At 59.8% G+C, this 45,486-nt stretch carries 43 protein-coding genes and 2 pseudogenes; 17 read left to right on the top strand and 28 right to left on the bottom strand.

Features of this window, described 5'->3' with window-relative positions; translation table 11 throughout:
• From PQR53_RS36910 to PQR53_RS36890, 5 genes and pseudogenes are all read left to right on the top strand, one after another.
• Positions 1 to 109 (top strand): annotated as a pseudogene (locus PQR53_RS36910) (carboxyvinyl-carboxyphosphonate phosphorylmutase); the annotation flags it as partial.
• Between the two features lie 44 nt (positions 110 to 153).
• Positions 154 to 1,527, top strand: a complete 1,374-nt coding sequence (locus PQR53_RS36905; RefSeq protein ID WP_408465238.1) for an MFS transporter — start codon at positions 154 to 156, stop codon at positions 1,525 to 1,527.
• A 77-nt stretch (positions 1,528 to 1,604) separates the two neighbouring features.
• Complete coding sequence (locus PQR53_RS36900) at positions 1,605 to 2,585, top strand: D-2-hydroxyacid dehydrogenase family protein (RefSeq protein ID WP_408465236.1); 981 nt, start codon at positions 1,605 to 1,607, stop codon at positions 2,583 to 2,585.
• A 30-nt stretch (positions 2,586 to 2,615) separates the two neighbouring features.
• Entirely contained in the window at positions 2,616 to 2,891 is a 276-nt protein-coding gene (locus PQR53_RS36895; protein ID WP_408465234.1) for an MFS transporter, read from the top strand.
• A gap of 152 nt (positions 2,892 to 3,043) precedes the next feature.
• Positions 3,044 to 3,265 (top strand): hypothetical protein, encoded by a 222-nt coding sequence (locus PQR53_RS36890; protein ID WP_408465232.1) that lies wholly within the window; start codon positions 3,044 to 3,046, stop codon positions 3,263 to 3,265.
• A gap of 54 nt (positions 3,266 to 3,319) precedes the next feature.
• Here PQR53_RS36890 and andAa read toward each other — a convergent pair whose 3' ends face one another.
• From andAa to andR, 12 genes are all read right to left on the bottom strand, one after another.
• Entirely contained in the window at positions 3,320 to 4,537 is a 1,218-nt protein-coding gene (andAa, locus tag PQR53_RS36885; protein WP_408465230.1) for an anthranilate 1,2-dioxygenase system ferredoxin--NAD(+) reductase, read from the bottom strand.
• The gene (gene andAb / locus PQR53_RS36880) at positions 4,527 to 4,850 is read right to left on the bottom strand and encodes an anthranilate 1,2-dioxygenase ferredoxin subunit AndAb (protein ID WP_408465228.1); all 324 of its coding nucleotides are present in this window, start codon (positions 4,848 to 4,850) and stop codon (positions 4,527 to 4,529) included. Before andAb ends, andAa begins: the two co-directional genes overlap by 11 nt.
• Positions 4,851 to 4,860: 10 nt before the next feature.
• Positions 4,861 to 5,334 (bottom strand): anthranilate 1,2-dioxygenase small subunit AndAd, encoded by a 474-nt coding sequence (andAd, locus tag PQR53_RS36875; protein ID WP_408465226.1) that lies wholly within the window; start codon positions 5,332 to 5,334, stop codon positions 4,861 to 4,863.
• Between the two features lie 13 nt (positions 5,335 to 5,347).
• A complete protein-coding gene (andAc, locus tag PQR53_RS36870; RefSeq protein WP_408465224.1) occupies positions 5,348 to 6,619 on the bottom strand; it encodes an anthranilate 1,2-dioxygenase large subunit AndAc in 1,272 nt (423 codons plus the stop codon).
• Between the two features lie 336 nt (positions 6,620 to 6,955).
• Complete coding sequence (locus tag PQR53_RS36865) at positions 6,956 to 8,428, bottom strand: aldehyde dehydrogenase family protein (RefSeq protein WP_408465222.1); 1,473 nt, start codon at positions 8,426 to 8,428, stop codon at positions 6,956 to 6,958.
• A gap of 45 nt (positions 8,429 to 8,473) precedes the next feature.
• On the bottom strand, positions 8,474 to 9,700 hold the full coding sequence (locus tag PQR53_RS36860; protein ID WP_408465220.1) for a dienelactone hydrolase family protein: 1,227 nt from the start codon (positions 9,698 to 9,700) through the stop codon (positions 8,474 to 8,476).
• 64 nt (positions 9,701 to 9,764) lie between these two features.
• Positions 9,765 to 10,580, bottom strand: a complete 816-nt coding sequence (locus PQR53_RS36855) for an SDR family oxidoreductase (protein ID WP_408465219.1) — start codon at positions 10,578 to 10,580, stop codon at positions 9,765 to 9,767.
• Positions 10,577 to 11,197, bottom strand: coding sequence for a cysteine hydrolase family protein (locus PQR53_RS36850; RefSeq protein ID WP_408465217.1), 621 nt, complete (start codon positions 11,195 to 11,197; stop codon positions 10,577 to 10,579). The genes PQR53_RS36855 and PQR53_RS36850 overlap by 4 nt, the downstream gene beginning before the upstream one ends.
• On the bottom strand, positions 11,197 to 11,730 hold the full coding sequence (locus tag PQR53_RS36845; RefSeq protein WP_408465215.1) for an aromatic-ring-hydroxylating dioxygenase subunit beta: 534 nt from the start codon (positions 11,728 to 11,730) through the stop codon (positions 11,197 to 11,199). Before PQR53_RS36845 ends, PQR53_RS36850 begins: the two co-directional genes overlap by 1 nt.
• Positions 11,730 to 13,055 (bottom strand): aromatic ring-hydroxylating dioxygenase subunit alpha, encoded by a 1,326-nt coding sequence (locus PQR53_RS36840; RefSeq protein WP_408465213.1) that lies wholly within the window; start codon positions 13,053 to 13,055, stop codon positions 11,730 to 11,732. Before PQR53_RS36840 ends, PQR53_RS36845 begins: the two co-directional genes overlap by 1 nt.
• A 23-nt stretch (positions 13,056 to 13,078) precedes the next feature.
• Positions 13,079 to 14,029 (bottom strand): PDR/VanB family oxidoreductase, encoded by a 951-nt coding sequence (locus tag PQR53_RS36835; protein WP_408465211.1) that lies wholly within the window; start codon positions 14,027 to 14,029, stop codon positions 13,079 to 13,081.
• Positions 14,030 to 14,216: 187 nt separating this feature from the next.
• Entirely contained in the window at positions 14,217 to 15,212 is a 996-nt protein-coding gene (andR, locus tag PQR53_RS36830) for an anthranilate 1,2-dioxygenase regulatory protein AndR (protein WP_408465210.1), read from the bottom strand.
• Positions 15,213 to 15,526: 314 nt separating this feature from the next.
• On the opposite strand from andR, the gene PQR53_RS36825 reads away from it, so the two are divergent.
• The 3 genes from PQR53_RS36825 (at position 15,527) to PQR53_RS36815 (ending at position 18,715) form a co-directional block, all read left to right on the top strand.
• Positions 15,527 to 16,768 (top strand): MFS transporter, encoded by a 1,242-nt coding sequence (locus PQR53_RS36825; RefSeq protein WP_408465208.1) that lies wholly within the window; start codon positions 15,527 to 15,529, stop codon positions 16,766 to 16,768.
• A 92-nt stretch (positions 16,769 to 16,860) separates the two neighbouring features.
• On the top strand, positions 16,861 to 17,946 hold the full coding sequence (locus tag PQR53_RS36820) for a porin (protein ID WP_408465206.1): 1,086 nt from the start codon (positions 16,861 to 16,863) through the stop codon (positions 17,944 to 17,946).
• On the top strand, positions 17,837 to 18,715 hold the full coding sequence (locus PQR53_RS36815) for a TetR/AcrR family transcriptional regulator (RefSeq protein ID WP_408465204.1): 879 nt from the start codon (positions 17,837 to 17,839) through the stop codon (positions 18,713 to 18,715). The genes PQR53_RS36820 and PQR53_RS36815 overlap by 110 nt, the downstream gene beginning before the upstream one ends.
• 242 nt (positions 18,716 to 18,957) lie before the next feature.
• Here the strand turns inward: PQR53_RS36815 and dhaK are convergent, their stop codons facing one another.
• The 10 genes from dhaK to PQR53_RS36765 form a co-directional block, all read right to left on the bottom strand.
• A complete protein-coding gene (dhaK, locus tag PQR53_RS36810) occupies positions 18,958 to 19,947 on the bottom strand; it encodes a dihydroxyacetone kinase subunit DhaK (RefSeq protein WP_408465202.1) in 990 nt (329 codons plus the stop codon).
• A gap of 14 nt (positions 19,948 to 19,961) precedes the next feature.
• Positions 19,962 to 20,600, bottom strand: a complete 639-nt coding sequence (gene dhaL, locus PQR53_RS36805; RefSeq protein WP_408465200.1) for a dihydroxyacetone kinase subunit DhaL — start codon at positions 20,598 to 20,600, stop codon at positions 19,962 to 19,964.
• Positions 20,597 to 21,643, bottom strand: coding sequence for an ABC transporter ATP-binding protein (locus PQR53_RS36800; RefSeq protein ID WP_408465198.1), 1,047 nt, complete (start codon positions 21,641 to 21,643; stop codon positions 20,597 to 20,599). The genes dhaL and PQR53_RS36800 overlap by 4 nt, the downstream gene beginning before the upstream one ends.
• Positions 21,636 to 22,739, bottom strand: coding sequence for an ABC transporter ATP-binding protein (locus PQR53_RS36795; protein ID WP_408465196.1), 1,104 nt, complete (start codon positions 22,737 to 22,739; stop codon positions 21,636 to 21,638). Before PQR53_RS36795 ends, PQR53_RS36800 begins: the two co-directional genes overlap by 8 nt.
• A gap of 3 nt (positions 22,740 to 22,742) precedes the next feature.
• Positions 22,743 to 22,937: a hypothetical protein gene (locus tag PQR53_RS36790; protein ID WP_408465194.1), complete on the bottom strand. Its 195-nt coding sequence runs from the start codon at positions 22,935 to 22,937 to the stop codon at positions 22,743 to 22,745.
• On the bottom strand, positions 22,934 to 23,887 hold the full coding sequence (locus PQR53_RS36785; RefSeq protein WP_408465192.1) for a carbohydrate ABC transporter permease: 954 nt from the start codon (positions 23,885 to 23,887) through the stop codon (positions 22,934 to 22,936). Before PQR53_RS36785 ends, PQR53_RS36790 begins: the two co-directional genes overlap by 4 nt.
• Positions 23,884 to 24,840: a carbohydrate ABC transporter permease gene (locus PQR53_RS36780; protein WP_408465190.1), complete on the bottom strand. Its 957-nt coding sequence runs from the start codon at positions 24,838 to 24,840 to the stop codon at positions 23,884 to 23,886. The genes PQR53_RS36785 and PQR53_RS36780 overlap by 4 nt, the downstream gene beginning before the upstream one ends.
• A gap of 71 nt (positions 24,841 to 24,911) precedes the next feature.
• Positions 24,912 to 26,243, bottom strand: a complete 1,332-nt coding sequence (locus PQR53_RS36775; protein WP_408465188.1) for an ABC transporter substrate-binding protein — start codon at positions 26,241 to 26,243, stop codon at positions 24,912 to 24,914.
• A 113-nt stretch (positions 26,244 to 26,356) separates the two neighbouring features.
• The gene (locus tag PQR53_RS36770) at positions 26,357 to 27,376 is read right to left on the bottom strand and encodes a LacI family DNA-binding transcriptional regulator (RefSeq protein ID WP_408465241.1); all 1,020 of its coding nucleotides are present in this window, start codon (positions 27,374 to 27,376) and stop codon (positions 26,357 to 26,359) included.
• Positions 27,377 to 27,595: 219 nt separating this feature from the next.
• A complete protein-coding gene (locus tag PQR53_RS36765) occupies positions 27,596 to 28,741 on the bottom strand; it encodes a branched-chain amino acid ABC transporter substrate-binding protein (protein ID WP_408465186.1) in 1,146 nt (381 codons plus the stop codon).
• Positions 28,742 to 29,178: 437 nt separating this feature from the next.
• Here PQR53_RS36765 and PQR53_RS36760 point away from each other — a divergent pair, with 437 nt between their 5' ends.
• Positions 29,179 to 30,114, top strand: a complete 936-nt coding sequence (locus PQR53_RS36760) for a LysR substrate-binding domain-containing protein (protein ID WP_408465184.1) — start codon at positions 29,179 to 29,181, stop codon at positions 30,112 to 30,114.
• Between the two features lie 131 nt (positions 30,115 to 30,245).
• Here PQR53_RS36760 and PQR53_RS36755 read toward each other — a convergent pair whose 3' ends face one another.
• The 3 genes from PQR53_RS36755 to PQR53_RS36745 all read right to left on the bottom strand — a co-directional run bounded on the left by PQR53_RS36755 (position 30,246) and on the right by PQR53_RS36745 (position 35,217).
• Positions 30,246 to 31,925 carry a hydantoinase B/oxoprolinase family protein gene (locus PQR53_RS36755; protein ID WP_408465182.1) on the bottom strand — a complete coding sequence of 560 codons (1,680 nt, stop codon included), beginning with the start codon at positions 31,923 to 31,925 and terminating at the stop codon, positions 30,246 to 30,248.
• Position 31,926: 1 nt separating this feature from the next.
• Positions 31,927 to 34,038, bottom strand: coding sequence for a hydantoinase/oxoprolinase family protein (locus PQR53_RS36750; protein WP_408465180.1), 2,112 nt, complete (start codon positions 34,036 to 34,038; stop codon positions 31,927 to 31,929).
• A 240-nt stretch (positions 34,039 to 34,278) separates the two neighbouring features.
• Positions 34,279 to 35,217, bottom strand: a complete 939-nt coding sequence (locus PQR53_RS36745) for a LysR substrate-binding domain-containing protein (protein WP_408465178.1) — start codon at positions 35,215 to 35,217, stop codon at positions 34,279 to 34,281.
• Positions 35,218 to 35,387: 170 nt separating this feature from the next.
• Between PQR53_RS36745 and PQR53_RS36740 the strand changes: the two genes are divergently transcribed.
• The 8 genes from PQR53_RS36740 to arsH all read left to right on the top strand — a co-directional run bounded on the left by PQR53_RS36740 (position 35,388) and on the right by arsH (position 42,812).
• Positions 35,388 to 36,194: a citryl-CoA lyase gene (locus tag PQR53_RS36740; protein ID WP_408465176.1), complete on the top strand. Its 807-nt coding sequence runs from the start codon at positions 35,388 to 35,390 to the stop codon at positions 36,192 to 36,194.
• 57 nt (positions 36,195 to 36,251) lie between these two features.
• Positions 36,252 to 37,436, top strand: a complete 1,185-nt coding sequence (locus tag PQR53_RS36735) for a CaiB/BaiF CoA transferase family protein (protein ID WP_408465174.1) — start codon at positions 36,252 to 36,254, stop codon at positions 37,434 to 37,436.
• Positions 37,437 to 37,557: 121 nt separating this feature from the next.
• The gene (locus tag PQR53_RS36730) at positions 37,558 to 38,865 is read left to right on the top strand and encodes an MFS transporter (protein WP_408465240.1); all 1,308 of its coding nucleotides are present in this window, start codon (positions 37,558 to 37,560) and stop codon (positions 38,863 to 38,865) included.
• Positions 38,866 to 38,887: 22 nt separating this feature from the next.
• A complete protein-coding gene (locus PQR53_RS36725) occupies positions 38,888 to 39,922 on the top strand; it encodes an alpha/beta hydrolase family protein (protein WP_408465172.1) in 1,035 nt (344 codons plus the stop codon).
• A 242-nt stretch (positions 39,923 to 40,164) separates the two neighbouring features.
• Complete coding sequence (locus PQR53_RS36720) at positions 40,165 to 40,497, top strand: ArsR/SmtB family transcription factor (RefSeq protein WP_408465170.1); 333 nt, start codon at positions 40,165 to 40,167, stop codon at positions 40,495 to 40,497.
• A 46-nt stretch (positions 40,498 to 40,543) separates the two neighbouring features.
• Entirely contained in the window at positions 40,544 to 41,629 is a 1,086-nt protein-coding gene (gene arsB, locus PQR53_RS36715; protein ID WP_408465168.1) for an ACR3 family arsenite efflux transporter, read from the top strand.
• Positions 41,626 to 42,048, top strand: coding sequence for an arsenate reductase (glutaredoxin) (gene arsC, locus PQR53_RS36710; RefSeq protein WP_408465166.1), 423 nt, complete (start codon positions 41,626 to 41,628; stop codon positions 42,046 to 42,048). Before arsB ends, arsC begins: the two co-directional genes overlap by 4 nt.
• The gene (gene arsH, locus PQR53_RS36705) at positions 42,048 to 42,812 is read left to right on the top strand and encodes an arsenical resistance protein ArsH (protein WP_408465164.1); all 765 of its coding nucleotides are present in this window, start codon (positions 42,048 to 42,050) and stop codon (positions 42,810 to 42,812) included. The genes arsC and arsH overlap by 1 nt, the downstream gene beginning before the upstream one ends.
• A 32-nt stretch (positions 42,813 to 42,844) precedes the next feature.
• Here arsH and PQR53_RS36700 read toward each other — a convergent pair.
• From PQR53_RS36700 to PQR53_RS36690, 3 genes and pseudogenes are all read right to left on the bottom strand, one after another.
• Positions 42,845 to 43,314: pseudogene (locus tag PQR53_RS36700) on the bottom strand (sugar O-acetyltransferase); the annotation flags it as partial.
• 105 nt (positions 43,315 to 43,419) lie between these two features.
• Positions 43,420 to 43,827: an ACT domain-containing protein gene (locus tag PQR53_RS36695; protein WP_408465162.1), complete on the bottom strand. Its 408-nt coding sequence runs from the start codon at positions 43,825 to 43,827 to the stop codon at positions 43,420 to 43,422.
• A gap of 80 nt (positions 43,828 to 43,907) precedes the next feature.
• A complete protein-coding gene (locus PQR53_RS36690) occupies positions 43,908 to 45,029 on the bottom strand; it encodes an L-dopachrome tautomerase-related protein (protein WP_408465160.1) in 1,122 nt (373 codons plus the stop codon).
• Positions 45,030 to 45,486: the final 457 nt, after the last annotated feature.

Here is a 45,486-nt window from a genome sequence, read left to right as displayed (position 1 = left end):
TCTCGACGAGGATGCGTCGCTGGTCGCACCGTTCAGCGAGCGGCAACGGCTCGTTAACAAGCCGCTGTACGACCAGCTCGATCGCGATTACGCAGCAAAAGACAAGTGAGCAGCAACACCATTCGATCACATCAATAAAATCACGGAGACTTCATGGAAATGCCCCCTAACCCAGGCGACGCGCGTGACATCAATGCAGCCGCCGTCGCGAGCGCGCGAAATGCTGGGAGCACAGAGAGCGCCGCGGCGCCGGTGCGCATCCGCTCGATTGTCGGGGGCTTGGCCGGCAATCTGATCGAGTGGTACGACTTTCTCGCATACAGCATCTTCTCGATCTATTTCGCGAAATCGTTCTTCCCGAGCGACAAGCCGACCGTGCAGTTGATGAATACCGCCGCGATTGCGGCGGTCGGTTATGTGGCGCGGCCGCTCGGCAGTTGGCTGATCGGGCTGTATGCGGATCGGCGCGGCCGTAAATCGGCGTTGACCTGGTCCGTCACGGCAATGTGCGTCGGCTCTCTGATGATCGCCGTCACGCCGGGGTACGCGACGATCGGCGTGTTCGCGCCGATTGCGCTGATTCTCGCGCGGTTGTTACAAGGCTTGAGCATGGGGGGCGAATACGGCACCAGTGCGACCTATTTGAGCGAAATTGCTCCGCCAAACCGCCGCGGCTTCTATCTTGGCTTTCTGCAGGTCAGCGTGGTGGCCGGGCAACTGGTCGCGCTCGCGTTGATGCTGGTGATGCAGAACGTGCTGTTCACGTCGCAGCAGATCGAGCGTTGGGGCTGGCGCATTCCATTCGTGATCGGCGGCGCGCTCGCGCTATTTGCGCTGTACATGCGCCGTAACGTCACTGAAACCGAAGCGTTCAAACAGAGTGCGCGGCAAACGGGGCCATCGGTCGGCCGGCAGATGCTGCAGCACTGGCGGCAGCTCGCGCTTGCCATCGGCATCACGGTTGGCGGCACTGTCGGCTTCTATACCTACACGGTGTACATGCAGAAGTATCTGGTCAATTCGGTCGGGCTCAGCAAGGAAACATCAACGCTTATCTCCGCTGGCGCGCTGCTGCTGTATATGCCGCTGCAGCCGCTGTTCGGCCTCGCGTCGGACGTGTTTGGCCGGCGTCCGGTGCTGATCTGTTTCGGCGTGTGCTGCACGTTCTTCTCAGTGCCGTTGTTTACGGCGCTCAGTCACACGAAAGATCCGCTCGTTGCGTTCCTGCTGTCGTTCGCCGGACTCGTGATGCTGAGCGGCTTCACGTCGGTCCACATGCTCGCGAAGACCGAGCTGTTTCCGGCGCGAATCCGTGCACTCGCAGTCGGCTTGCCTTACGCGCTGACGACGGCGATTCTCGGTGGCACGACGGAGTTCGTCGCGTTGCGCTTCAAGGCGAGCGGTCACGAACAGTACTTTTATTGGTACGTTACCGCGTGGGCGGCGGTGTCGCTTCTCGTCTATATACGGATGCCAGAAACCCATTGTCGAAAAATCGCAGCAATTGAAACGCGTAAGGTAGCCTGATAAAAATGGACGCAGTTTAAACTCAGTTAAAAACTATTTTTACTACTGGGTCCATTTTCCTTGGAAAGAGAAGACAAATGAAAATTGCAATACTTGATGACTATCACGACACCATACGCACGCTACCTTGTTTCGACAAATTGATAGGCCACGACGTCACGATCTGGAACGATCATGTACAAAATGTTGATGTGCTAGCTGAACGATTACAAGAGATCGAAGTACTAGTATTGAATCGCGAGCGCACCAAAATTCAGGCTGCGTTATTAGAGCGCCTCCCTAATCTCAAACTGATCAGCCAACGTAGCGTTTATCCACACATCGACATTGTTGCCTGCACACGACTCGGCGTGATCGTCTCATCTAGTCAGCACGCTGATACCCCCAACTATGCTGCGGCAGAAATGACGTGGGGCCTGGTGCTTGCTGGTGTACGCCAGATCCCGCAGCAAATGTCGGCTCTCAAGGCAGGAAAGTGGCAAATCGGCGCTGGTAGTACTTTGCGTGAGAAGACCTTAGGTATTTACGGTTATGGCCGGATTGGGCGCGTGGTTGCTGGATATGGCAAAGCCTTTGGTATGAAAGTGTTGATATGGGCGCGCGCAGAGTCGCTCAAGAAAGCAATAGAGGATGGCTACGAAATTGCTGAAAATAAGCAGGCTTTTTTTGAAACATCTGATGTCATTTCTCTGCATATGCGATTGTACGATGCAACGCGCGGCATCGTCACCGCTGAGGATCTCGCCCACATGAAGACGACCGCACTGATCGTCAACACCAGCCGGGCAGCACTTATAGCACCAGGCGCATTGGTACAGGCTCTGCAAGCAGGGCGCCCAGGAATGGCTGCTGTGGATGTGTTCGAAGATGAGCCGGTGCTGGACATCAAACATCCTTTACTCAACATGGATAATGTTGTTTGTACGCCGCATCTCGGCTATGTATCGCGTGATGAATTTGAAATCCAGTTTACCGATATTTTTGATCAGATTGTTGCCTTTGCAAATGGCCAGCCAACGCATGTTGTGAATCCAGAAGTGCTAAAAAAACGTCGTTAGTCTACAACCCTCACCCGGGAGTGAATCGGTATGAACTCCAGCGACAAGTACAAGGTTCTGCTGATGATCTGGATGCTCCAGTTCGTCAACTATCTGGACCGCATCAATCTCTCGATCGCCGCGCCGACGATGAGGAAAGAGCTATCGATACGGGCGGCGCTCTTCGGCGTCGTGCTGGCCGCGTTCAGCCTGGGCTATGCGGTGGCGCAGATTCCCGGCGGTGCGCTGGCCGACCGCCTTGGCGCGAAGAGCGTAGGCAGTGAATCGATGTCCGCAACCAGATTCAACTCGACGTCTTCGCGCTGAAAGGTGCGCTCGATAATGAGCCGCAGCCCATTGCTGGTACTCGGCGCCACCAGCGGCACGTTCGTCAGCAGGTGCAGCGGACACACGGTTTGATCCTCGGGCAGCGAAAGCCCCGCGTCGCCGAGCACGTAAGGCTCCGCCGGAGCCAGACCATGAGCGGACGTGGATTCATCACGATCAGCATGCACGAACTCGAGCGCGTGAAGATCATCGAGGCGGTCGTCCAGCATCCGCTCGTCAACGCCGATATTTCGCGTGTCCTGGGTACGACGCGCCGCGTGAGCGTCGATCAGCAAACGTTCGGCTTTCCGATGCTCGATATCGTGACGATGGTCGAATGGTCTCAGGCCGGAATGCGGCCAAGGCACTTTTAGGCGATCGACAGGCCGTCGCATCGGCGGCTCTGTCGGCGGCCTTTTCGAACCCGGTTATAACAGCGAGCGCAGGCTAACCGCCGCGTCAGCAAGCAGAATCGGATCGAGCGGTTTGCCGGACGCAATGAGCCGTTTCGCAGCGCCCATCTCGCGACCTGCGTTGATCGCGACGACCGCGCGCAAGCGTGCAGCTTCGTCGAGTGCGAGCATGCAAAATGGACCTTGCTGCGCATCGCCGCGTCCGATCAGCGTGTGCGACGCTTCGATCGTGCCGAGCGTCTGGATATTGCAATCGAACTGATCAGACCAGAGCCACGGCCACTCCGCATACTCCAGCGTGTCGCCGAGCATGTTGGAGGCCGCGATCACTGGTTGATTTTCAGCGACCTGCCACGATTCGATGCGAACCTGACGCTCCAGCAGCGGATTGAAATGCATGGTCACTTCGCCGGCCGAAAAAATGTGTGGGTCGGACGTGCGGCACTGCGCGTCCACGACAATGCCGTTATTCACGTCCAGCCCCGCCTCTCGAGCAAGCTCCACGTTCGGCAACACGCCGATCCCCACCACCACGAGATCTGCCGCGAGCGTTCCGCTATCCGTTTCGATGCGCGCGCGGCCATTCTCGTAGCCAATACGCAGCGGCGTTTCGCCGAGCCTGAGCGTCACGCCACGCCGTGCGTGCAGCGACGCGACGAAGCGGGACGCCGCACGAGGCAGCGCACGTTGCAACAACTCGGCGGCCGGCTCGATCACCGTTGCCTCGCAGCCCGCCTGCGTGACTGCCGCGGCGACTTCCAGACCGATGAACCCGCCGCCGAGGATCGCGACCTGTTTGCCGGGCGCGAGCGCCGCGCGCAGCGCCAGCGAATCGGCCAATGTACGCACGTAGTAAAGCGGAACACGCTCGTCCACCGGACCCGGAAATCCGCGCACGCGCGACCCGGTTGCGAGCAGCAGCCTGTCGTAGGCGAGCACACTGCCGTCGTGCAAACACGCTTCCTGGCCGGCCCGGTCGATCGACTCGACGGTCGTCGCGAGCCGCAGGTCGATACCGTTCGCGGCGTACCAGTCCGGTGCAAGAACGAACGCCTTCTGTTCACCGCCGTCCGTCAGCAGTGCGTCTTTCGACAGTACCGGCCGATCATACGGCGCATGCGGCTCCGCTCCGATCATCACGATGCTCGCCGCCGGATCGCGCTCACGTAACGTTTGCGCGGCGCGGCGCGCGGCATGCCCCGCACCGACGATCACATGCCGGTCAGTCGACATGAACTTCCACCCGCGAGTCGACGATGCGGATCGGGAATACACGGACCGGCTCGGTAATGGGCGCGCAACGCGGCGCGCCCGAGCGGATGTCGATCAGCCCCTGATGCAGCGGACATTCCACGCAACCGTCTTCAACAAAGCCTTCCGACAGTCGCGCATGGCCATGCGAACACAGATCGTTCAGCGCGAATACTTCATCGCCGAGACGGAACACCGCGATCCGCCGGTCGCCGGCTACGAGCGCCGCCGGCTCGCCTTCGGTGAAATCGTCGAGCGTGCCGATGGTTTGCCAGTTTTCGAGAGTCTGTTCCATGAGCTCTCCTTCAGATAGGCGTGGCAAGCAGTGTCTGCACGCGCGACGTGTCGTACACCACTCGCTTGCTCTGATAACGCAGGCCTTCCGGCGTGCGCACGACACGGTCGTAGTACTTGCCCGCCTGGTACACGTCGGACTCGCCGTTGGCACGCGTTTGTACGACCACGTAGCTGCTTTCCGTTTCGATCACGCCGTCTTTTTCGCTTGTCACAGTCATACCCGACGTCATGTGACGGTACGTGTGCTCCTCGAAGATATTGGCGTTACGCAGCGACACAACGCGATCGCGCAGCATGTGCTGGTTCGTGCAGTGAATGATGCCGATCGGCAAACCCATGTCGGCGTTTTCCTTCGGCACGATTTCGTACGTGCAGTCTTCGGTGAACAACGTGGGCCACGCTTCGAGCCGGTCGTTGTCGAGATTGCTGATGTACTGGCTCTGCAGCATCTGCAATTCGAACCACAGCTTCATTGCTTCCATATGCGTCCCCTGATCAATAGCCCATTAATTTCTGATAACCGACCCAGAAGCGGCGGATCAGGCTTTCGGTAATCACCGTGTCTTGCTGGTCGGGGTTGCCGCGCGACATTTCGATCACCGAGGTCGCATCTCCGTCGCGGATCGTGCCGCGTTGCACCAGTTCAGTGGCTTCGGTGTCTTCCATCGAGATATAACCGGCCGGTCCCACCAGATTCGCCTGCTTGATGCGCAGCGCTCGCAATTCCGGCGTGTCGTCCGTGTAGCCGAAGAAGTGGAAAATCAGTTCGAAATTGTGGGGGCCCTTCGGCAGCAACTGACGTGCGACCAGCGTGTTGTGGATCTGCTGGATCACGAGTTGCGGGAAAATTGGCTGAATGTGGTTGGTCGTGTCTTCTTCGTATTCGGAGATGTGACCCAGCACGGAGTCGTCTTCGAGCGAGAAGCCTTCGTCCATCGAACGGATGTTCTGCTGTTTGTAGGCCGCCGACGTATCCTCGCCCGTTTTGGTAACGGTAATGATGCTGTGCAGACCGTGCGACGCGTCGGGAATCGAACGGGCCTTCATGCCGACGCGGAAGATGTTGAAGGTCGTATGAAACAGATGCAGCATGCTCGCGTGATACGGGTCCTTCACGTTTTCGAAGTACAGCTTCCAGTTCGACTTCGAATACTGACGCGTACAGCCGAGATACTCGATCGGCTTGTGAAAGATACGGTCGATCCACGGGCGCATTTCCGCGCCGAGATACTCGGGCAACGGCGCGACTTCATCGCTGAATGACGCGAATACGACGCCGCGATAGCTGTCCACGCGCAGCTTGCGCAGGCTGTGATTCTTCGGATCGAAGTCGGCCGGCATGCCGCTCATGCCCTTCTGGCCGCGCCGGAACGGCACGCCCAGCAGGTTGCCGCTATTGTCGAAGCTCCACTGATGATAGACGCAGGTATGCGAGGTAGCGTTGCCGCGTGCCTTGCGGCACACCGAAGCGCCTCGGTGCGCGCAGCGGTTCACCCAAACCGCGAGCGAACCGTCTTCCACACGCGTGACGACCACGGGTGTGTCGCCCACGAACGTGCTCTTGTAGTCGCCCACATTTGGGATCTCCGCCTCCAGCGCGACGAAATTCCACGTCGGGCCGCGGTAGATGCGTTGCTGCTCGCGCTCGTACACCGCTTGCGAGCTGAATACCTTGTACGGTACGCGCGAACCGTCGTCGTGCGGAAACACGACTTGATCAGATTCGCTATCCTTCACGAGGCGGATGGGCGCTTGGGCCATTTCCATGCTGATGACTCCGCTAGATTGCTGGTTGCTGCCTGTATGAGGGGACCGCCGTTCGGACGCGTGTAGATTGGCGGCTGTCACGCTTCCTGGTGCTGGCAGGAACACGCCGCCGTCTACGCGGCGGTGAAATGTTCGACGTGTATGCCATCGACGTCATATTCGTCGTAGTGGATGTCGGATGCGGTGGATGACGCGTTCATGTTTTATGCACTCTTATATGCGTTCGGTTTCAGTGTCTCGAATCGTAAGTAGATGAAATTCCCCGTACTGGCCGATTAGAGACGCAACAGCCGGATTCGGTAAGGACGGCCCCGGCAATGAAGCCGCCCGGGTCCTCTAGAACGGGAATTGCCGCTGCCCCATCTGGACCGTGATCCATTTGAGTTCGGTCATCTCCTCCATCGAATAGCGACCGCCTTCACGACCGCTACCGCTCATTTTCGTACCGCCGAACGGCACATGTGCTTCATCGGAAACAGTTGTGTCGTTGATGTGAACCATGCCCGCCTCGATCCGCATCGCGAGATCGAAAGCCTTTTGCAGGTCGTTCGTGATGATGCCGGATGACAAGCCATATGACGTGTCGTTAGCAATGTGCAGCGCTTCCTCTGAATCTGCCGCGCGAATCAGCGACGTCACGGGGCCAAAGCTCTCTTCGTCGTATATCTTCATCGACGACGTCACCTCACCGAGCACGGTGGGTTCGTAGAAGTTGTCGTGGTGCTTGCCGCCCAGCAGCAGGCGTGCGCCTTTAGCCACGGCATCCCCGATTTGCGTATCGATCACGCCGCATTGGGAACGGCGAATCAGCGGCCCGATCACGGTGGCCGGGTCGCGCGGATCGCCGACCTTATAGGTCTTCGCGCGTGCGACAAAGGCTTCGGCGAATGCATCGTACACGGGCGCCTCGACGATGATCCGTGAGTTCGCCATGCAAACCTGCCCCTGGTGAAAGAAAATGCCGAAGCATGCGGCACGCACCGCGTAATCGAGATCGGCGTCACGCAACACGATCAGCGGATTCTTGCCGCCCAGTTCAAGCGTCACCTTCTTCATCTGCTTCGCGGCTTCGACAGCGAGATGACGTCCGACGCGAGTCGAACCGGTAAACGTCAGCATCCGCACGCGCGGGTCGCTCAACAGCACCTCGCCTACCTCGTCGGCGGGTCCCGGCACCACATTCAATACGCCGGCCGGCAAGCCGCCACGCTCGAATAGCTCGGCGATTTTCAGGCCCGTCACCGGGGTTTCTTCCGAAGGCTTCAAGACAAACGTATTGCCGGCGGCCAGCGCGAGCACGACTTTCTTCATGGCCAGCCAGAACGGCGCGTTGAACGGCGCAATCCCGGCGATGACGCCGAGCGGGCGGCGCACCGTGAAGCCGAACTGGCCTTGCATGCTGTGCGGCAGCGTTTCGCCGAACACGTGACGTGCATCGCCTGCCGCGCTGCGTAACAGGTCGATGCCGCTCATGACTTCGAACATCGCCTTCGGATAGGTCGAACCGGACTCTTCGATCAGCACGTCGCGCACGTCATCAGCCATCGACGCCAGCGCATCCGCGCACGCGAGCAGAATCTCCGCGCGGCGCGACACCAGCATGTTGGCCCACATGTCTTTCGCGCGATGCGCGGCATCGACCGCGCGCAACGCGTCGGCGCGTGTTGCCTGATGCACGTCGGCGAAATGCTCACCGTTGGCGGGGTTATAGTCGGGCCGGGTCTGGCCTTCCGATCCGGCGACCCACTGGCCGTCGATAAAAAGTTTGCCTTCCCGCACGACACGGGTGGCGGCGATCTCTGTCGTCATGGCGATACGGCTCCTGAAGAAAATAGTCGATTGAAGTGCGGGTATTCAGTTTGCCGGCGCGCTTTCATGCCAGCGCGCCATCAATGTGTTCGAGGGCAATGTCTCGTCCATCAGTTTTTTCGTGGCGTCGACGCCGGTTACCGGCAAACCCGCCGGATCGAGCAAGCCGATCTGCACGAGTACGCTCGCCTGGTCCCAGTAAATGTGCTCGTTGTAGAGCTTGGGGCCGCGAAACGCGACCACCACCAGCATCGGAATCTCGACGCGTTTGCCAGTCGGCGCGACACCGGGCAGCAACCAGTCGATTTCGCGATCGTGCGTAAAACACAGCACGAACTCGTCGACCATCCGATCGACGCCGACCACGCGAGAAATCGGCACCATCGTCATATCGGCGGGATTGTTGTGAATGAAATGATTTGCGTAGAAGCGCTTCAATTCGTTGTAGCCCGTGCCGCCCGTCATGGTCGGCACGTGATTGACATAGGGTTGCGGCACCATGGTTTGCATCGTCGCTTCGGGGTCGCGAGCGCCGAACTCGAGGAAGAAATGATGGTCGGCGAGCGCACTCAGGTCGTAGTCCGGACCGAGTGTCTTGCGCAACACCTGGAGGCTGCGCGTGTGCGCGGGCATCGCGGCCGTTCTGACGAAAGTCGGGCCGCTGCGGTTGAACGCATGGCCGGCTTCCGGATAGACATACAACTTGACGTTCGGCATGTCGCCCAGTGCGCCCTTGATTGCGTCGAGCGCTTGCGGGGGATTCAGCGCATCGGTCTCGCCGAAATGCAGCACCAGCGGACAGGCAATCCTGCTCGCCACGTCGAGCGAATCTTGAATGCCGACGCCGTAGTAACCCACCGCGCAGTCGACGCCGCATTCGGCCGCGGCCAGATACGCGAGCTTGCCACCGAGGCAGAAGCCGAGCGCGCCGACCTTGCCGTTCGACTCCGGCATGCTTCGCGCGTAATCGACGGTTGCACGAATATCGGCTACACCCCGCGCGATATCGAAGCGCTGGTAATAGTCGTAGGCTCTGGCGTGATCTGCTTCGCTATAGCCGAGTTCGATGTTCGGCTCGAACTGATGAAACAGGTCAGGCACGAGCACGACGTAACCTTCGCTCGCATAGAGCGCTGCGACTTCGCGCATCTCGGCATTCACGCCAAAGATTTCCTGCAGCAGAACGATGGCGGGGCCGCTGCCGCTTTCGGGCAACGCGAGCCATGCATCGAATTGACTATCGTCCGAGGTGATTTTGATCTTCTTCGACATGAAATTCTCTTCGTGAGTATGGTCGGGTCTGGATGCGAGCGGAAATATCGGCTCGGCGACTGGTTCAGCCGAGCCGGCTGAACCAGTCGCGGGGAGACACGCCCTGGTCCGGTCCCAGAATTGAAAATCCGCCGTCGACGGGAATATCGACGCCGGTAATCCAGGACGCTTCGGCTGAGCACAGGAACGCGACCACTTGCGCGATTTCATGGCCACGCCCGACGCGTCCGAGTGGATGAACCGCCGCGCCGACACGATCGGCAGTCTCGATCGAGCCGTTGGCAAGCTGCTCCATCGAAGGCGACCAGGTCCACGCAGGCGATACCGTCACGGCACGAATACCATCGGGTGCCAGCGTAACGGCCAGATTGCGAGTGAACTGTTGCAGCGCGGCCTTGGACGCCGGATACAGCGCGCGCCCTGCCGTGCCGAACTTGCCGCCGGTGCTGCCGAGGTTGACGATCACGCCGCCGCGCGGCAAAAACGGTGCGGCCTTCTGCGTGAAAATCGCCGCTGAGATCAGATTGACGTTGAGCAGATGCATCCATTGTTCGCGTGTCGAAGCGAGGCCGGAATCCGCGTAAGTGCACGCGTTGTTGATCAGCAGATCGAGTCGCCCGAAACGCTCCAGCGTGACTGCGATCGCGCGATCGATCTGCGTGTCGTCGGTGATATCGGTTTCGATGAAGGCGGCCGCCTCGCCCAATTCGCGCGCGATCGACTCGCCGGCTTGTGCGCCGAGTCCAAGCGTCATCACGCGCGCACCCGCCGCCACGAGGCCCCGTGCGATATCCGCGCCAAGGCCTTGCGTACTGCCGCTGACGATCGCAACCTTGCCGGCGAGCCGGCTTTGCGTCGGAATGAAATCGGGGTGGTTCATGGTGTGTGCTCCAGCGCGGCCAGCGCGCTTGCCACCGTGCCGATTTCCGCGATCAGACGCATGCTGTCGAGCGATGCAAGGTGAACGGCGGCAGACGCCGCCGCGCATGCGTCGGCCGCTACCGTGACTTCGTAGCCGAGATCCGCGGCATGTCGCGCGGTCATCTCGACAACCGAGTGAGTTGCGACGCCGGCCATGATCAAATGCCGCACGCCAAGCTTTCCAAGAATCAATTCAAGGGGCGTGCCGATAAAACCGCTGGTCCGCAGATGATGGATCACGAATTCATGCTCACGTGTTTCGTCCGGTTCGAGGCCCGCATAGAACGCCGCGCCCCACGTACCCTCTTTCACCGCGCCTAGTTCAGCCGTTTTGCGGAAGACCGGACAGTTCTGCACGAGATCGGCGTAGTCGGGCCGGAACGCAATGCGGATGTGAATCAGCGGGAGCCCAGCGCGGCGCGCGCCCGCGATCAGCTCGCCGGCCGCCGCGATCACCCGTGTGCGTGCCGGGTCGGTTTCGGACAAGCCGACACGAATGCGTCCGGCCGGATGCAGCACGTCGTTCTGATAGTGAAGCGCGAGCACGGCCGTGGAATGGAGGCGAGCATCCGGCATCAGACGAACACCTCGAGGTTGGCGAACACGTCCGCGGCGTTGACGAGATCGACGCGCTTCAGATAGATCTTCCAGCCGTCGCCTTCCTGTTTCTCCAGCTTGTGGGTGATCAGTCCGGCAAGCTGACGTTGCCCATTGCGCCATTCGGTCAGCGTGAAAGTCGAATGCACGATCAGGCGGCCATCGCGATCGGTGCCGTCGATCATCACGTTACCGACCACGCGCGCAGTACGCGTCACCGGTTGCTGTGACCAGTTGCGCGGATTCGTGATGCGGCGCACGCGCACTTCCCGCAGTGTCGCGTCTTCCCAGAACAGGGAGATGTGATCGCGCGGATTGGTTTGATCGGGCTCGTGCGGCATCCAGTACATGCCGTCGGGCACCCAGAGATCGAGCCAGCCGTCGAACTGCCGCGTATCGAGCAGACGCGCTTCACGAAACAGAAACTGTTCGATCTCGACACGCAACGCATCGGTCGCGCGGATCGGGTTGATGGCTTCGGTTGAAAGTTCGAATGTGGGGTTGAACAGCATCAGGCGGCTCCTTGTTCCGTGCCGATCTCGTTGAGCATGAAGCGTTTCCATGCGACAAACTGGTTGCGCATCGGCAGTTCGCTGGTGCCGTTGATCGACACCATGCCGTCGTCCACCACGCGGTCGGTGCCCGCGTAGCGATGCATGCTGATCCAGTCGCCTCCGTCGGTCTGATTGCCTTGCTGGCAACGCGCATAAACTTCGACATCGTCCGGCATGACGTTCGACGAAGGCGAGTTGATCACGTTGGCATAGGTCAGCGCCCGTTCGAACACGCCTTCGGGCGCGCCCTTGAGTCTGAACAACTGGATTTCGACCAGCGTACGGTCGACCGACAAAGGACGGATCACGCGGAATTGCTGAAACACCGTATGCGGCGAGCCACTGCCATAAATGACCGTGTTGTGCCGGTTCATGCCGAGAATTTCGCGGGCCCGCTGTTCGCCGTGTGCCTCCGAGAGCGCGTCGAAATGCGCGCTCGATACCGGATCTCTTTGCGCGGCGGCAGGATCGAAAATGCCTTCCATATAGCCGTGACCGTTTTCATAGGCACGCAATTCGAGCTTTTCCCAGAACTCGTAGGGCTCGCCGTTGCCTTCCATGATCAGCAACTCGAACGGTAACGAACCGGACGCTTCGGCCTGTGAGCGCGCCGACACGACCGACGACTCATGCGTGACCGGCGCATGCATCGTGTCGTGCAGATTTTCGTAGAACACCTTCCAGTTCGAGCGCTGCAGCACGCGGAACACACCGCCCGTCACTTCGACTTCGCCGACCGGCGAGCGGTCGCACAGGTTATCGATCGACGACGCAACGCCGTTCAGAAATTCCACCAGACCCGGGCCTTGCGCCGACTGGCTCGCAAATACGAAGCCTCGATAGACACCGACGCGCGCAAGCTTGCGCATCGAGAAGTCCGGATGCTTCGGGTCGAAGCAGGTATTCTGCAAGCCGTTCTTGAGCGGCGCCGACAGATGCGCTCCGTCGAGCTTGAAAGTCCAGGCGTGATACGGGCAGCGAAAGAACTTGCCGGTGCTGCCGTCGCCGTCCGGGACGACCTTCGCGCCCTTGTGCGGACAGCGGTTGTAGACGACGTGAATCTGGCCGTCGCTCGCGCGCACCATCACGACGTCCTGATCGCCGAGCCGGGTCGTGTGATAGTCGCCGGGATGTTTCACCTGGCTTTCATGGCCGACGTAAATCCACGCCTGACCATAAATACGTTTCATCTCGAGCTCGAAAATCTCCGGGTCGGTGTAGACGCGTTTGTGCACACTGTCCGGGCGCACCATACTCGCAATGGTCTCGTTGGAAATGCTCATCGGTTTCTTTGAAGAGGAAAAGGTTAAAGGTCGAGCACTAGCAGCGGCGAAGCCGCGCGCGATACACACGGGCAGAAATCGCCGCGCGCGCGGTCGTCGCTCGAAAGGCAGATGTCGCGATGATCCGGCGTGCCGTCGAGCACCTGCGTCGTGCAGACGCCGCAGTCGCCGCGACGGCAGTCGAACAGCGGATCAAGTCCGGCGTCGATCATCACGTCGAGAATGGTTTTGCCGGCCGGCACAGGCAGCGTGAGTCCGCTCGCCTTCAGCATCACTTCAAAGGCGTGTTCAGAGGCGCTGTCCTGGTTCGCGGCGAACATTTCGCTGTGCACCTGCGTATCGGGCCAGCCGAGCGCCTTTGCGTGCGACAGCACTGCTTCGATCAGCGGGCGTGGTCCGCACACATACAGATGCTGGCCTGCTTGCGGTGCGCCGATCGTGGTGGCAAGTCGAATGCCCTGGCGCGGGTCGCCGCCGTCGAGCCAACAGGTCGCGCCGGGCAGCATGGCGACTTCGTCGCGATAGGCCATGAATGCCGCTTCACGCGCGGCGTAGTGCAGTTCGTATTCTGTGCCGGCGACCTGCAGTGCGCGCGCCATCGCAAGGATCGGCGTGATACCGATCCCGCCTGCGATCAGCAGCGCGCTATGCGCGGCCGGGTCTAGTGGAAAGTCGTTGCGCGGCGGCGAAACGTCGATTTCGGCGCCGGTTTCCAGTTGATGCACCCAGTGCGAGCCGCCGCTGCTTGCGGCTTCGAGCTGGACAGCGATTTCGTAGTGGCCAGTGTGATCGGGGGCGTTGACGAGCGAATAGGCGCGCCGCTGGGTGCGTCCATCGATCGGTACCTGCAGGCCGATATGCGCGCCGGCGCTGAAGGCCGGCAGCGGCTTGCCGTCCGCGGCGACCAGCAGCAAACGCCGTATGGTCGGCGTCAAGGCGTCGATATGCCCGACGCGCATGCGCAGCGTTGTCATCCGTGAAACTCCTTTGCGAGTTTGGGTCAGTCCGATCGACTGTAAGACAACGCTTTTATGGCCTATAGCCGTTGATGGCAGCCGCTATCCGAAATACGCAGCTTTCTGTGCGGGTGGAGCGCGTGGCGAACCGCCCGAATGGGCGTGGGCAAGACTTTTTAGACGATGAGCGACTAAAACCCGCCGATTACATTTTTACTACGCGTTGACCGTGGCGTACGGCGCGCAGCGTGTCAGACGGCGGTTCGCCAAATTTTTCACGATATGCACTCGCGAATCGCCCGAGATTGACGAATCCGCAACGCAAAGCAATATCGACCACGCGGTCGCTCTCGCTTGCGCGCAGCAACATTTCGCGGGAGCGGTCAATGCGCGCCTCACGAACCAGTTGCATTGGACTGATATCCCTGAAGCGCCGGAAACTGTCCAGCAGCGTACGCACCGGCACGCCGGCGGCGTGCGCGATATCGGAGAGCGTGAGCGGTTCACAGGCGTGCTCGACGATGAACGCCTCGGCGCGCCTCACCGTACGTGGCAGCAGGAGGGTGGATGGCGTGCGTTGCTGACTGTGATGCGGCTGGCCGGCAAGCAACAGCATGACCAGCAGCCGCTCGAGCTCGATCGCCACGCGCCGGTCGCGCTGTGCCAGTGCGATGGTCTCGGGTGATGACGTCAGTATTTGCAACTGCGCGAGCCATGGCGCCAGTTCGGGTCGCGAAAGATCGACGATAGGCTCGATCTGCAGATGCTCGAAACCGGAGTGATTAAGGATCGCCTGTTTGTCGACCCGGACGAAAAATTGCTCGCAGTCGCCGGAAAACGTTCCGCCGAAACTGGTGGCCGGCCCTACCACGACGCCTTGCGACTGGCCAATGATGGTTCGCCGACCGCCGACCGATACGTCCGCATAGCCGCACAGACTCAGGATGACGAGGTAGTAGTCCTCGATCTCGCCCGCTTCCACGCCCATCGCGCCGCCATAACCGAGCGAACCGAAAGCCAGGTTCTCAAGGCGTACGTGGTTCATGTGCGCAGAGTGTCCCGGCCGCGTCGAACCCGGCGTCAGCCGATGCGGCTGCAACACCATCGCGATGCGCTGGCGTGTGTCGTCGATGTCAGTCGATTCGAAGTAAAGGTACTTACGAAGGGCGCTCGGCTCGATCTGTAAGGGGGACAGCGGCATCACATGGGCACTCGTCAGACTGTTGCAGGGCCGGGGCGTGTGCGAACGGCCAGTCTCCTTCGCGCATCCGCCTGAGGTGAGGCACCACTTTACCTCTTTGTGATTCTGGTCAAAAAGTCAGCAATTTCGCCGACCACCGACATTTGCCAGAAGTGGACAGGTTTTCGCACGATCCTGCGCGTAGTGGATAGATCGGTATTTTCGGCACCCGAAGAATCCGCCTGCCCTGCAGCAACTCCGGCACCACCGCAGACAGCGGGGCGAAGCGGCCGAATGTCGGCCATCCCCAATATGCTTCTTTGGCGAGCCACCTTATGGACATTGTCCAATCCACTTTGCTTTCGCATCAAAAGCTGCGCGGCTGGCAGGCTTTCGCGCTGTTGTTGGGCGTGCTCGGCGAACTCTTTCTCGCCGGTGACTGGTACGGTTTCGCGGCCGTCATGCCCTTTGTCGTCAAATCCCTGTCGCTCACGCCCGCGCAAGCCGGTTTCGCACAAGGCGCTTTTGCGATCACTTACGCCGTTGGCATGGTGTTCTGGTCACCGCTCGGCCGCCGGATATCCGCGCGGGCGCTGTTTGCGATTGGCCTCGCTGGAGCCGGCATTGCAATGGCGTTGCAGGCCGAAGTGCAATCGTATGCCTCGCTGATTGCGTTGCGCCTTGTCATCGGCTTTTTCGATGCGGCTGTGTGGGTCGGCACGATGAAGCTGATTGTTGGATGGTTTCCGGTCAAGCGCCATGGTCTGACGATGGGCGTGTTGCTCGCGGCGTTCAGTCTTGCCATTACGCTCGATTTCGCCATTGGGATTCCCGTATCGGCCGTCTATGGCTGGCGCATGTTCTTCGAATGGCTCGGCGCATTGACGTTCGCGGTCGGCGTGTTTGGCGCGCTGACAATCAAGGGGAGCCCGCGCGAGCTCGGCATCACGGAGTTCAGGTGGACTGACGATGCCGCGCCTGTCGCGGACCATGCTGCGTCTTTGTCGACATGGACCGTATTGAAATCCAGATGGGTCTATGTGGGCGGCCTTGCCATTTTCGGCGACATGTTCGCGATTTCAGCCGTTACCACGTGGGTGGTGCCCTCTTTCATCGAAATCCACGGAATGCCTGTTGCGTCAGCCGCGACGATTGGCACGGTGATAGGCATTGCTCAGGTACTCGTGCTGCTGGCCGGCGGCTGGCTGTCGGACCGGATTGCACGCACCACGATGCTGAAAGTGGGGGCGGCGTTTTGCGTGTTGTCGGCGATGAGTTTCGTGGCCGCGACGCTCACGCATCTGCAATGGTCCGTGATGCTCGCGATATCCGCTTTCAGTGGCGTCGTCGTATTGAGTGGCGGCGCGATCTTCAGCCTCGTCAGCGAGAAATATGGCGAAGCATTCGCGGCGACTGCGATCGGCTTCGCCGAACTGGGCGGGATCATATCGACCTTTATCGCGCCGGCCCTGATGGGCGCGGTAATTGGCGCGACCCATTCGTTCACGCTCGCGTTCGGTCTCTTCGCCGGCGTTGAAGTTTTTATCTTTGCCGTGCTGCTGGTCATTGCACGCTGACATCGCATCAGTCGCTTACCGGTTATCCCTTCTCGCTACTACAAATGCGCCATCGCGAATGGCGCCTTCACACACAAATCTGGAGATGTTCAATGAAGAAGTTCGTTCTGAGCGCGTTGTGCGCTGCCTGCTATGTACCGCTCGCCCATGCGCAAAGCTCGGTCACGTTGTACGGATTGCTCGATGTCGGTGTCACCGCGTTGTCGAATCAGGGGGGGCACCGTAACGTCGTCATGGATACAGGAGTGCTGGTGCCTAACCTCTTTGGCCTGCATGGGGTGGAGGACCTCGGAGGCGGCCTCAAGGCAATTTTTCAGCTCGAAGGTCAATTCGAAATGGCGACGGGGGCACAGATCGGTAATCTGTTCGGACGGCAGGCCTGGGTGGGTCTGCAGAGCGACCGTTGGGGCACGCTGAGCGCCGGCAACCAGTATGACTACATGTTCACGTCGCTATCGGAAAAGCGGCTCGGACCGGAGATTCCTTTTGTTTCGTTGACCAATTTACGCCAAGGCCCGTTCGATGCGCTCGGCAAGCCGCTCGTGCCGAGCGGAGACTTTGACTTCGACAGGACCGCCGGGGCGCAGCGCGTAGCGAATTCAGTGCGCTACCAGGCGCCCGTGATCAACGGCTTTACGTTCGGCGGCATGTACGGTTTTAGCAACCAGGCCGGGGCTTTCAGCAACGGGAATTCGTACAGCTTCGGGGCCGATTACTCGCAAAGCACCTTCTCTATCGATGCCGCTTATACGATGGTCAAGTATGCACAGATCAACAACGGCAATGACGGCATTCGCAACTTCGGCTTGGGCGGTCGCATTGCGGTGCTCAAGGGCTGGGCTGATGCGCTTTATACGAATACCCGCAACACGTTTACCGGTGCGACCATCAACGCGTTTGAAATCGGCAGCACTTATCCGTTGATGCGTGCGACCACGATTGCCGTTGCTTACGAGTATATGAAGGGAAATGATGTACTCGAGAACAATAAGGCTCACCAGGTGAATCTGACGCTCGACTACGCGTTGTCGAGACGCTCGGACGTCTATATCAGTGCGGCATATCAGCATGCGAGTGGGGACGGCAATACGGCGACCGCATGGATTCTGGATACCGCAGGGCCGTCGTCGACGGGCAATCAGACCATATTGCGCGTTGGTATGCGACATTTTTTCTGATCCGCTACGAATTCCACCTCGACGCGAAAATTGGGGAACTGGCGCAGCCTGCGAGAAAAGCGTTCAATCTACGCTCCGCTGCGAGCATCTCGTGCAGCGGAGCACGGGCCCGTTGCGAATCGCAACGGGCAAGCAGTGCTTCGGAAAGCCGCAGTTCGACAATGCGGCCGTAATCGATGCGGCCATGAAGGTCTTTTGGCGCCACGGCTATGCGGCGGCATCAATCAATGACCTCACCGAGGCGACAGGCTTGTCCCGCTCAAGCCTATACCAACGATTTGGTGACAAGGACGGACTCTTTCGGGAGGCTCTTGCAGCGTACACAGAGCGAGTGCTCAAGCGGATGAACGGGGTCGAGGCAGATACCGCGCGAGGACGTCTCCGTGCGATGCTCCGTGCCTACTTGCCCAAGCACCCTGACCCGCAGCGTCCTGCGGGTTGCCTGATATCGCGAAGCTGCGCCGAGATGGTGAATCTCACAGCCGATGGCCAGGCAACCGCACGAGCAAGCGCGGGTCTTCAGCACAAAGTGCTCGTAGATGTTTTGCGCGACGCTATAGCGAATGGCGAATTGTCGAAGGGCGCGGACGTGGATGCTCTCGCGTGGCACTATCTCGGGGTCATGCAGGCAGTTTTGAATTTGCCGCAGGCCGGCGCTAGTGCGGACGCGCTTGACCGCATGATTGACATCGCTATGTCGGCGTGGCCCGCCCCTGCGCACACTCGAGCACGGTCAAGCCGGACACAGTCGACGGCACGCGCGCGCTGAGCGAGCCTGTGTGAAAACGCAAAGGTATTCGGTTTTCGGATGTCGCTTTACCCCTTCCAGGTCGCTCCTGCCCTTGCGAGCAGGGGGGCAGTCCATGGAGGCCGTTGGCGGGTTCCGCATCGATGCGCATCCCGCCTGACGGTGGAGCGCTGCATGGAAGCGTTGATTTCCGGGCGGTCGACACCCATTGCGAGGGTGCGGCCGTCCGCGATGGTCGCTGATCGACCCGCGGCCAGCGCGCCCTACATCCCCCAACGCAACGACGGCGTATGGACCGGGCTGGCCCAGTGGCGTGCCATTTCGTCGTCCAGCACACATAATGTAATCGACGCGCCCGCCATCTCGAGTGAAGTCGTCAGCGCACCCACCTGTGCCCGGCCGACCTTCAGGTCGCGTTGCTGAAGCCATGCGCGCGTCGAGTTGAAGAGCAGGTAAAGCTCGCCAAGCGGTGTTCCACCAAGGCCGTTGATGAGCACCAGCAATTCAGCTCCAGCTTGGGGCTTGAGGTCATCGACGATCGCTTTGAGCAGCTCTCCCGCAATCGCATCGGCGCCTGCAAACTTTGCGCGGCGCCGGCCCGGTTCACCGTGAATGCCCACGCCCACTTCGATTTCGTCATCGCCAATCTTGAACGTCAGCGTTCCCGCGGCCGGCACGGTGCAACTGCTGAACGCAACACCCATCGAAGCGGTGCGCTTGTTGATCCGGTCACCGAACGCCTTGCACTGTTCAAGGTCGGCGCCGCTTTCGGCCATGCTGCCGACCAGCTTCTCAACGATTACCGCGCCAGCTACACCACGCCGTCCGGTCGTGTAGCTGGAGTTTTCCACCGCCACGTCATCGTTGATCAGCACCATCGCGTTTGGGACCTCGGACATCTCCGATGCCATCTCGAAGTTCATCAGATCACCCGAATAATTCTTCACGATGAATAGCACACCTGCACCGGTATCGACAGCGTCGGCAGCGGCCATCATCTGATCCGGCGTAGGTGATGTGAAGACTTGACCGGGACAGGCCGCGTCGAGCATTCCATAACCCACAAAACCGGAGTGCAACGGCTCATGCCCCGAACCGCCGCCCGATATCAATGCCACTTTGCCCGGTTTAAGCGTCTTGCGACGCACATACACCGGTTCGTTGTTGAGTACGACCAGATCGCTATGGGCGGATGCGAATCCCGCCAGACTTTCGGCGAGGAAATCGTCGACGTGGTTGATGAATTTTTTCATGGCCTGGCCTCCTTTCACGCCCGGTTGCGCGCCAGATGCGCGCATACGGCGGTGATCATGATCTGACTGGAACGCGCACCAGGGTCGAGATGGCCGCGCGAGCGTTCGCCCAGAAACGATGCCCGCCCTTTGGTCGCGAGCATATCGCGGGTGGCGAGCATGTTCTGCTCGGCCACGCGCGGCAATTCTTCGAGCACTGTTTTTCGCAACGTAGGTGATTCGATGGTCGCAAGCTCCTTAAAACGCGCGGCAACGGGAATCAACACGTCCATCATCGTCTTGCTGCCTACGCCCGTCTTACCCCGCTGTCCGACCGCTTCGACGCCCGCCGCGAACATAAGCGCGGTGCCCGCGACATCCCCTGAATTGTTCACCGATGCTTTCGCCATCCCGTTCAGCAACGAATAGAACAGTGGCCCGGATGATCCGCCGACCGTCGAGAGCACCTTGTTCGCCGCGAGATCCAAAGCGGCCCCTAAGGTTTCCGCTTCGATGTCCGCACGCACTGCAAGCAAGGCCTCCATGCCGCGCAGCAGATTGAAGATGTGATCGCCATCGCCGATCTGCTGGTCAAGTACGGCGATTTCGTCCGTGTGTTCTTTCAGCGCTGCGTATGCGGCGTCGATACACTCCATGACCGTTTTGCCGTTCATGTTGGGATCCTCCTGCCGTCTGCACGGAAATATAAGAGGCTTCGAGTGGGCAGCGACACGCCCACCGACTGCCCCGGGCTGAAATTGCGCTCGGCCATCGTGGTCGCCACAATCGCAGTTCCGGCGCGCTCCAGAATCAGCAGATGACGCAGCGGTGAGTATTCGAGCACCTTCACGTCGAGTGCGTCGCGTGCATGATGGGTGCCGGGTGCATCACGCGCGTCGCCCTCGTGCAGCACCACGTCTTCAGGACGAATCGCCACGGTCGCCGTGCCGGTCGGCACCGCTGCTGAATCGAACAGCGTTGGTGGCAGCAGGTTGATCGGCGGCGAGCCGAGCCGCTGCGCCGCGCTCAATGAAACCGGATTACCGTAGACCTCGCGCGGCGTGCCGAGCTGCACCAGACGGCCGTGTTCAAGAATGCCGATGCGGTCGGCCAGCGTGGTGGCTTCCACCTGATCATGCGTGACATAGAGAATGGTCGCGCCAATCGTACGATGCAGCCGCTTCAGCTCGATACGCAATTCCTCACGCAGTTTTGCATCGAGCGATGACAGAGGTTCGTCCATCAGAAACACTTTCGGCTCGCGCACGAGCGCACGCCCGATCGCGACGCGCTGCATTTCGCCGCCCGACAAATGCGTTGCCATGTTGTCGAGCTTAGCTTCCATATGCAGCATCTGCGCGACCGCATGCACGCGCGCACGGACCTGTTCCTCGCTGCTGCGACGACGTGGCGAACGCAGCGGAAACGCAAGATTGCCGAACACAGTCAGATGCGGATACAACGAGTATTGCTGAAAGATAAACGCGACATCGCGATCGGAAGGATGCACGCCGGTGGCAAGCGCGCCGTCGATTAGCACATCGCCGGCATCGGGACGTTCCAGTCCCGCGATCAGGCGCAGCGTCGTGGTTTTGCCCGCACCGCTCGGTCCGAGCAGCACGACGAATTCGCCGTCTTTCACGTCGATCGACAGGTCGTCCACCGCAACGATGTTGCCGAAGTGCTTCGATACATTGCGTAGCTGGACTTCAGCCATGACCGTCTCCGTTGACAGAAAGCGTGGAAACAGCACCCGGCAGCAGGCGTTCAGTAGCGGCATCATAAAGCAGCGTGCGTTCTTTCCGAAACGACAGACCGACGATCGTGCCCGCGGCAACACCATCGTCCTTGCTTGCCCGCACGCGCACGACGCCGAGTGCCGTTTCAACCGCCAATACCTGGTGCGAGCCGAGGTATTCGTCGGCGATCACCTGACCGCGCAGCGGACCGTGCTCGTCGATCACGACGTGCTCCGGCCTGATTCCCAGCAACACGTGCGCGGCAGCGGCATCGCAACGCGGCACGGACACCGCCGCGCCATGCAGACTCACCTGCTCCTGCCCCGCCATAACCGCCTCGTCAACGGGCAAGAAATTCATGGGCGGACTGCCAATGAAGTTGCCGACGAACACTGTCGCGGGGAAGTGATAAATCTCATGGGGCGAGCCCGCCTGCAATACTTCACCCTGATTCATCACGACGATATCGTCCGCCATGGCCATCGCCTCACTCTGATCGTGTGTGACGTACACCGTGGTGGCGGCGAGCGCGTTGTGCAGTTTGCGCAATTCCAGGCACATCAGTTCACGAAAGTCCGCATCGAGCGTGCCCAGCGGTTCGTCCATCAGGAACGCTTTCGGTTGCCGCACGATCGCGCGGCCGAGCGCCACGCGTTGCCGGTCGCCACCGGACAGGCCACCAGTCTTACGATCGAGAATGTCCTCGATGCGCAGCATATGCGCCGCTGCATTGACCCGGGCGGCAATCTCGCTGCGCGACACGTGTTCGTTCTTCAGCGGAAACGCGATGTTGTTGCGCACCGTCATATGTGGATACAGAGCAAACATCTGGAACACGAAGGCAATATCGCGTTGCCGCGCGCGCAACGCAGTGACGTCCTCACCATCAATCAGGATCTGCCCGGAAGTCGGCAGCTCCAGCCCGGCAATCATCCGCAGCGTTGTGGTCTTGCCGCAGCCCGACGGTCCGAGCAGCACGACGAAGCGTCCCGCGCCGATGGTCAGGCTGGTGTCGCGCACCGCGACAAAATCGTCAAAGCGCTTGTGAAGATGAGCGAGAACGATCGTGGACATGATTCAGTCAGGAAAATGACTGGTGACGACGAACGCGAGCGCGCCCACCAGAAGGACCGGAAACGACCAGGTGAAGAGCGTCAGCGAAAACGGCTGCACCAGCATCGCCACACCCAGGCCGATCAGTACCGTCGACGCACCCTCGCTGTAGCTGCGACGTAACAGCCGGCGGTGTGACGGAATGACTTCGCGTTTCATTTGCGCACGGCTCCGAAGGTGATGCCCCGCAACAGATGCTTGCGCAGCAGAACCGTGAAAAAGAGAATCGGCAGCACGAATAATGTTGTTGCAGCTGCAACGGCCGGCCAATCCTGACCGCCTTCTCCGATGATGAATGGAATGAATGGCGGCATGGTCTGCGCATCGCCGCTTGTCAGCAGCGAAGCAAATGCGTATTCGTTCCATGCAAAGATCAGGCAGAAGATCGCGGTAGCGGCAATGCCCGTCATCGCTTGCGGCAATACCACCTTCACGAAGGCCTGCAAACGCGTGTAGCCGTCCACCAGCGCAGCCTCTTCATACTCGCGCGGGATCTCATCCATGAAACCTTTAAGCAGCCACACCGCTAGCGAGACATTCACCGCCGTGTACAGCACAATCATGCCGACATAGCTGTCGCTCAAGCCCAGCGCGCGATACATCAGGTAGATCGGAATGGCGACTGCAATGGGCGGCATCATCCGTGTCGAGAGAATGAAGAACAGCAGATCGTCGGACAGCGGCACCTTGAAGCGCGAAAACGCGTATGCCGCCAGCGTGCCGAGAAATACCGCAAGAAACGTCGAACCGAATCCAATGACAAGCGAATTCATGAAGCGCGGCAAAACCTTCGAAGGTCCGGCGATCACCATGTTGCGCTTGCGCACCTCACGCTCATACCAGGTCCGCGCAGGCGGCAGGCTCGCAATGAACTCAGGTGTCTGCCGCGAGCGGATCGTGAACAGGTTCACATAGCCTTCCATGGAAGGCTGAAACAGCACGACGGGCGGATACGCTATCGCATCTTCCTGCGTCTTGAAGCTCGTCAGGAAGATCCAGACCATCGGTAACGTAGCGATCAGCGCATACGTGATAACGATCGCAGCCGCGAAGCGCTTGGCGCGCGGAGATGACGCCACCACGGAATGCTGTGTCGTAGTCGGTCTCATCGCTGTTTGATCCGGTTAAGTGCCTTAACGTAAATATTCGCCGCACCGAATACCGTCACGAACAGGATGATTGCGAGCGCGGACGAATAACCCGTCTGCCACTTTTCGAACGCGGCACGCTTGAGCGTGATCGATACCGTTTCGGTAACCGAGCCCGGGCCGCCCGATGTCAGCAGGTTCACCATATCGAACATCTTGAAGTTTTCGATGCCGCGAAACAGTACCGCCAGCATCAGGAACGGCATGGTCATGGGCAACGTGATCGACCAGAACTGACGCCACGGCGTCGCGCGGTCCACTTCCGCTGCTTCGTAGATATAGTCGGGAATTGAACGCAGGCCCGCCAGGCAGATGAGCATGACGTACGGTGTCCACATCCACGTATCGACCATCACAATGGTCCACGGCGCGAGCGCCACGTCGCCGATCATCTGGAACGACCCCGGCGCAATGCCGGTGAAGAAGCTGACGATATCGTTGAAAAGCCCCGTCTGCGGTTGCAGCAGGAACGTCCAGAAGTTGCCCACTACAGCAGGCGACAGCATCATCGGCAGCAGGATTAGTGTGGTCCAGAAGCTATGGCCGCGGAACTGCCGGTTGATCAGCAATGCAAGACCGAAACCCAGCAACACCTCCAACCCGACCGACCAGAACACGAAACGCGCGGTCACCTGCATCGCGTACCAGATATCTTCGTCGGCCAGGATATCGACATAATTGTCGATTCCGACAAAACGCGCCGGCACGCTCGGCATGTTCGACTTGAAGTTGGTGAACGACAGTCGAAGCGCCCAGATCAACGGGAAGATGTTGATCGCGAGCAGCAGCAGAATGGTCGGAAGAATGAACAGCCACGCGATGGCCCGATCCGACAGTCCGCTTTGCTGCTTCGCGATGCGCGTTGACGCACCTGCTTCAAGACTTGTGGGAGAAAAAGGCTTATCTGCCAACATGCCTGGCTCCTTCAAGCGGACCAGAGACAGGCCGTTCAGCCGTCGCCGGTCCAGTCAAGTCCAGCTACAAGCTAATACTTCCCTTCCTGCTTAAAGACCTTGGTCCAGTCTTTCACCAGCAGATCCAACGCATCTTTGGCCGTGCCCTTATCGGCCACGACGTAGTCGTGTACACGTTTCTGCATGTCGAGCAACAGTTCGGCATAAGCGGGCTCTGCCCAGAAGTCTTTGACAATTGCCATCGACTTCAGGAACGCGGGTGCGAACGGTGCGCTCTTCGGAAAGTCCGGTGCGTCGACCACCGATTTGGCCGCCGAATAGCCGCCCAGTTGCCACCATTTCTTCTGCACGTCAGGTTGTGCAAACCACTTGATATATTCGAGCGCGTCTTCTTTATGGTCCGAGTATGAGACGACTGAGATGCCCTGCCCGCCCAGCTGCGTGTATTGCTTCAGCTCACGCGGATTGACGAAGAAGCCGATCTTGTCGCCACCGACATTCGGGTCTTTATAAAGCCCTGGAAAGAACGCAAACCAATTCATCTGCATCGCCACCTGACCCGACTTGAACGCGTCGAGCCCTTCCTGCATGTAGGCATTGGTCATGCCCGGCGCCGTGCAGCACTTGTAGAGTGCCTTGTAGTATTCGAGCCCCTTCACCGCGCCTGGCGAGTTCACGAAGCCATCGAGGTGATAGGGCTTCTTCGGATCCTGATACTCAAAGCCGAAGTTGTACAGGGCGTTTGTCACGCCCATCGTGATCCCCTCGGATCCACGCTCCGTGAAGATATACACGCCGTAGACCGTCTTGCCGTCAATCTTTCGACCCTGGAAGAATTCCGCGGTCTGCTTGAGTTCATCGAGTGTAGTGGGCGGTGCGAGCTCACGGTTGTATTTCTGCTTGAATTCTGCGCGTAGCTCCGGGCGCGCAAACCAGTCCTTACGGTAGGTCCATCCGACCGCGTCAGCCATCGCAGGTAAGGCCCAATAGTTCGGCGTATTCTTTGGCCACTCCGAATATCCCACCACCGTTGCCGGCACGAAGTCGTCCATAGAGATCTTGTTTTTGGTGAAGAAGTCGTTGAGCTTTACGTAATGTCCATTGACCGCCGCGCCGCCGATCCACTGACTGTCGCCAATGATCAGATCACACAGCTTGCCGTGCGAATTGAGTTCATTGATGAAGCGGTCGGCATAACTGGTCCACGGTACGAACTCGAACTTCATCTTGATGCCGGTCTTGGCCGTGAAATCCTTCGACAGTTCGACCAGTGCATTGGCGGGATCCCATGCCGCCCAGCAGAGTGTCAACTGCTTGTCCTGTGCGTGCGCGCCCGTTGCAGTGCCGAGCCCCAGCGATATGAGGGTTGCCGCCACTACCCTCGCTGACGTTAGACGTAACATGTCTCTTCTCCTTGTCTTTCTTGGGTCTCCAACCTGATGACATTCAGCGCCCATGCGCCGGGCACCGTGCTTCAGCTCTGGCGGATCAGAAGTCGGTCCGCGTGTCGCGAGCGTCAGGCATGCGCATTCTCACGAAGATAAATCCGGGTTTCCGGCGTGGGGATGGCAAGCGCCCCCCGGACGTCGTTAAGAAAATTAATCGCGGCGAGCCCAGCCCAATGAACAATGCCGCGCACGTCCTGATCGAGTATCACGTCGATCGCACGTTCCGACAGTTGGGTGCGGGTCTCCGCAGTGCATTCGTGGCCAATCAGGACGAGGTGAACCTTGTCGCCGGACTCCTGCAGTGCCGCTGCAATCCCCGAGATGCCGCCGCCGGTCACATATACGCCGACCAGGTCCGCATGGCGCGCACTTAAGCCCTGAACGGCAAGACCGGCGCCATCGTCGTCTTCGGTGAAGTCCGGTTCGGCGATCCAGCGCAGGTTGCGGAAGTCCTCCTCCAGCACCTGCGAAAAGCCGGTGCGCCGTTCCACCTGATCATGCAGACGCGACGATCCCGATAGCACGGCAACAGTACCGAGTCTCGCGCAAAGGAAGCGCCCCATCAGTAGTCCTGCCGTGCGTCCGGCAATCCTGTTGTCGACGCCCACGTAGGCGGCGCGCCGGCTCGCGGGTAAATCGGAGAACACTGTCACGACTGGCACGTGAGCGTCGCTCATCTCTTCGATGAAACGCTCAACCCACGGATAGTCGAGAGGTGCGAGAACCAGCGCGTCGTAGTCGATCACTTCAGCGGCGAACGCCGCGGTCTCGCGTTGGCTGGAAAAATCGCAGCGGTAAAACGAAGGGGTTATGCGGTGCTCGCGAAAGAAGCTGGCCGACAGCGCGATATCGCGCTCGACGTGATCGAGAAAGCGGGAGTTCACTTGCGGCAGCACGAACGCGACTCGGAATGAGCTGACCTTTGCCGGCCGGCCGCGGCTCGCCCGCTCATCACGCAGATTCGCGAGTGCAAGATGCACGCGTTCAGCAGTTTCCGGACGCACAGCCTGATCGTCGCGCAGGACACGATCGACCGTGGCCACGCTGACGCCAGCCCGACGCGCAATCATCGTACGAGTAGCCGGCATGAGTCTCCTCCGGTGCCGAGCAAAGAATTGTTTTGTTTTACTGAAGGTAGTTTTTTCTAACAAAAATGCAAGCTTTTTCTCCATGAAAAAAGCGTCATTGTTTTGATGAACGGAGTGGCCCCTAATAGGGCCAGCAAGTGCAACGGACGACGCAGCAGGCCCAGAGAAAGTGAATAGCCTTTGCCTGCATCAATGAGGTGGCAACCGGCTTGAGGCGCGTCAGCTTTTCACCGGCGCCCAACTGCCCTGCTCAACCTTGAACAGCGTGGTCTTTGGATTCTTTAGATCGCCGAACTGGTTAAACTCCACCGTGCCGAACACACCTTGAAAGGACAGCGTCGATATGGCGGGGGCAAACGCCTTTGGGTCGGTCGAATTAGCCGCCTTCATGGCATTCACGATCACCCAGATGTCGTTATACGCAAACGGAGCAAAGCCAATCGGGTCAGCCCCATACTTGGCACGGAAGCTCGCGAGAAACACCTTGCCTTGCGGAAGCTGGTCCAGGATGGCGCCCTGCTCGAAGGCGTACATTCCTTCGGCGGCGTTGCCGGCACGGGAAAGAAAATTCTTGTTGGCGTATGTCGCCCCAGCCACGAGCGCCCCGCGGTAATCCAATTGACGAGCTTGCTTGACGATCAACGCGCCTTCCGCGCCCAGGCACGCGACGAACACCAGATCGGCCTGCTGACCGATGATGTGGGTCAGGACCGCCTTAAAGTCGGTGGCTTGGTCTGAGGTGAATTCGCGGGCTATGACCTGCCCCCCCTGGGCTTTCACTGCTGCATCGAACTCGTCGGCCAAACCCGCGCCGTAGGCGGTACGATCATCGATGATGGCAATCCGCTTGGCGTGGAGGGTCTGCACTGACAGCTTCGCGGCCGCTTCAGCAACCGTGTTATCGGTGCCGTACGGACGAAACAGGAGTTTGAAGCCCTGGTGGGTGATCGTGGGGTTGGACGACGACGGGACAATCTGCACCATCCCGCTTCGATCGTAAACCGAAGACGCCGCCAGCGTAGTACCCGAGTTGAAATGCCCGACAACCGCGACGACGTTCGAATCGATCAACCGTTGTGCGGCTTGCACCGCCATCTTGGGATCGGCCTGGTCGTCCTGGGAATCAAGCGTGAGCTGCAACCGCTTGCCATGGATCATGATGTTGGCGGCATTGGCCTCGTCGATAGCCAAACGCGCTCCCATTTCCAGATCCTTGCCATAGCTGGCGGATGGACCCGTTAAAGGACCCGCGAAGCCGATCTTGACGGAGCTCTCTTGCGCGAACGCTGCGTGTGTAATCGCTGCGAGACTTAGCATCGTCAAGCTTTTCAGCATCATTCGCAAAGCCGTTTCGAATCTAGCCATTTTGCAATCCTTTTAAAGGTTAAGTGTCCGCGATAAACGGATTTCACTTTGATATTGTGGTTGCGGTATCTACCGGCCGAATAAATGGCCTGCGAAAGATGGGCGACGGGAAGCGCGGCGCGTTCTCTGTTGCTGGTCCGATTGATCTTCACGATCCGGAAATCGAAAGACAAACAAGAAAACAATTCAGCTAGGGCAAGCCAGGCTTGTTGAGGGTAAACCCTTATACGTCGCGAACACCGCAAACTAACAACGCCGTCGAGACAATTGAGCTGAATCCGGATACCCGCACATGAATCGCTGGGTTCCGCGGCCGTTTTTTTGTTCCACCTATACTCAAGTATCAGCGGACCCGCTGGTATCAATTTCTTCGACTGTTGCGTCGTGAATCCGACCGGCTCGCCAGCCCTCACTCTGAACATGAAAACCTGCTGCCCATGCGCTATAGGCTTCCGCCACTGAATACGTTCCGGATCTTTGAAGCGGTCATGCGCCGCGGCTCGATACGACAGGCTGCCGACGAACTCTGCATCACCCCACAAGCGGTCAGTCACCAGTTGAAGCTGCTCGAAGAATCGCTTGGCAGGTCGCTATTCGATCGTCACGTGCGCAGCGTGGCAGCAACGGAATCCGCTGAGATGCTGGTGGAATATGTGCGGCGGGGACTCGACCAGATCTCGGAAGGCGTGACAATGATCAAGAAGGCACGCGCCACACCCAAGCTGTTTCTGCATGTCAGCCCGTACTTCGCAACCGCCTGCCTGATCCGCAACCTTGGCCATTTCACTCGTCAGTTTCCCGAGCTCGATTTCAGAATGTCGATCGGCGTGGACCTGGTGGACTTCGACGATCTCGGCGTCGATGCCGCGATTCACTGGGGTTATGGCGGCAACCGCGATTTCACGGAAGTGCCGTTGATCGAGGACCTGAAGGTACTTGCCGCCGCCCCGGCGTTGCTCAAGCAGAATCCAGTGGAGAAACCCGAAGACCTGCTGAGGCATACGCTGATCTCACCGCTTGGCGGTAATAGCCTGTGGCGCGACACGCTCGCGCTGCTCGGTATCGAAGAAAGACATTCTCAACCGACATTGCTGCTGCACACGCACAGCGCAATGCTCGAAGCGACGCTCGCGGGTCTCGGCGTCGGCTTCATTTCGTATCTCGATGCACTTACTGAAATCCGTGCCGGCCGGCTGATCGCACCGTTCGGCATCGATCTGCTGAGCAAGCTGCCACTCGAAAAAACGCCAAAATTTTTCCTGCTCTACAAAAACGACCGCGAGAACTCCGACACCCTGATGAATTTCGCCGAGTGGCTGCAGCAAGATGTATGTCGCGAGGAAATCATCGGCTATCCGTCCAGGTGCCGCTGATCCCATGCCGCTCAGCATCATGGCCCTTCGTCCAATGCGGTCGGCCAGCATGCCGGGCTAAAAGGGAGACGCGCAACGACCGCGGACAACCCCCGTCATCACCCCGTGCGGTCGTTGCCGCCACGCCCCGCTCAGGTGCGGGGCCTTTGCGCGAAGGCCCCGGGATAATCGTGTTCGGCCTGCTCCGGGCTCAGATAACCGTATGCGACGTCGCGCTCCACCTGCTCGGCGGGACGCTCCTCTGCATGGCCGTAGCCGCCGCCGCCCGGCAGCTCGAGCACCAGCCGGCGGCCTTCGGGAATCGCCTGGCGACCCTTGGCGCGCAGCGCCGTGCCGTCATCCAGCTGCACCTTGCCCGCCGCCCCGTTACTGCCGCCCCGATGGCCGCGTGCGGGAAACGCGACACGGTCGAACATCGCATTCAGGCTGAACTGAAAGCCCTCGCGAGCGCCGATCTCGATGTTCTGGCCGAGACCGCCACGCCATCGGCCCGCGCCGCCCGAATCCGGCCGCAGTTCCTTACGCCAGATCACGATAGGGCCAATGCTCTCGGTGACCTCGACTGACATCGTATGCACGCCGCTTGGAAACGCCGTCGCGCTAAGGCCGTCGCTCGCCGGCCGGGCGCCGGTGCCGCCACTGTTAAAGACGAGCAATTCGCTGCGCGTCTCGCGGTTATCGTCGCGCGCGCCCTGAAACTTCATCTGCAGGTTCCACAGCGCGCTCGCGCCCTCGGCGGGGACGATGTCGGGACACAGATCCTGCAGCGCGCCCAGCACCACGTCGGGAATCAGATGCCCGATCACATGCCGCACGGAAACCGGCAGCGGCCGTGGTGCATTGAGAATGCAGTCCTGTGGCGCAATGATTTCGAACGGCCGCAGCGAGGCCCAGTTATTCGGAATGTCCGGCGCAATCGCGCATTTGAGCGCGTAGCACGCATAGGCCTTGGTGTAGGTTAGCGGCACGTTGATGCCGTATGCGCTCGGTCCCGACGTACCGGCGAAGTCGGCGAGCATCGCGTCGTCCCGTGCTTCGAGCGTGACTGCCAGTTCGACCGGACGCTCGTAACCGTCCACCGTCATCGCATAGCGATGCTGACCGCGTGGCAGCGCCGCAATGCGTTCACGAGTCGCGCGTTCGCTATGCTCGAAGATGAAATTCGCGAGCTCTGCCAGATCGTCGAGACCGAACTCGTCCATCATCGCTGTCAGCCGTTTGCGGCCGGTTTCATTGCATGCCGCAAGCGAATGGAAGTCGCCGATCACCTGATCCTGCTCGCGCACGTTGCTTTGCAGAATCGCGATGAGATCGGCATTCAGCTCGCCGCGCCGGAACAGCTTCATCGGCGGAATGCACAGCCCTTCCTCGTAGACTTCGCCGGCGTCCGGCCCAAAGCCGCGGCCGCCGATGTCGACCACGTGCGCAGTCGCCGCGAAAAAGCCAATCGGGTGTCCCTCGCCACGAAATACCGGCGTCACCGTGGTGATGTCGTGCAGATGGCCGGTGCCGAGCCAGGGGTCGTTGGTGACCAGCACGTCGCCGGGCGCAAGCTGATCCGGGCCGAAACGCGCAAGGAAATGGCCGACCGATTCCGCCATCGAATTGACGTGCCCCGGCGTGCCGGTCACTGCCTGGGCGATCATGCGCCCCTGCGCGTCGAACACGCCGGCCGAGAGATCGCCGGCTTCACGCACGCTGGTGCAGAACGCCGTGCGGATCAGCGTAACGGCCTGCTCTTCGACCACCGAAATGAGCCGGTTCCACATGATCTGCTCGCGAACGTGGATAGTAGCGTTAGTGGCGTTCATGTTATGCATCTCCTTCACGACGACGTTGAATGAGCAGGCAATCGTCGTGTTGCAGGACGACGCAAAAACCCGGGGTGACGAGCGTCGACGTTTCGTCCTCGACGATGATTGCAGGGCCGTCGATGCGTATGTCGCGCGGCAGGCTTGCGCGCGCATAGACCGCGCAATCGTGAAAGCGGCCGCTCTTCGCATCGAATACCGGCCGGTGTTCGAGCGCGGCAATACCGCCGTGGTCTGGCGCTGCCGAGCCGGCGCTCGGCTGGATGCGCTTGGGACGCGCCTCTTCAGTGCGTAACGAAAGCGCCCAACTGACCACTTCCACGTCGAGCCCCGCCACCTCGTGTCCAAACAACTGCGTATAGGTCTCGATGAAACTGTGGCGCAAGGCGGCTACGTCCAGTGCCGTGAAACGCTCAGCCGCAACGCTTACGGGAATCTCCCAGCCCTGTCCGGTGTAACGCATATAGGCGCGTAACTCCCGTCGCAGTTCGCCTGTGTGGCCAGTCTCTCGCAAAAACGCGGCAACTTCGACGTCCATTTCATCTATCAGTGTGTTGACCACGCCGCTGTCGAATTCGCTCAGGCGCATCACCGCACTGCGCAGCGACTCGTAGCCGAACGGGGTGCGCAAAAAACCAATTGCGGAGCCCACGCCCGCGCCGGGCGGTATCAGCAGTTGCGCGATACCGAGCTTCTCGCACAGGCGCGCTGCATGCAGAGGCGCCGCGCCGCCATAAGCGATCATCGTGTATTCGGCCAGCTCGCGGCCGTTTTCGACCGCATGCACGCGGGCGGCATTGGCCATGTTTTCGTCGACCATCTCCGCCACCGCGAAGGCGCCCTGCAGCGCATCGCCTTGCAGCGGCTGCGCGATATCGCGCTCGACAGCGCCGTTTGCCGCAGCGGTGTCCAACTGGATCGTGCCGCCTGCAAAGCGGTTCGCATCGAGCTTGCCCAGCAGAAGATCGGCATCGGTGACGGTCGGCCGCCGGCCACCGCGGCCGTAGCAGGCTGGGCCCGGCTCCGAGCCGGCGCTTTCAGGGCCGACGCGCACCTGGCGCAAATCGTCGACATGCGCAATCGACCCGCCGCCGGCACCGATCTCGACCATCTCGATGACGGGAATCGAGATCGGCATGCCGCTGCCCTTCTTGAAGCGATAGGTGCGCGCCACTTCGAAAGTGCGCGCGGTCTTCGGATGCTGTTCCTCGATCAAACAGATTTTCGCGGTCGTGCCGCCCATGTCGAAGGAAAGCACCTTGTCGAGGCCGAAGCGGGCCGCAACGTGGCTCGCGTAAATCGCACCACCGGCGGGGCCGGATTCGAGCAGGCGCACCGGAAACTCAGCGGCGCTTTTCAGCGACATCAGGCCGCCGCCCGAGTGAATCATGTATAGCGGACAGCGCATGCCTTCGCTTTCGAGCGCCGTGGCCAGCCGGTTGAGATAAGACGACATCAGCGGCTTGACATACGCGTTCGCGCAGACGGTGTTGAAACGCTCGTACTCGCGAATTTGTGGCGAGACCTCGCTCGACAGCGATATGGCGACGCCAGGCAAGTGCTGCCGTAGACACTCGCGCACCGCGCGTTCGTGGGTTGGATTGCGATAACTGTGCAACAGGCCCACTGCGACACTCGGGAATTCAGCGGCGCGAATCACTGCAATGATCTGCTTGAGGCCATCGAGGTCGAGCGGCACGAGTTCGTTGCCTTGCGCGTCCATGCGGCCGCCCACGGCGAAGCGGTCACAGCGCGGCACGAGCGGCTTGGGCAGTGCGATGCCGAGGTCGTATTGCTCAAAGCGGCTTTCGGTACGCATCTCGATGACGTCGCGAAAGCCTTCGCTCGTAATGAAGGCGGTGCGCGCGCCGCGCCGTTCGATCAGGGCATTGGTCGCAAGCGTGGTGCCGTGAACGATCGCTCCGATCTGCGCGGGTTCGATCGACGCTTGAGCCGCCGCACGCCGCAGGCATTCGACAATCGCGCGTTCAGGCTTTTCGTAATCGGTCAGAACCTTGGCCGAGTAAAGTCGGTCGCCGTACTCCAGTGCGACGTCCGTAAACGTGCCTCCAATGTCGACACCCGCCCGAATCGTAGGGTTTCCGTTATGCATGCGCGGCTCTCTTGCTGTGAATACGCGGTGATGCGACAGGAAGCGCGGCGCGGCCTGTCACTGGTCCGATTGATCTTCGCTGTCCCCCGATCGAAAGACAAACAAGAAAAGAATTCGGCCAGGACAAGCCAAGCTTGTTGCGGGTAAACCCGCATTACCGTATGGACTCGGTTAATCACCGTTCTCCGCACACAACCGTCGGGCCCGCGCTGATCTGCCCGCTTCCTCAGCGCCAGCAGATCACGGTGACTGAATCCGCGGCACACGTTTTCCGCGCAGTGTCTTATGCCGCTTGTCACGCGCCTGCTCAGCGCTGACCGAACGAATGATGGCAGCGAGCGCGCGCGTTGCATGCGAGCGACTGTCGCTGGTTCTCCACAGCAGGCCCGGCCCGCGGGTCGGTGTCGGACTTTCGAGTGGAATCATGCGTACGTCTGGCCGCACGGTTGCATGCTCCGAGACGATTGCCGCAATATCGGTAAAGCTCACCAGTTCGATCATCGGCGCAATTGCGTTCATCTCCGCCACCACCACCGGCGTCGCGTTCGCCATCCGGAAGCATTCTTCGAGAAGTGCCCGGGTAGAAAAAGTGCGCGGAAGCGCGACGATTTTCTGCAAATGAAGCTCGGACATACGCACGAACCGTCGCTTCGAAAAAGGGTGCTTCGCTCCTACAGCCAGCATCATCTCCTCGGTGTAGAGCGACTCGAAGTGCAAGCCCGGCGTGCTCTGGGGCTTGTATGTCACGCCGATGTCGAGGTCGCCCTTCGCGAGAGCTGCAGCGATCTCATTGCCCGACATCTCGAGCACTTCGACCCGAACGGAAGGATAAATCTCGAGGAACATGGATAGACAGCGCGGGACAATCCGCATGCTGAATGTATGAGTCGTTCCGATTCGCACGACGCCGCTCATTTCTTCGGCTGCCATCCGGACACTCCATATCCCTTCGTCCACTTCACGCAGCGCATTGCGAGCCCGCTCGAGGAAGGCTTCGCCCGTTAGCGTCATCGTGACTTTCCTTGCGCCACGTTGAAACAGCGGGCGGCCAAGCTCCTCTTCGAGTTGCCGTATCTGGTGAGACAGCGTCGACTGGGTCACGTGCACCTTCTCAGCGGCTGCAGTGAAGTTCAGTTGTTCGGCGAGAGCGACGAAGTAACGCAAATGTCTGAGTTCCATATGTCCGGGCAGAAAAGATTCGCCGAGGTGGCCAGGTATCGACAGCATCGATTGAAAACCAACGAAAAATACCATTTCTATCGATGATCGTGCAGCCTTAGACTCCCTCGTGAGTCAAGCGGCGACGGGAGACGTTGTCGCAAGCAGACCCAGGACAAACGGACATCACCATGAAAATCGGCAAGGAAACGATTCCCCGGACGGCAATTTCAACGTCCAACTCCCACACTATTGTCGTGCGCGGACGCGACCTCTCGGAAGAACTGATTGGAAAGATCTCGTTCACCGATTATTTCTACCTGCTCGTCACAGGCCACGTCCCTTCAGCTCCGGCGTCCGCCGTTCTGAATGCGACGCTTGTGGCCATCGCGGAGCACGGCCTGGTGCCGAGCGTCCAGGCTAGCCGCATGACGCTCGCCGCCGCGCCCGATGCGCTACAGGGCGCCGTCGCCGCGGGCATTCTGGGTTGCGGTTCTGTGATCCTCGGTGCCTCGGAGACCTGTGGCCGGCTGCTGGATGAGGTACGCCGGCGCGCCGCCGGGAGTAGCGATATTCCGCGCGCGGCGTTCGAGGTGGTGAGCGAGTACCGGGCTGCGAAGCAAGCCATTCCCGGCTATGGACATCCGCTGCACAAGGCACGTGACCCGCGCGTCGCGGCGCTCTTCAAGGTTGCCGAAGAGGCAGGTGCCAACCTTGAATATGTCCGGATCGCGGAGGCGGTTGAGGCAGTGATTCCCGAGGTGGTCGGCAAGTCGCTCATGTTGAACGTATCCGCGGCTATCCCCGCCGTTCTCCTCGGCGTCGGGTTTCCTCTTGAAGCGCTCAAAGGCGTGCCCATTCTCGCCAGGACGGCCGGGCTCATCGGGCATCTCACCGAGGAGCTATCGAGGTCGATAGGCTTTGCGCTCTCTTATCAGGCAACCAACGGACTCGTGTACGACGGCGCCGCGCCGGACGGTTTCGTCCCGGGGATCTAAGGACAGTCGACGGCAGTTATCGCATTCGCAATGCGTCAGGCAAATTCGGAGCAGTAAATGGCAAAGGTTCTCGGAGGACTTCGAGTCCTCGAGCAAGGAACGTTCATTACAGGACCGGCGGCGGGTATGCTGCTGGGTGACCTGGGCGCGGACGTCGTCAAGATCGAGCATCCTGAAAACGGCGACCCGTTTCGTGCGTTCAAAGGCGGCCTGTACAGCCCGCATTACCAGACCTACAACCGCAACAAGCGCAGCATTACGCTCAATACCAAGAATGATAGCGATCTCGCGCTTTTCGACGAGCTGATTCGCGAGTCGGATGTCTATATCCAGAACTTCCGTCCCGGTGCCGCAGAACGGCTCAACGCCGGGTACGAACGTCTGCGCGAAATCAATCCCCGTCTCATCTACTGTGCTATCAGCGGATTCGGACAAACCGGACCGGCAGCGGGTCGCCCCGCCTATGATTCTGTCGCTCAGGCTGCCAGCGGCTTCCTCGGTTTGCTCATCAATCCGGCAAATCCGCGAGTGGTCGGCCCCGCCATCGCCGATTCGCTCACCGGCTTCTATGCCACGTACGGCATTCTCGGTGCGCTTCATGAGCGCAGCCACACCGGGGTGGGCCGCAAGGTCGAAGTTTCCATGCTCGAGGCCATGTCGCATTTCAACCTCGACGCATTTACGCATTTCTATGCGGCGGGTGAAGTGATGGGTCCGTATAGTCGGCCGAGCGTGTCCCAGTCGTACGTGATGGAGTGTGCTGACGGAAAGTGGCTGGCGCTCCACATGTCGTCGCCCGAAAAGTTTTGGGCCGGTCTCGCCGACGCGATAGAAATGCCCGGGTTGCTCCAGGATTCGCGCTTTTCGACCCGTGCGGTTCGGATTGAAAATCAGGAAGAGCTGATCAAGGTGCTCGGCTCGATCTTCATCTCCCGCACTCGTGAAGAATGGTGTCGGCGACTTGAAACGAATGACGTTCCCCACGCGCCGATGTACGACGCAAGCGAGGCTCTGGAAGACCCGCAGGCAAAGCATCTCGAGTTGCTGGTGGAAACGGAGCATCCGGTAATGGGGCGGTTTCGGACAGTGCGTTCTCCTGTGACTTTCGACGATGAGCGACCCAAAGATGTAGTCGCCCCTCCGACGCTTGGCGAGCACAACGAGGAGATTCTGTCTGCGCTGCGCGAGAAGCTTCGGAAACGGACCGACGCCGGCCAGCAAACGCAGCAGAGCCCTGATTGAGCGTGCTCTTCCTCAGCCCATGTTGGAATACGCTGCTTTAAAGCGACCAGAATTATTAATACGTGGAGACCCGTCAATGAAAATATCCCAAGGACTAGTTGCGCAGGAAAAAGTGGCCGGCATGCAGTCACCCTCTGACGCCGTACCCTCCGCGCCCGCGGATGTCGAACGCATTTTTGTCCGCATAGCGAAACGACTCATTCCTTTTCTCTTTCTCTGCTATGTCCTCAACTATATCGACCGGGTCAATATCAGTTTCGCTCACCTCCAGTTCAAGACGGACATTGGGCTGACTGAAGCGGCATACGGTTTCGGCGTAGGCGTCTTCTATATTGGCTATGTGCTGCTGGAGGTGCCCAGCAATCTGCTTTTGCGCCGCATCGGTCCACGCCGCACTATTGCCCGCATCATGGTGCTATGGGGACTGATATCGATCTCGATGATGTTCGTGCGCAATCCCACGCAGTTCTACGCGGCCCGCATCGCGCTGGGTGTGGCCGAGGCCGGCTTCTTCCCGGGCATCATCTATTACCTCACCACGTGGTTTCCGGATCGGCATCGTGCGCGCGTGCTCTCCGCCTTTGTCCTTGGGATCGCGGTAGCCGGAATTACGGGCGGCCCAGTTTCAGGCTGGATTCTGAGCAATGCGGAAGGATGGCATACGCTGCATGCGTGGCAGTGGTTGTTTCTTCTGGAAGGTATACCTCCTGTCCTGGTCGGCCTGTGCGCATGGTGGTATCTGCCTGATAGCCCGCAGACCGCGAAGTGGCTGTCGGCACATGAAAAGGCCGTGGTACTCCGTGAACTGGAAGCCGCGCCCAGTTCAAAATCCCATCAGATTTCACATTTTGGCGCCGCGCTTCGGAACTGGCGCGTGTATGTATGTGCCTTCGGATACTTCACGATCACATGGGCAGGAAGTGTTCTTAACTTCTGGGCACCTTCGGTGATCCGGCAGGCCGGCGTCGCGAACCCTTTCCACATCGGCCTGCTGTCTGCGGTTCCGTATTTTATCGGCGCTATTGCGATGCTGGTCGTGAGTCGGCACTCGGATGCACGCAATGAGCGACGTTTGCACTTCGCCAGTTGCGCTCTGGTAGCGGCCGCAGGCGCAGTGCTTCTCGGCGCAGCGCACTCGACGTTCGGCCCTGCTATTACCGGCCTTGCGTTAGTGGCCATCGGCTATCTGACGTGTACCGCAATCTTCTGGACGATTCCCGCTACGTTCCTGTCGGGAACCGCATCCGCAGGATCGATCGCCTTGATTTCGAGCATTGGCCAACTCGGCAGTCTCACCGCCCCGACCGCGATTGGCTCGCTGACAGCGTTCACACACTCGATCAGTGCCGGCTCGTATCTCGCCGCATTCGTTCTTGCATGCGGTGCGGCGGTCATTGCGCTGGCAATGCGTAATAGCGCGACGAAATAAAACAAGATTCGAGGAGACTTGTATGTGGTCGATCACAAGATGGAAGCAGATGCTGACGATGGCCGCGTTTTGCGCTATTGCGTGCCCGGCGTTCGCGCAGAGCATTGAAATCGACAAGCCCCTTACTATCGCAAAGCAAGGGAGCTTCTTTGTGGGTGGCCGTGATATCACGTCCGATACCTTGTCGACACTGCCGCAGGCCGACCCCAAAGGAACCGTCACGGTTGAGCAGATGTACGTTCAGTATCAAATGCCGGTCCGCCCGAATCCGGCCTCCCTGGTTCTCATTCACGGCTGTTGTCTGACCGGAACAGAGTGGGAAACCACACCGGATGGCCGTATGGGATGGGCCGAATATTTCGTTCGGCGAGGCTTTTCGACTTACGTGGTGGACCAGGCCGCGCGCGGGCGCTCTGCTGCAAACGTGGTGTCGATCGGCGCGGTCAAAACCGGCAAACTTCCGCCCGATGCACTTCCGGCAGGATTCGCGGTCGGCCGCGAATTCGCATGGACGCTTTTCAGATTTGGCCCCCGTTATCCTGAGGCCTATGCGGGACTTCAGTTTCCGCTCGAAGCCCAGGATGATTTCTGGAAACAGATGGTGCCGGACTGGGCGTATTCCATGTCGACGCCAAACCCGACGGTGCCTGCGCTCGGCTTACTGGCTAAAAGATTGAAGAAGGCCGTGCTCATCAGCCACTCGCAATCCGGAATCTATCCGTTCCAGGCCATCGCTCGCGGGGCTGATGGCGTCGCCGGTATTGTGGCCGTCGAACCGACCGCTTGCCCGGCGCCCAGTGCGGATACGAAACCGTATGTCGGCATTCCAATTTTGCTGCTGTACGGTGACTTCATCGCTGAGTCGCCCGGCTGGTCCGCTCATTACGCGGCTTGCAAGGCGTTTGCGGCTTCCGTCAATGCAGCAGGTGGACACGTTGATGTCGTGGAGACGCCGCAGCTAGGGATGCACGGGAATTCTCACATGATGATGCAGGACCGCAATAACCTTCAAATCGCCGACGTCGTGGCTGACTGGATTCAGCGCTGGTCCCGGTAAGCAGCACTTGTCCGCGAACGTTCGCGCAAGGTGTCGGCACCGACTCGCCGACGCGGGGCCATCCGTTACCCAACGGGCCGTGGGCTATTCAATCGCAATTCGCTGAGCGGGGATGCAGTTATGCGGGACTACAGTCGCTGAACCTCTGACTGTCCGTCCGCATATCGAGTGTCACTGCCATAACATGAGCATCATTTCAATAATCCTTGAAATATAGAAATGAATGTTCTATTGTTGCGGGCATGGACTCAAACCTCGTTGTACGCGCCCTGAGCGCGCTCGCCCACGAATCGCGCCTCGCGATCTTCCGCTTGCTGGTGGTGGCCGGCCCGGACGGCATGGCTGCTGGTGAAGTCGCACAGAAGCTTGGGCTTTCCCCTTCCAGCCTGTCGTTCCACCTGAAGGACCTGTCACATGCAGACCTGGTGACACCGCGCCAGGAGGGGCGTTTCATCATCTACACGGCGAACTTCGACGCCATGACGGGCCTGATCGGCTTCCTGACGGAGAACTGCTGCGCGGGCGCGACCTGTGCCGCGAGCGATCTCCCAAATTGCTGCGAAGACAAACCATGAAACGCATGCACATCCATGTCGCGGTCGAGGCCTGCAAAGGAATCAAATGAGCAGCGCTGATACAGCGCCAGTCGACGCACGGCCGGCGATCGGATTTTTCGAGCGTTACCTCACGGTCTGGGTTGCGCTCTGCATCGTGGGCGGTGTCTTCCTCGGACAAGTACTTCCCCTGCTCTTCCAGGCTATCGGCCGCCTCGAAGTTGCACAGGTCAATCTCCCAGTCGGTGTGCTGATCTGGGTGATGATCATCCCGATGCTAGTCAAGATCGATTTCGGCGCGATGACCGAGGTAAAGAGCCAATGGCGTGGCATCGGCGTAACCCTTTTCGTGAACTGGTTCGTCAAACCTTTCTCGATGGCACTGCTCGGCTGGATCTTCATCCGTCATGTGTTTGCGCCCTGGCTTCCCCCCGATCAGCTCGACAGCTATATCGGCGGCCTGATTCTGCTGGCCGCCGCTCCCTGCACGGCGATGGTGTTCGTGTGGTCGCAACTCTGCAAGGGCGATCCGTATTTCACGCTCTCTCAAGTGGCGCTGAACGACTCAATCATGATCGTGGCCTTCGCGCCCCTTGTAGCACTCCTGCTCGGCCTGTCGGCCATCACGGTACCGTGGAATACGCTGATCATTTCGGTCGGCCTGTACATCGTCATCCCGGTCATCCTTGCCCAGTTGCTACGGCGGCATCTGCTGGCCAAGGGCGACGCGCATTTCCGGCAGAAGGTCGCACGACTGGGGCCGTATTCGATTAGCGCACTGCTCGCGACACTCGTACTGCTGTTTGCCTTTCAGGGCCAGGCGATCGTCAAGCAGCCGCTCGTTATCGCCATGCTTGCGGTGCCGATCCTGATACAGGTGTTTTTCAATTCAGGCCTCGCCTACATCTTGAACCGTCGGCTCGGAGTCGCGCACTGCGTTGCGGGGCCGTCCAGTCTGATCGGTGCGAGCAATTTCTTTGAGCTGGCAGTCGCCACGGCGATCAGTCTGTTCGGGTTCCATTCCGGGGCAGCGCTGGCGACGGTGGTCGGCGTGCTGATCGAAGTCCCAGTAATGCTGTTCGTCGTCGGCGTGGTCAACCGCTCACAGCACTGGTACGAAGCCAAACACGGCATCAAGGGACTACCGCTATGAGCGTCACCATTTATCACAACCCCGATTGCGGCACGTCGCGCAACACGCTGGCAATGATCCACAATGCAGGAATAGAGCCGGAAATCATCGAGTATCTGAAGGTCCCACCGGCCCGCGAAGCACTAAAGGATCTGATTGCTCGAGCCGGCCTGACAGTACGGGCCGCGCTGCGCGAAAAGGGTACACCCTACGCCGAGCTTGGACTGGATGATGCGTCCTTCAACGATGAGCGGCTGCTCGACGTGATGATGCAACACCCTATCCTCATCAATCGTCCGTTTGTCGTTACACCGCTCGGCGTGCGCCTGTGTCGGCCCTCCGAGGTGGTGCTCGACATCCTGCCCGCTGAGCAGGAGGGCTCATTCACGAAGGAGGATGGTGAACACGTCGTCGATAGCAAAGGAAGGAGGCTTCTCTAATGACGCAGGACATGCCCAACGTCAGCGCTCCGCACCTCGACACGCCTGATCTGCAAAATCTCGAACCGCGCACGGTTTCGCAACACGCGCCGCGAATATTGTTGCTCTACGGTTCGTTGCGCCCCACGTCATACAGCCGGCTTCTCACGCTCGAAGCCGAGCGCGTTCTGCGCCATTACGGCGCGCAAACGCGGGTCTTTGATCCACACGGGCTGCCGCTTGTGGACAGCGTGCCGGCCGATCATCCGAAGGTGGTGGAACTGCGCAAACTTTCGGAGTGGTCGGAAGGGCACGTATGGTGCAGCCCGGAACGTCACGGAACCCTGACGGCAGTATTCAAGAACCAGATCGACTGGCTACCGCTTGAAAGCGGCGGCGTTCGCCCGACGCAAGGCCGCACGCTCGCGGTGATGCAGGTGTGCGGCGGATCGCAATCGTTCAACGCTGTGAACGCGCTGCGCATTCTCGGTCGGTGGATGCGTATGGTAACCATCCCGAATCAGTCTTCGGTGGCAAAGGCCTGGCAGGAGTTCGACGCAAACGGGCGGATGAAACCCTCGGCTTATTACGATCGCGTCGTCGACGTGATGGAAGAGCTGTACAAGTTCACCCTGCTGGTGCGTGACCGCTCGGACTACCTGACCGATCGCTACAGTGAGCGCAAGGAAGCGCACCCGGAGCTGGCAACGACACTGGCGGCCACCGCCATGAACCAGGAAGCGGTGAGCGCCAATGCAGACACTGACGACAGCGAAATGGAGTGACGGCCACAGCGATCGCGGCACTGTTGCAACATGGGTGCTCCACCGGCAAGCGTATTCGGGGGAACGTCCCTGGTGACCACTGATCCCGCCGCGACAACCGAGTTCTCGCCTACTGTTACGCCGCCGATAAGGGTCGCGCCGGCTGCGATCCAGACGTTTCTCTCAATCACGATCGGCTTTGCGATTACACCGTCGCGTCGCTCGGAAGGTTGAATGGGACGGCTGGACGTGATGATGCTCACGTTCGGGCCGATCATCACATCGTCGGCAATGTCGAGTCCGCCAAGGTCATAGAAAGTGCAATTCTGATTGATGAAGACATTGCGCCCGACACTGATATCGACTCCACCGGTTGTGTAGAACGGGGGATCAATACAAAGCTGTCGTCCACCTTCTTGCCGATGAGATCGCTGAACAGGGCCCGGACTTCATCCGTATCGTTGAATGTCAAACGGTTGAGCGTGGCAGTGATCGCCATCGCTCGTTTGACGTTGGCTGTCATGGCCGCCGATTCCGGCGTTCTCCTGGGAATTATTCTGGTCGGTCTGCGTTTGATAGTCACTCTCCTGATTTTCAAACCCGGAAGCTAAGCACGGTCGGCGGGTTGTTACGCAATGCCCCCATCCGTCTGTAACTGACGAAGTACCTGCATCGCCGTCTGTGCCGATTCGAGAGGAACAAAAATATGATCGTGGTACGCGCCCGCCACCACGTTACAGCTGACGCCGGAATGGCCCAATGCACTCGCGAATGCCGCGGTCAACCCCACCGCATTCAAGGCTGAATTCACGGTCAACGTAATCCAGGCGCATTCGAACAATGCGTTCAAACCGTTGGTCGCCGCGTCCGTCGCACTCGTGATAACCGATAGGCCCTCGGGCTCTCGAATTGATGCAACGATCACGGCCGGGTCAAGGGCATGACCGTCCTTGACTGAAGCAAACACAAACACGCCTGGATTGAGCACCGGCTCCAGTGTTTTCAATAGAACGGAAAGATCGGAAACGGGGTTCATGCAACCTCCTGTGCTGCATCGCTCAAGGTCATTCAACCTTCGCGGGAAGCATCGTGAACTTGCCAGCTTCGGCGCTGGACTCAGCCGGGCAGCTTCACCTTGAAGATAGTGAACGGCCCGGAACGCGGCAGATGATTCTTGAATGTCACCTCCCAGAGGTGGGAGTCTGCGATGTAGAGATAACCTTGGCTGATAGCGAAACCGTCCGCCCAGGAGAGCCGGCCGGGAGCGCGTACGAAGAGGTGCGATTTTACCTTGTGTGTAGCAGGATCAATGTCGAGCGCAACGACGGTGCCGTGTTCGAGATCGCCGCCGTAGAGCGTCCCGCGCGCGCTCATGATCAAACCACCGGTCAATTCAGCCGAGCCAAGATATTGCACCTTGCGCGACAGTTGGGCGGGGGACAGTCCGGCATCGATCAGAGCACGGGTTGGCACTCGCCAATAGTTATGATCGGTCAGTGGCCGGTAGTAGAGCCATTTGGCATCCGGGGAAAGCGCGATGCCGTCGGCGTGGATCGCGACCTGTTTGCCATCGTTGGTTAGCGCCGGTTGATCGCCGATCATCAGATGCTGCTGGGGATCGGCAAAGGTTGAGCGGTCGCCGACCAGAACCTGCCGCGATTTGCCGGTTTTGAGGTTCAGCACGACCAGACTGCCGCGATTACCGACATTGGTCAGGTACGCGCACCCATGGACGAGGTCGATGCGCACATCGTTGAGGGAGTCGGTAGGGGCCACGGTGCCATCGAACCCATAGCTGCGGATCATCCTGTTGCTGCTGAGATCGAACTCGACCAGCTTGGGCTTTGCGCCCGGACCCGCGTCCGCCAGCACCGCCCGCCCGGAATCGAGTACCCAGAGATGGTCGGCCTTGTCCACCCACATCGCCTGCGGGACCGCCCACTCGTGCTCCGTATCCGTGCCGGCGGTATTCCAGGCCTGATCGGGATAGGGGGTCACCGCGCCGTTTTGGGCATTAACCTCGACGAGCCTGTCGCCGGACTGAGCCGCGGGAGCGCTGGCGAAGATGCGGCCTTCGTGGGACACGCCAAGGCCCACGAGTTTGAATGTATCGAAAGTCTTGACGGTTTCGAGAGGTGGTCCGTAATCGCCTTGCGGCTGGGCCGAAACAGTTGGGGAGATCCCGGCGGCAATGGCGGCACAGAGTAGCGCAATATTCGTAAGCTTCGCTATTTTCACCTCGGTATCCCCATGCAAAGTAATTAACTGGTTCAGACTAAGGTGCAAAAGTGCAAAATCCTATCGGGACTTTTCTCGAGTCAGATTAGCAATCGAATGCTGCTGCTTTCAGTGAGGTTTCGTTGGCTTGCGGCTGCGGTAGTTGAGTGTCGAGTGTGGAGACCGCGCATCGTAGAAGCCCAGCCCCTCAATCACTTTATCCACTGCGGCACACCGGGTAAGTGCCGTCGGATGGTTCGTGTGTGCGACCTGCACGGTTGGTGATCGGTGGACTGCTTCATGCAATTGTCGATGATAGGACGCCGATCGTCTCCGGCCGACCCGCCGTTTTGCCGGTCGAGGCGGCCGGCGAAATGTCGGCGCGGCGGTGAAGACGAAGATGTCATATGGCCGAACCCGGAAATACCTGGTCAGCACTGCAAAGTGCGAGCCCCAATCTCAGACCGAACTTCCGTAG

It is taken from the genome of Paraburkholderia fungorum (assembly GCF_046027605.1).
Lineage (GTDB): Bacteria > Pseudomonadota > Gammaproteobacteria > Burkholderiales > Burkholderiaceae > Paraburkholderia > Paraburkholderia fungorum_F.
This window is presented reverse-complemented; position numbering and strand designations above follow the sequence as displayed.

Coding starts and splice junctions, on each gene's coding strand:
- PQR53_RS36905 (WP_408465238.1), top strand. CDS start 154: ATGGAAATGCCCCCTAACCCAGGCGACGCGCGTGACATCAATGCAGCC.
- PQR53_RS36900 (WP_408465236.1), top strand. CDS start 1,605: ATGAAAATTGCAATACTTGATGACTATCACGACACCATACGCACGCTA.
- PQR53_RS36895 (WP_408465234.1), top strand. CDS start 2,616: ATGAACTCCAGCGACAAGTACAAGGTTCTGCTGATGATCTGGATGCTC.
- PQR53_RS36890 (WP_408465232.1), top strand. CDS start 3,044: ATGAGCGGACGTGGATTCATCACGATCAGCATGCACGAACTCGAGCGC.
- andAa (WP_408465230.1), bottom strand. CDS start 4,537: ATGTCGACTGACCGGCATGTGATCGTCGGTGCGGGGCATGCCGCGCGC.
- andAb (WP_408465228.1), bottom strand. CDS start 4,850: ATGGAACAGACTCTCGAAAACTGGCAAACCATCGGCACGCTCGACGAT.
- andAd (WP_408465226.1), bottom strand. CDS start 5,334: ATGGAAGCAATGAAGCTGTGGTTCGAATTGCAGATGCTGCAGAGCCAG.
- andAc (WP_408465224.1), bottom strand. CDS start 6,619: ATGGAAATGGCCCAAGCGCCCATCCGCCTCGTGAAGGATAGCGAATCT.
- PQR53_RS36865 (WP_408465222.1), bottom strand. CDS start 8,428: ATGACGACAGAGATCGCCGCCACCCGTGTCGTGCGGGAAGGCAAACTT.
- PQR53_RS36860 (WP_408465220.1), bottom strand. CDS start 9,700: ATGTCGAAGAAGATCAAAATCACCTCGGACGATAGTCAATTCGATGCA.
- PQR53_RS36855 (WP_408465219.1), bottom strand. CDS start 10,580: ATGAACCACCCCGATTTCATTCCGACGCAAAGCCGGCTCGCCGGCAAG.
- PQR53_RS36850 (WP_408465217.1), bottom strand. CDS start 11,197: ATGCCGGATGCTCGCCTCCATTCCACGGCCGTGCTCGCGCTTCACTAT.
- PQR53_RS36845 (WP_408465215.1), bottom strand. CDS start 11,730: ATGCTGTTCAACCCCACATTCGAACTTTCAACCGAAGCCATCAACCCG.
- PQR53_RS36840 (WP_408465213.1), bottom strand. CDS start 13,055: ATGAGCATTTCCAACGAGACCATTGCGAGTATGGTGCGCCCGGACAGT.
- PQR53_RS36835 (WP_408465211.1), bottom strand. CDS start 14,029: ATGACAACGCTGCGCATGCGCGTCGGGCATATCGACGCCTTGACGCCG.
- andR (WP_408465210.1), bottom strand. CDS start 15,212: ATGCCGCTGTCCCCCTTACAGATCGAGCCGAGCGCCCTTCGTAAGTAC.
- PQR53_RS36825 (WP_408465208.1), top strand. CDS start 15,527: ATGGACATTGTCCAATCCACTTTGCTTTCGCATCAAAAGCTGCGCGGC.
- PQR53_RS36820 (WP_408465206.1), top strand. CDS start 16,861: ATGAAGAAGTTCGTTCTGAGCGCGTTGTGCGCTGCCTGCTATGTACCG.
- PQR53_RS36815 (WP_408465204.1), top strand. CDS start 17,837: ATGCGAGTGGGGACGGCAATACGGCGACCGCATGGATTCTGGATACCG.
- dhaK (WP_408465202.1), bottom strand. CDS start 19,947: ATGAAAAAATTCATCAACCACGTCGACGATTTCCTCGCCGAAAGTCTG.
- dhaL (WP_408465200.1), bottom strand. CDS start 20,600: ATGAACGGCAAAACGGTCATGGAGTGTATCGACGCCGCATACGCAGCG.
- PQR53_RS36800 (WP_408465198.1), bottom strand. CDS start 21,643: ATGGCTGAAGTCCAGCTACGCAATGTATCGAAGCACTTCGGCAACATC.
- PQR53_RS36795 (WP_408465196.1), bottom strand. CDS start 22,739: ATGTCCACGATCGTTCTCGCTCATCTTCACAAGCGCTTTGACGATTTT.
- PQR53_RS36790 (WP_408465194.1), bottom strand. CDS start 22,937: ATGAAACGCGAAGTCATTCCGTCACACCGCCGGCTGTTACGTCGCAGC.
- PQR53_RS36785 (WP_408465192.1), bottom strand. CDS start 23,887: ATGAGACCGACTACGACACAGCATTCCGTGGTGGCGTCATCTCCGCGC.
- PQR53_RS36780 (WP_408465190.1), bottom strand. CDS start 24,840: ATGTTGGCAGATAAGCCTTTTTCTCCCACAAGTCTTGAAGCAGGTGCG.
- PQR53_RS36775 (WP_408465188.1), bottom strand. CDS start 26,243: ATGTTACGTCTAACGTCAGCGAGGGTAGTGGCGGCAACCCTCATATCG.
- PQR53_RS36770 (WP_408465241.1), bottom strand. CDS start 27,376: ATGCCGGCTACTCGTACGATGATTGCGCGTCGGGCTGGCGTCAGCGTG.
- PQR53_RS36765 (WP_408465186.1), bottom strand. CDS start 28,741: ATGGCTAGATTCGAAACGGCTTTGCGAATGATGCTGAAAAGCTTGACG.
- PQR53_RS36760 (WP_408465184.1), top strand. CDS start 29,179: ATGCGCTATAGGCTTCCGCCACTGAATACGTTCCGGATCTTTGAAGCG.
- PQR53_RS36755 (WP_408465182.1), bottom strand. CDS start 31,925: ATGAACGCCACTAACGCTACTATCCACGTTCGCGAGCAGATCATGTGG.
- PQR53_RS36750 (WP_408465180.1), bottom strand. CDS start 34,038: ATGCATAACGGAAACCCTACGATTCGGGCGGGTGTCGACATTGGAGGC.
- PQR53_RS36745 (WP_408465178.1), bottom strand. CDS start 35,217: ATGGAACTCAGACATTTGCGTTACTTCGTCGCTCTCGCCGAACAACTG.
- PQR53_RS36740 (WP_408465176.1), top strand. CDS start 35,388: ATGAAAATCGGCAAGGAAACGATTCCCCGGACGGCAATTTCAACGTCC.
- PQR53_RS36735 (WP_408465174.1), top strand. CDS start 36,252: ATGGCAAAGGTTCTCGGAGGACTTCGAGTCCTCGAGCAAGGAACGTTC.
- PQR53_RS36730 (WP_408465240.1), top strand. CDS start 37,558: ATGCAGTCACCCTCTGACGCCGTACCCTCCGCGCCCGCGGATGTCGAA.
- PQR53_RS36725 (WP_408465172.1), top strand. CDS start 38,888: ATGTGGTCGATCACAAGATGGAAGCAGATGCTGACGATGGCCGCGTTT.
- PQR53_RS36720 (WP_408465170.1), top strand. CDS start 40,165: ATGGACTCAAACCTCGTTGTACGCGCCCTGAGCGCGCTCGCCCACGAA.
- arsB (WP_408465168.1), top strand. CDS start 40,544: ATGAGCAGCGCTGATACAGCGCCAGTCGACGCACGGCCGGCGATCGGA.
- arsC (WP_408465166.1), top strand. CDS start 41,626: ATGAGCGTCACCATTTATCACAACCCCGATTGCGGCACGTCGCGCAAC.
- arsH (WP_408465164.1), top strand. CDS start 42,048: ATGACGCAGGACATGCCCAACGTCAGCGCTCCGCACCTCGACACGCCT.
- PQR53_RS36695 (WP_408465162.1), bottom strand. CDS start 43,827: ATGAACCCCGTTTCCGATCTTTCCGTTCTATTGAAAACACTGGAGCCG.